This window comes from Nonlabens xylanidelens (assembly GCF_002934445.1).
Lineage (GTDB): Bacteria > Bacteroidota > Bacteroidia > Flavobacteriales > Flavobacteriaceae > Nonlabens > Nonlabens xylanidelens.
In genome coordinates this window covers 807242-864912 of the sequence record NZ_PTJE01000001.1, presented here as the reverse complement: position 1 = coordinate 864912, position 57671 = coordinate 807242, and the positions used below count along the sequence as shown (strand labels likewise).

Sequence of the window (57671 nt, the reverse complement as noted above, 5' to 3'; positions counted from 1 at the left end):
CTAAATGTAAGAAGAGCGTTTTTAGGTTTTAATGTAATTAAAGGATGGTATTCAACAGTTCCATTAACTGGTGTTATTTCAAAACGCTCTAGCATTCTAGCAATAACAAGCATCATTTCAAACATTGCAAAATTGTTTCCCACGCACATGCGAGGTCCCGCACCAAATGGAAAATAAAAATCCCTATACTTTTTTGATTTTTCGGGAGCAAAACGATCTGGATCAAATTGATCTGGAGCATCCCATAAATCCTTGCGACGGTGCATTTCATAAAAAGAAACCAGCCAGATACTGCCCTTTTCTATGGCTATATCTTCACACTCATCTGACTCTAAAGCAACACGGTCTGTCACATATGCCGGTGGGTAGAGACGTAATGTCTCTTCTACACATTGCTTTACATACGGCATTTTCATAAGTCCAGACATGAGGTTTTCCGTATCAAGATTACCCAATTCTAATCTCGCTTTTGTAATAGTCTCTGGATGATGAGCAAGCAATTGCGCTGCAAAGCTCAACGCATTTGCCGTAGTTTCATGACCGGCTACAAATAATACGAGAATCTCGTCTACTAGCTGATCGTCCTGCATGTAAGTGCCGTCTTCATAAGTACTATGGAGCAGCATGTCAAGTAAATCTCCAGGTTCTTTATCACTAAGGCGTCTATTCTTAATTATAGTTAGTAATAAATCCCGTGCCTCTTCAATTCCTGACAAGGCATGAGGAATACTGTTTTGCCCAGATAACCATTCTCGGTCAAAATACCATTTCATCCACGGTATACGCAATTCTTTAATAAGCATTTTTTGCGCATGTTCTGTGATCTCTTGTAGGCGATTAATCTTCTTATCTAAGTCCTCGATATCTGCCAGATCAAAGAGGCTACGAGCAACCACTTTAAATGCAAGATCGTTAAATATGGAAAACACATCAGTTACCTTATCTAACTCAATACCGTCTAACTCTTCCGTGATCACCTGATCCATAGTCTGCATAAGCATCGCAATAGATTTTTTATAAAACGCAGGTTGTATTAGCTTTCTGTTGGCCTTCCATTTTTCACCATTTTCAGTAAGTAAACCATGACCTATATATTTTCCTAAATCATCTGTTTGTAAAGATGACTTATGAAAGTTTTTTTGATTTTTTTGAAGTATGTGTTGCGTAATTTTTTCATCACAAGTGAAATGAATCATAAGACCTGGCTTAGGACTTAACTTAAAAGTATTACCGTATTTAGAAAAGTTAGCTCTATGAAATGGTAATGGATCTTTGTAAATCTCTATAGATTTAGATAGAAAAGTAAGCGCCGGTATTTGTTCAATCTCTCTCATATATTATTCAAATAAACCGCCTAAATTATTGGCTTTAACACGTCCCAAATGCTTGTAAGCATTTTCTGTAACTTCCCGACCTCTAGGTGTTCTAATAATAAAGCCTTGTTGTATAAGAAACGGCTCGTAAACCTCTTCTATAGTTTCAGCACTCTCAGAGACCGCAGTGGACAATGTAGTAATACCTACTGGACCACCTTTAAATTTATCAATAATAGTGGTAAGAATCTTATTATCCATTTCATCCAGACCATGAGCATCTACATTAAGTGCTTCTAGAGCATACTTTGCGATCTTCATATCTATTTTACCATCACCTTTAATTTGCGCAAAATCACGCACCCTACGTAACAAGGCATTTGCGATACGAGGAGTACCGCGACTGCGCCCTGCGATCTCAATAGCTGCATCGTGATCGATAGGCATATTTAAAATTTCGGCACTACGTATTACGATAGTAGATAAAAGCTCTGTAGTATAATATTGTAATCTAGATGCAATACCAAATCTTGCTCGCATAGGAGCAGTAAGAAGACCGGACCTAGTCGTTGCACCTATTAAAGTAAATGGAGCAAGGTTAATTTGTACTGTACGCGCATTAGGACCTGTCTCGATCATGATATCGATCTTATAATCCTCCATCGCACTGTAGAGATATTCTTCTACAATAGGACTTAACCTATGAATCTCGTCAATAAACAGCACATCACGCTCATCAAGATTAGTAAGTAAGCCAGCGAGATCACCAGGTTTATCTAACACCGGACCAGAGGTAACCTTAATACCTACACCTAACTCATTTGCTAGAATATGAGCAAGAGTAGTCTTACCTAATCCTGGAGGTCCATGAAAAAGAGTGTGATCTAACGCTTCTTCACGCCCATTTGCAGCAGCAACAAATATTTTCAAATTTTCCAATACTTGATCTTGCCCTGCAAAATCATCAAAGGATAAAGGACGTAGTGCTCTATCTACATCATGTTCTTCATTAGAAAAATGGCCGCCGTTAGGATCTAGATTTTCGTTCATATCTCAAAGATACTACTCATTGCGCAGCCTTTATTAAAGTAACACTGTTAATTATAGTAATAAAAAGGATGAAGGGATACCGCTTTCGCGAAAGCGGTATAACATAAGCTTAACTTGATTTAATAATAACTTAGCAATACTGAACACTACTAATGTGTATATTGAAATAAAAAAATGAAACCTACTCAACAAACACCAAACCTAGAAATTAATTTAATAAACGACACTACATGGTCATTAGACAAACAACATCCTGAAAAATATACATTAGTTATATTTTATAGAGGATTACACTGTCCGGTATGTAAAAAACAATTAGAAAACGTTACCAAACATCTGGATGAGTTAGAGGAAAGAGGAATAAACGTTATAGCTGTAAGCATGGACAGCGAGAAAAGAGCTAAAAAGGCAGGGTCCAGCTGGAATGTAGAGAAACTACCTATCGGTTATGGATTAAAGAGAGAAACAGCTGAACAATGGGGACTATACTTTTCTAAAGGAATAAGCGATAAGGAGCCAGATCTATTTTCAGAACCAGGAATGTTTTTAATAAAAGCAGATGGAACTTTATACTTCTCATCAGTACAAACCATGCCGTTCACAAGACCAAGAATAGACGCAGTTATTAAAGCTGTAGACTTTGTAGAAGAGAAAAATTACCCTGCTAGAGGTGAAGATTAAATCAAAATAAAATAACTGCAAATAAAAATAGCCGCTCTTAGAGCGGCTATTTTTATTTATAATCTGTAGGAATTAGTGATTCATTTCTTCCTCACCATCTTGCATAGGAATGTGTTGCGGTGCATAATCTTGACCTGCGATTACATACTCACCTTCTTCATTAACTTTACTATAGTCATAAGGCCATCTATAAACAGTAGGAATAGGACCAGCCCAGTTACCGTGAATATGAGTATCTCCAGTAGTCCATTCTAATGTATTAGATTTCCATGGATTAGCAGGAGCTTTCTTACCAAAGAAGATAGATTTAACAAAATTATATACAAAGAATAATTGAGCAAAGGCTGTAGCGACTGCGAAATACGTAATCAACTTATTAGTATCAGCTAAATCATCAAAATACGGGAAGTTAGTATTTGTATAATAACGTCTAGGTAAACCAGCCATACCAACAAAGTGCATTGGGAAAAATACTCCGTACGCACCAATTGCAGTTAACCAGAAGTGTACATAACCTAAGTTTTTATTCATCATGCGGTTAAACATTTTAGGGAACCAGTGGTAAACCCCAGCAAATAAACCATATAATGCAGATATACCCATTACTAAGTGAAAGTGAGCAACTACGAAATATGTATCGTGCACATTAATATCTAGAGTACTATCACCTAATATAATACCTGTAAGACCACCAGTAATAAAAGTAGATACCAAACCTATAGAAAACAACATACCAGGATTCATCTGTAAATTACCTTTCCACAATGTGGTTATGTAATTAAAAGATTTAACCGCTGAAGGAATAGCGATAAGTAAAGTTGTGAATGTAAATACAGAACCTAAGAAAGGATTCATACCAGATACAAACATGTGGTGACCCCATACGATAGTAGAAAGGAATGCAATAGCAAGAATAGATGCTATCATCGCTCTATAACCAAAGATAGGTTTACGTGAATTAGTTGCAATAATTTCAGAAGTAATACCTAATGCTGGAAGCAATACAATATAAACCTCTGGGTGACCTAAGAACCAGAAAAGGTGCTCAAACAATACAGGAGAACCACCTTGATGCGCAAGAACTTCACCTTTAATATAAATATCTGATAAGAAGAAAGAAGTACCAAAACTTCTATCCATTATAAGCAGTAACGCAGCGGCAAATAAAACTGGAAATGAAACAACACCAATAATAGCAGTAACGAAAAATGCCCAGATAGTCAAAGGAAGACGCGTCATAGACATTCCCTTTGTTCTTAAATTTATAACAGTTACAATATAGTTAAGAGAACCCAAAAGAGAAGATGCAATGAAAATGGCCATAGAAACTAACCATAAAGTCATACCTAAACCAGATCCACCCATAGCCTCAGGTAGCGCACTTAATGGAGGATAAATAGTCCAACCAGCAGCAGCAGGCCCTAATTCTACAAAAAGAGAACCTATCATAATCGCAGCCGAAAGGAAAAACAACCAATAAGAAACCATATTCATAAATCCAGATGCCATATCTCGGGCACCGATTTGCAATGGAATCAAGAAGTTAGAGAACGTACCACTTAGACCAGCAGTAAGTACAAAAAATACCATTATAGTACCGTGTATAGTAACTAAAGCAAGATACATATTAGGATCCATCACTCCATCAGGAGCCCACTTACCTAACAATGCTTCAAATACCATATTTGGCTCACCTGGATTAGCCAGTTGTAATCTCATTAACACAGACATCGCGATACCTATCGCACCCATGATAAGACCAGTAATAAGATATTGCTTAGCAATCATCTTATGATCTGTAGAGAAAATATATTTAGTTACAAAAGTTTGCTTATGATGGTGGTGTTCTTCATCATGTCCCTGATCTGCAGTAACAGCTATTGATTGTGCCATATTTCTAGTTTTCAGCGTTAGCTAAAGTTTTTTCAAAAGTTTGTTGTGTTTCTAACCACTCATTGTAGTCTTCTTCACTTTCTACAACGATCTTCATTTGCATGTTGTAATGAGAAGCTCCACAAATTTTATTACAAAGAAGGTAGTATTCAAATTCATATGGATCTAAAGCCACATCACCTTCAGCTACTAACTCTTTACTTTTTTGTCGTCTAATTTCATTAATCTTACGAACTTTTTCAGTCATAAATTCAGTCGACTTATAGTCTTCAGAAGTAACTGAAGGAGTGAATTTAAACTGAGTTACCATTCCTGGCACCACATTCATTTGAGCTCTAAAATGAGGCATATAAGCTGAATGTAAAACATCCTGACTTCTGAATTTGAAAATAACAGGTCTGTTAACAGGTAAATGTAATTCAGAACCTACTTTGTCATCCATACCGTCCTTATCCGTAGGATCAATACCGATAACATTTTGACCTTCGATGAAACGTACATTTGCATCTCCTAGAGTATTATCTGCACCACTGTATCTTACTTTCCAACCGAATTGATAAGCATATACTTCCACTATTAATGGATCATCATCAGTGTTTGCATCCATGATATCATTCCAAGAGAATAATCCCCAAAGAATTAAACCAGCTAATACAACAACTGGAATCGCTGTCCAAATAAACTCAAGTCTATCGTTATCTGCATAGAACAAAGCCTTTTGACCTTTTCTACCGTGATATTTATATGAGAAAAAGTGAAGTAGACCTTGCGTTAAAACTTGTACAACCATAATAACTACGGTTGTTAGAAGTAATAAGTTATCATAATCTGCTCCATGTGCAGATGCTGCATCAGGAAGGAAATAATCTTGATACCCTACGAAACATGCAATCATCATGATGTACATGGCTATTACAAAAACAAGCATCATTTGACCTTGACGTTTATTATCAGAGTCGTTTGCTACTTCCGCTGCTTCAACATCGTGTTCAGGAGATTTACCTAAATTAACGATTTTAGATATTTGCCATACAGAGATCGCAAAAAGGGCTGCTATAAATATGATTAGAAATGCTGTCATTACAGTTGTTTTCTATGGGTTTTAATAATGGAAATGTTTACTCTCTCCTACATAAGGATCACCTTTAACTAATAAAGGAGCTTTTGATATCGTATGGAATACATAAAAGATAAATAGACCAGCAAAAAATAAGAACGAACCTATTTCCGGGAAACCTATGAACCAAGATTCACCTACCGTAGAAGGCATAACCATAACATAAATATCTAAATAGTGACCTACAATTATAAACAAACCAGCAGTTACTACGAACCAGTTGATACGTTTAAAGTCAGAATTCATAAGAATCAATAATGGGAACAAGAAGTTGATAGCAACCATACCGAAGAATACAATATTATAATCTTCTATACGAGTAACAAAGTAAGTTACTTCTTCAGGAATATTAGAATACCAAATCAACATGAATTGTGAGAACCATAAATACGTCCAAAAGATACTAATACCAAACATGAACTTAGCTAAATCATGAATATGAGAATCATTTACAAATTCTAAATAACCTTTAGATTTTAAGAAAATAGTAACCAGAGCAATCGCAGTAATAGCAGATACAAACATACTTGCAAATACATACCAACCGAATAAAGTTGAGAACCAGTGAGGATCAAAACTCATAATCCAGTCCCAAGACATGATAGATTCAGTTACGATGAAAAACACCAAGAACATAGCACTGTGCTTAAAGCCTTTTTTATACCAAGCTATGTCACCATCCTCAGCTTCATCCTGCTTTAAACCAAATTTTCTAATATTCCATCTATAAATATTCCAACCTACAAGAAAAGCACCAGCTCTGAATAACCAGAAAGGAACATTCAAGAAGCCTGTTTTTCCAGCAACAATTGCATCATAATTCTCATGACCTACAACATCTACACCTTCATTCATCCATATAAAAATATGGTTAGCACCTAATCCAGTAGCTAAAAGAAGAAGAAACATTATAATACCACCTGGCAAAATATAACTACTAACACCTTCCATTACCCTGAATAGTACTGGTGACCAACCTGCTTGTGCTGCCTTTTGAACTGCATGAAAAGCAAGAGCACCTAATCCTATCATAAAGAAGAAGAAAGCTGCTACATAAACAGCTGACCACGGTCTATTTTTTAGTTGATGATAAACATGCTCTGCATGCTCATCTTCATGACTAACACCATGAGCAGATTCTCCATGATGCTCTCCCGAAACGGAAGTCTCATGACTTGCATCACCATGAGATACAGTTGCAACATCATGATGTTCGTTACTTTCTATAGCATGCCCACCTCCGTGCGCTGCTTCATTTGCAAGCATTTCTTTAACTGCATCTTGAGAAGCTGGTACTTGCCAAAATCCTACCGCAGTTAGCAGTGCTCCTAAAATAATAAGAGAGAATGCTACAATCTTTAATTTGCTTGTTACCTTATACATATATACAATATCTACTAGGGCTTAATGCCCTTCAGTTGTTGGTTCATTTTCTGTAACGTGATCATCAACACTATGAGTCTCCTCATCGTGGTGTACATCCATCATCGCCGTTTCATCTTCATTAGAAACCTCGGTAACAAACTCTTGACGAGCCTGACCTTTCAAATCTCTAGTTAAAGCATCTACATGATGAGCTATTTGCCATCTCTCTTCTATAGAAGTTTGAGCAGCATAAGAACCCATGTAATTTATACCGTAATACATAACATGATAAATAGAACCTTGTGAAATATCACGAGCATCATAACTAGGTACACCTAATATCTTTTCAGATTTAACTAGAGTACCTTGACCATCACCTTTTTTACCGTGACATATGGCACAGTAAATTCCAAAAAGAGCCTCACCATTAGTTAAATTAGCTTCAGTATATGGAAGAGGATTTTTTAAGTTCGCTTTCGCGGAAGCGTAACCATCATTAGTATCATCATAATCATATGGCATCCACCCTTTAGAAACCGTACCTTCAACAGGTAATTGAGCTTCTACATTTCCAGGAAATATCTCTCCTTCTTGATAAGCCTCATAACCTGCAGACTCATACATGTTAGGGAAATACTGAACACTTCTATTTGAATCAGTTGCTGTCGACTTATCATCTCCTCCACAGGAAACAACAAGAATTGAAGCAAATGCAAACAAGAACGTTTTTACAGATCTATTCATTAGTGCGCTTCTTTGTCAATTAATTTTATCTCTACTGCACCAGTGTCATAAAGAAACTTTGTCGCTTCTTCAACATCAGCACCATGTGTATCAATTTCCATAAGGAAATGATCATCAGTCGTTCTTACATCAGGATTTTCAGCTTTTTTAAATGGCCACAATCTACTTCTCATATAAAAAGTAATAACCATTAAGTGGGCTGCAAAAAATACTGTTAACTCAAACATGATAGGTACAAAAGCTGGCAAGTTTTCTAAATACGAAAAACTAGGCTTACCACCTATATTCTGTGGCCAGTCTTCTATCATTATATAATTCATCATAGCAGTTGCTACACACAAACCTACTATTCCATATAAGAAAGCATTAATCGCAAGGCGAGTATCTGCAATTCCCATAGCTTTTTCTAGACCATGCACCGGGAACGGTGTGAATATTTCATCAATATGGTAATGCTTATCTCTAACTTGTTTCACCGCTTGCAGTAAAACATCGTCGTCAGTATATAAAGCGTGTATAATTTTTGTTGACATAATATCTTAGTTCTACTCGCCTGGGTGAGCGATAGGATCTCCTGAAGAAGCTCCTGCGTTAGACGTCATTTTATTTTCTCTTAAAGTCTTGTACTTACTTCCACTAGCTTTAAGTATAGATTTCACTTCTGCTTGTGCTATTACTGGGAATGTTCTAGAGTACAATAAGAAAAGTACAAAGAAGAACCCAATAGTACCTATAAAGATACCTATGTCTACAAAGGTAGGAGAAAACATAGTCCAAGAAGACGGAAGGTAATCTCTATGTAAAGAAGTTACAATAATAACAAAACGTTCAAACCACATACCAATATTTACAACAATCGATATAAAGAAAGAGAACATAATACTAGTTCTTAATTTCTTGAACCACATGAACTGAGGAGAGAATACGTTACAAGTCATCATAGACCAGTAAGCCCACCAATAAGGACCAGTAGCCCTATTCAAGAAAGCATACTGTTCATACTCAACACCTGAGTACCAAGCTACGAACAATTCAGTGATATAAGCGACACCAACTATAGAACCAGTAATCATAATTACAATGTTCATCAATTCGATATGCTGAATAGTTATGTAGTTCTCCAAGTGACATACTTTTCTCATAATAATAAGAAGAGTATTTACCATTGCAAAACCAGAGAAGATTGCTCCAGCAACAAAGTAAGGAGGGAAAATTGTTGTATGCCATCCAGGTATTACTGATGTTGCAAAGTCAAAAGATACAATAGTGTGAACTGAAAGTACTAATGGAGTTGCTAGACCTGCAAGAACTAAAGATACCTCTTCAAAACGTTGCCAGTCTTTTGCACGACCAGACCAACCAAAAGAAAGTATTCCGTATATCTTCTTATTAAAAGGTGTTATAGCTCTATCACGGATCATTGCAAAATCAGGAAGCAAACCAGTCCACCAAAATACTAACGATACAGATAAGTAAGTTGAAATTGCAAATACATCCCAAAGTAATGGCGAGTTAAAGTTAACCCATAAAGAACCAAATTGATTAGGAATAGGTAATACCCAATAAGCTAACCATGGACGTCCCATGTGAATAATAGGGAATAAACCTGCTTGAATTACAGAGAAGATAGTCATCGCCTCTGCAGAGCGGTTAATAGCCATTCTCCATTTCTGGCGAAATAATAAAAGTACTGCAGAAATTAATGTTCCTGCGTGACCGATTCCTACCCACCATACAAAGTTAGTAATATCCCAAGCCCATCCTATGGTCTTGTTCAATCCCCATACTCCAATACCAGTAGAGATCGTATAAGTAATACATCCTAATCCATAAAGAAATGCAATAAGAGCGATTGTAAACACAATCCACCATTGCTTATTTGCAACACCTTCTACTGGTGCCGCGATATCCCTTGTTACATCAGAATATGTTTTATCTCCTGTAACGAGAGGTCTTCTTATGGACGCTTCATAATGAGCCATAATATCTTGATTAGTTTTGCTAGTTAATTATACGTTTCTCACTTTAACCTGATACATCACATTAGGTTCAGTTCCCACTTCTTCTAATAGGTGATACATACGGTCTTGTTGTTTCACTTTAAAAATCTCAGATTCCTTATCGTTGATATCACCGAAAGTAATCGCACCGCTTGAACAAGCATTAGAACATGCCGTAGCAAATTCACCATCTTTAATCATGCGACCGTCTTTCTTAGCTTCAAGAATAGTCATTTGAGTCATTTGCATACATAGAGAACATTTCTCCATTACACCACGACTTCTTACAGTAACATCTGGATTAATAACCATACGACCTAAATCGTTGTTCATATGATAATCAAACTCATCGTTACCATTATACAAGAACCAGTTAAATCTACGAACCTTGTAAGGACAGTTGTTTGCACAATAACGAGTACCTACACAACGGTTATAAGCCATGTGATTTTGACCCTGACGACCATGAGAAGATGCAGCCACTGGACATACAGTTTCACAAGGTGCGTGATTACAGTGCTGACACATCACTGGCTGGAAAGCCACTTGTGGATTATCAGCTGGGACTTCCAACTCTCCAAAACCACCTAACGAACCATTATCACCGAATAATCCATCGAAGCCATCTTTCTTAGCTTCATCTGCCTCAAAACTATCTTCAGAAGAGTAATATCTATCTATACGCAACCAGTGCATATCACGAGATTTTCTAACCTCAGTCTTACCAACAACAGGAACATTGTTCTCTGCATGACAAGCAATAACACAAGCACCACAACCAGTACATGCATTTAAATCGATAGACATATTGAAATGATGACCTACAGATCTATCAAAACTTTCCCAAAGATCTACATCTGGAGAAGTAACCGGAGTTTCAACATGGTTCAAAGAAACCTCAGGCATAGGATTGAAATTATCCTTATTACCAGTTCTATATGTTTCTAGATCGGTCTCACGTATAATATCGCGACCCATCATAGTGTTTTGTAATTGAGTACAAGCAAACTCATGTGTACCACCTGCATCCTTCACAGAAACAGTTTGTACTGCAACACCGTTCTTATAGAAAGGATATGCATTTACACCAGTCTGCATTTCTTCTTGAATAGCAGCTGTCTGCCCATAACCTAAAGCTATACCGATTGTTCCAGCAGCCTGTCCTGGTTGAATAAGAGCAGGTAATTTTCTTTGCACACCATCTAACGTTACCGTTACATATGTTCCATCAAGAGCACCGTTAGCTACATTTTCATTAACAACACCTAGCTTCTCCGCATCTGCTTGAGAAATAGTTACGTAATTATCCCAAGTCGTTCTAGTAATAGGATCTGGCAATTCTTGTAACCATGGGTTATTTGCCATAACACCATCACCTAGACCAGTTTTAGTATATAAAGTAAGCTCATAGCCAGAAGGCTTCTTGGCGCTAGCCATAGCACTTAACGCAGCAGAGTTACTTATCACTTCGCGCTCAACTTCCTCTTCAGAATCGTTAACTACAACAGATGTTTTATAAAAACCATCCTGTAATGATTGATTCCAACTAGAACCTGACGCTTTAGAAGTTTCTTTTAGGAAATCTTTAAAAGATTGAGAACTACCAGACCATTTTAATAAAGTGTCTTGTAATTGTCTTGTCTTAAAAATTGGATTTATAGTAGGCTGCGTTAAATACACATGCCCTTTCTTTATTTCAGTATCACCCCAAGACTCAAGGAAATGAGGAGTAGTAGCAACATAATTACACTTTTCAGCTGTTGCATTCATTGAAGAAGCAAAAGACACTCTAAGCGACACTTTTTCTAACGCTTTCGCGAAAGCGTCACTATCATTATAACTATATACAGGATCAACACCTGCTATAAAAATAGCACCTACCTTTCCTGCATTCATATCTTTAACCAAAGCATCAACAGACTTACGATTACCCTGACGAGTCATGATAGGAGAAACTGTATCAACTATAGTTGATCTTAGCGCTTCATTTATTGCAATAGTTAATTGATGTGCTGCTTGATCAGGAACACCACAAAGAACAACAGCCTTACTACCTGCGCGCTTAAGACTTATAGCCGTTTGCTCAACAGATTTAGCAACTTTATCAGATAGAGAGACATTTGCTCCTCCACCTACTATTTTACTATATAATGCAGCAATGATATTTTTTTGCTCAGTAGGCGTTACAGGATAACGTCTATCAGCATTAGAACCAGATAAAGATAAGTTTGCCTCATATTGGATATGCTGAGACATTTTACCATTCTTAGGAACACGAGACTTTGCATAACCCTTATCAAATCCTCCACCTTGCCAGTCACCTACAAAATCAGCTCCTATAGAAACAATAGTCTCTGCATCGGTAAAATCATAATCAGCTAATGCTCTAGAGCCATATCTAGCTTCAAAAGCAGCAAGAGCAGCATCTTCACCAACAGCGTCATAAGTAACGACACGCACATTAGAATACCTAGCTTTTAACTGTGAAAAGATTTTATTCATTGATGGACTAGCAAAAGTTTGCGCTAACACAACTAGTTCTTTTCCATTTAAAGAAGAAAGTTGATCCCCAACTTGCTTATCAAACTCTTCCCAATTAGATTCAACTCCTTTAATCATAGGAGTTTTCAATCTGTTATTATCATATAAAGATAACACAGAAGCATGAACACGAGCATTTGCATGACCACGATACATTGCCTCTTTATTACTCTCTATCTTAATAGGTCGACCTTCACGAGTTTTAACCAATATACTAGCAAAATCATAACCATTTGCGATAGTTGTCGCATAATAGTTAGCCATTCCAGGAATGATTTGCTCTGGTTGATTAACGTAAGGTACCGAGTATATTACTGGTCCTTCACATGCCGCAAGCGATGCTGCCGCAGTACTGAAACCAACATACTTTAGAAAATCACGTCGTGAAGTGCTAGAAGACTCCATCGCCTCATCATTTCCTAAAAACTCATCAGAAGGAATAGGACTCGCGAACTCATTCTGCTCAAGATTTTTTACAATCTCATTGCTGTCATCAAGTTGCGCAGTGCTTTTCCAGTATTTCTTAGTAGTAGCCATAAATATCTAAAACTATGTTATTAATAGTGGCATTTACCACATTCAAGTCCTCCTAAATCTGCGATAGTCAATTGACGACCACCACGAGCTTCAGAAAGTTCTTTGTGAATTTGTTCATAATATCCGTTACCCTGAAGATCTACATTAGTTTCACGGTGACAGTTGATACACCATCCCATAGTTAATGGTGAATATTGATACATCACTTCCATTTCTTCAACAGGACCGTGACAAGTCTGACAAGCAATCTTACCAGCAGTAACGTGTTGTGCGTGATTAAAGTAAGCAAGATCTGGTAAGTTATGAATACGAACCCATCTTACAGGACTCTCTTCACCTACAAACTTCTGCTCATCACTATCCCAACCTGTAGCTGCATATAGTTTCTGAATCTCCTTATTATAATCAATTCCATACTCATCGATACCTTCTTGATAAGTAGCATCTGCTACCTCACCGATAGACTTATGGCAATTCATACAAACATTTAAAGAAGGAATACCAGAATGCTTAGACTCACGAGCACTAGAGTGACAATACTTACAATCTATCTCATTAGAACCAGCGTGTATTCTGTGAGAGTAATGAATAGGTTGTACCGGCGCATAACCTTGATCAACACCTACACTCATTAATGCACCATATGCAAAATAAGCACTTGCTAGTAACAAGAATACAGAAGTAACTAATACTAAAAACTGATTTTGAACAAACGCTTTCCAAATAGGAGTGCGCTCTTCTTCTTCAAATTCAGTCTGAATTCCATTTGCCTGAGCAAATCTCTTTAGCGTCTTATTTACTACTATCAACAACACTACTAACAGTAACAAAACTACCGCTAGCGCACCTAATATAATATTATTAGAGATTGAAGAACCACCAGTAGCAGAACCAGTACTAGCCGCATCAACAACTGGACCAGTAGGTTTAGGCTTCTCAGTATCTGTATAAGCAATGATGTTATCAATATCAGTATTAGAAAGCTGTGGAAAAGCATTCATGTTAGACTGATTATACTCGTTGTAAATAGCAACTGCTTCAGCATCTCCTGTAGCAATTAATGCCGTTGAGTTTTTAACCCAACTGTAAAGCCACTCTCTATCGTGACGCTGACTTACCTGAAAAAGCGCCGGACCGACGGCTTTTTTGTACAATTTGTGACACGATGCACAATTAGCTTTAAAAAGAGCCTCTCCTAAAGCAGCGTCTCCACCACTAGTAGCTTCTACAGGCGCCGCTGGCTCACCATCTGAGGTGGTAGCATCCTGTCCGTAAACACTAATAGAACCTAGTGTTACGAAAACAAACGCTAGCATGAACTGCCATGCGGAAAAATGTAATTTCCTATTTATCATCTCGCTTAATGAATATTACTATAACTTTGGCACAATAATTACGGTATTTTACCGTATCGTAAATGCTTCCGCAAAAATAGGTCATAAATCGTTTATTTTTGCCCGTGAATAAAATGAAGAAAATAATTTATAACTATTCTAAATAGATTAGCTTTCGCGAAAGCTAACAATAAGAGAACACACGCTATGTCTAGAAAAAAAATACAAATTTTAATGGTAAGCTTAACCATGTTCGGTGTTGCATTTCAAGGAATTGCACAAGAATCAAAGCAAATTGATAAGCAAAAATTGGATGCCTTAGTTTCTACAAAAATCGCCATGGACAAATCTGGTGACTTTAAAGAACACTATACCATACAAATTTTTTACGGTGAACGGAACAAAGCCATCGCCACAAAACGTCAATATGATGCCTTAGATCACAAATGGAAATCAGAATTAACATGGGAACACCCTTATCACAAAATATGTGTAGGAACTTACAGAAGCAGATTAGAAGCAGAAAGAGCCCTAATTAAAATAAAAGAAAAGTATTCCAATGCGCTTATCTTAAAACCATAAATCAACTGGAATAACTCTTTAATATTTGATAATTATTGTGAATTATCAAATATCAACTCAAAGCTTAATGATAACAATATCATTAAGCTTTTTTTTATTTATATCAATATATAAAAAATCAATTCACACAACAAAACCTCAAAAATCGGATCCAAATACGGTAAAATCAAAACACATCCTACAATCAACACCATCGCCCTTATCACTTATAAATTCCAAGCTTTAAAAGAATCCAGACAACGGAATAAAATTCTACATAACATATTTGAAACTAAACCAAAATTGGATTCGTACACATAACAATTAAAATACAAAACATCATTTAAAATCGAAGCAGAAACATAACGCTAAACCATTCATCGGCCTTTTAAACAAGCAAAGCTCAATTTCTATTGCAACCACAATACAACCACCAATTGGAGTAGCTTAGTAAAACAGAAACAACATGATTCTAACTATACAAGAAAATCAATAACCCTCTGTAAAACCAAAACCACAAACTCCAACAGCTTATCAAACAAACAGAATTGACATTCAAATTCAATTCAACATTTTGAAAATTTAAAACCCTGAAAAAATATTTACCTCGGAACAAGATGAACAATGCAATCTTTCAATAACAAGTTAACTTTATAACAACTTCCAATTAGTCATTTAGATAACTAAATAGGCTCGAGAAGAATCTTACCAATTGATTTTTCAAACTAACTTAACACATAAAAAAAGCGCCTTCATTTTCATGAAGGCGCTTTTTATTTATTAAGGTATAACTTATTATTTCAAAGTTTTCTTTACCTCTACTTCATGGAAGGATTCTAAAACATCACCCTCTTGCAAGTCATTATAGTTCTTAATCTGCATACCACATTCATAACCTTTAGCAACTTCTTTAACGTCATCTTTGAAACGCTTAAGAGCAACTAGTTCTCCTGTGTAAACAACTACTCCATCTCTAATCAATCTTACACCACCATTTCTAAATATCTTACCGTCTGTAACCATACATCCTGCAATGGTACCAACTTTAGATATTTTAAATGTCTGTCTAACTTCTGCATTACCAGTAATCTCTTCTTTAAGCTCTGGAGAAAGCATTCCTTCCATCGCGTCCTTAAGATCATTGATCGCATCGTATATAATTGAATAAGTACGGATATCTACTTCTTCTCTATCTGCAACAACTCTTGCATTACCTTGTGGTCGTACATTAAATCCGATTATTATCGCATCAGATGCAGTCGCAAGTAACACATCACTTTCAGTAATTGCACCTACAGCCTTGTGTATGATATTCACCTGAATTTCTTCAGTTGATAATTTCTGGAATGAATCAGTTAACGCCTCTACAGATCCATCAACATCACCTTTAAGGATCAAGTTAAGCTCTTTAAAGTCTCCTAACGCAATACGACGACCGATTTCATCAAGAGATAATGTCTTCTGAGTACGAACAGATTGCTCACGTTGTAATTGTGTACGTTTTGCTGCTATAGATTTAGCTTCACGCTCATCTTGGAATACGTTAAACTTATCACCAGCTTGTGGAGCACCATCTAAACCTAATATAGAAACAGGAGTAGAAGGACCAGCTTCTTGAACATCATGACCACGCTCATCTTGCATCGCCTTAATCTTACCATGTCTAGGACCAGCAAGAACATAATCTCCTACTTTTAATGTACCAGCTTGAACAAGTATAGTAGAAACATATCCACGACCTTTATCAAGGAACGCCTCGACTACTGTACCAGTTGCCGGTTTGTCAGGATTAGCTTTTAAATCTAGTAACTCAGCCTCAAGTAAAACTTTTTCAAGTAATTCTTTAACACCTGTACCTACTTTTGCAGAGATATCATGAGATTGAATTTTACCACCCCAATCTTCTACAAGTAAATTCATTTGCGCAAGACCTTCTTTTATCTTTTCAGGATTAGCGTGTGGCTTATCGATCTTGTTAATTGCAAATACTATAGGTACTCCAGCTGCTTGCGCGTGAGAAATAGCCTCTTTAGTCTGCGGCATGATATCATCATCTGCTGCAGCAACAATAATTGCAATATCAGTAACTTGAGCACCACGAGCACGCATCGCTGTAAAAGCTTCGTGACCAGGCGTATCTAAAAATGCTATTTTCTGACCATTTTCAAGCTCAACACCATAAGCACCAATATGCTGTGTGATACCACCACTCTCGCCAGCAATAACATTTTCTTTTCTAATATAATCTAGAAGAGATGTTTTACCATGATCTACGTGACCCATTACAGTAACGATAGGAGCACGAGAAACTAAATCTTCTTCATTGTCTAAAACTTCAGCAACACTCTCTTCGATATCAGCGTTTACAAACTCTACATCAAAGCCAAACTCTTCAGCCACGATAGACATCGTTTCAGCATCAAGTCTTTGATTCATCGTTACCATCATCCCTAGAGACATACATGCACCGATAACTTTATTTACAGGAACATCCATCATAATAGAAAGATCACTTACAGTAACAAATTCCGTTACTTGTAATGACTTATCCTCTGCTTGAGCTTGCTCTGCAGCATCAACTTTATCACGGTGACTTTCTCTCTTATCCCTACGGTATCTAGCCGCTTTAGATTTAGAAGACTTACCTTGTAATTTCTCAAGAGTCTCCCTTACCTGCTTTTGAATTTCTTCATCAGTAGGCTCTTCTTTAACAATATTTTTACGACCAGTGTTATTATTGTTACCACCACGTCTATTATTAGAGCGATTACCACCTCCAGAACCTCCAGGTTTTGAAATACGCTTACGTTTACCTCTATTAGTATCTGCAGCTTTTTTCTTCGGCTTAGCAAATTGAGAAAGGTCAATTTTTTTACCAGTAACTTTAAGACCACCTAATTTCTTATACTCGGTCTTAATAACTTCTGGCTCAGAATTAACCACAGGCTCAGCTGCTTCAGTCTTAGAACCATCAACAGACTTAGTAGCAGGTTTAGGCTGCTTAGCCTCTTTAGCTACTTCTTCTACTTTAGATTTTGCTTTAGGCGCAACAGCTTCTACCTTAGGCTTAGCTTCTTTTTTAGAAACCTCAACCTTTTTTGCAGCCTCTGGCTTCTTTTTAGGTTTAGATCTCTTATTTGCATCTAAATCGATTTTACCTTTTAAGGTAGTACCCATTGCTTTAGGTCTATTAGAAACCTGTGTGATTTCTTTAGACTCTTCAGAATCGGTTTTTTCTTTGGGAGGAGCAACAGTAGTTTTCTCAACCTTAGGAGACTCTTCCTTAACAACAGCTTCAGAAGCCTTTTCAGGCTCTTTAGTCGACTTTTCTGCTTTCTTACCAGCATCCAGATCAACTTTACCTACTTGTTTAGGACCACCTATAGAAGCCTTAGCTTTTATAACCTCTTGTTGTCTCTTTTGTTTTTCCTCAAGTTCTTTTTCTCGCTGCAATCGCAATTCTTCTTGTTCCTTGCGACGTTCAGCACCTACTTCCTTTGAGGCTACTTTTTTGCTCTTGTCAGTTTGAAACTCATCAGCAAGTGCTTTATAGACGCTAGCATCTATTTTTGTGGTAGGGCGAGCCTCTATCTCAATTCCTTTAGAATTAAGATACTCCACAGCACGGTCTAGAGAAATATTAAATTCTCTTAGAACTTTGTTGAGTCTCATGTTTTTTACTTCGGCCATAAAATGGTTCAGGATTGACTTTAATTTCTAATCTAATCTTCAAATTCTGCTCTCAGGATTCTAACTACGTCTAAAACGGTTTCCTCCTCAAGATCTGTACGTTTTATTAAGTCAGCAACGTCTTGCTCTAGAACACTTTTGGCAGTGTCCAATCCTATCTTACTTAATTCTTCAATAACCCATCCATCGATAACATCGGTGAACTCAGTTAATTCCACATCTTCTTCAGCACCTTCTCTAATCACATCAATATCATAACCAGTTAACTTACCGGCTAATCTAATGTTATGACCTCTTCGACCTATTGCTTTAGAAACCTCTTCAGGACTCAAACGCACTTCAGCCTTCTTTGTCTCCTCATTGATTACCATTGAGACAATCTTTGCAGGACTTAATGCTCTAGCAATATAAAGTTGTGTATTTGTTGTAAAGTTAATTACATCAATGTTTTCATTTCCTAATTCACGAACTATTCCATGAATACGAGAACCTTTCACACCTACACAAGCACCTACAGGATCTATACGATCATCATAACTATCTACAGCAACCTTAGCTTTCTCACCTGGCTCCCTAACAACAGCTTTTACCGATATAACACCGTCAAAAACTTCTGGAATCTCTTGTTCAAAAAGCTTCTCTAAAAACTTAGGAGAGGTTCTTGATAATATGATATTAGGCTTATTACCCCTTAACTCAACACTTTCTATAACGCCACGCACGTTTTCACCCTTTCTAAAGAAGTCAGATGGAATCTGTCTATCTTTAGGCATGATAATTTCATTACCATCGTCATCTAACAATATAATTGCTCTATGTCTAATATGATGAACTTCAGCACTATAAAGTTGACCTTCTAATTCTTTAAAATGTTTAAAGACATTAGTATTGTCATGTTCATGAATCTTAGCAATAAGATTTTGTCTTAAAGCAAGAATAGCTCTACGTCCTAATTGAATAAGCTTTACTTCTTCTGCAACGTCCTCACCAACCTCATAATCAGGCTCGATTTTCTGAGCTTCTGTTAATGAAATCTCAGAATTATCATCTTCAACTTCATCATCAGCCACAACAACACGATTACGCCATATCTCTAAATCCCCTTTATCAGGATTGATAATAATATCAAAGTTGTCATCTTCACCATACTTTCTTTTTAAAGCGGCTCTAAACACATCTTCTAAGATCGCCATCAACGTGACACGATCTATCATTTTATCATCTTTAAACTCAGAAAAAGACTCGATCAATGCGAGATTTTCCATACTACTTCTTAATTAAATTTTATAACAACTTTTGCTTGCTTCACGTCTTCATAGTTCAAAGTCCACTCTTTTTCAACAGTAACTTTCCCTTTACCTATCGGTTTAGGCTCACGAGCTTTCCATGTAATAGTAACTTCTTCCTCATCTGCCTTTTTTAACAAACCAGTTTCAGTTCTCTTCTCTCTATCTGTTATTTGAATATCTCTACCGATATTTTTAACAAACTGCCTAGGAGAACTTAAAGGGGAAGAAGCACCTGCACTTAGAACTTCTATAGAAAAATCATATTCTTCTCGATCTAAATTATGCTCTACCGCTCTAGAAAAAAACATACAATCAGACAGTTTTACACCATCATCGCCATCTATAATGACTTTGATCTCGTTCCCAGCACCCATTTTGAAATCAATCAAAAAGATATCTGGACGCTCTTCAAACGCTTCGTTTAATAATTTTTCTACTTTATCTTTCAACATATTTATAAAAAGAGGGGACTCTAGTCCCCTCATACTTGTTTAAATACTTTGCAAATATACTGTTTTTTTAAGCATTTCCAAAGCCTTAAAAAACAGAGTGATAAACATGCTATTTTTTTGTATCTTTAAGTGATATAAAAAACAACCATTATGAAAAAGATCATCGTACCTACAGACTTCTCTATACAGGCAGAAAACGCACTTAGAGTAGCAGCTGACATAGCCCGAGAGAATAACGGAGAATTATTTTTACTTCACCTATTAGACCTACCATTACACCTTGCAAATAACGGTAGCTCAAACTTACCAGAGGCTGTATTTTTCATGAAGCTTGCCAAAGAAAAATTTGATAACCTACTAAATGCAGACTTTCTAGAAGGCGTTACCATTCATGGTGACGTGGAAACAGGAGGCGCATTCAGTGGAATTATGGATACCGTAAAAAGACACAGTGCAGACCTTATAGTAATGGGTAGTCATGGCGCTGACGGTATAAAAAATATGTTCTTAGGCTCTAATGCAGAAAAAGTAGTACGCAATTCTGAAGTCCCAGTTCTTGTCGTAAAAGACAGAAAAAACAGACTAGATGTGAATGAATTTGTATTTGCAACAGATCTAGATCCCAAATCTACTAGCGCGTTAAAAGAGGCAGCAACATTTGCTACAAAGACTAAATGTAACCTCCATTTATTATACGTAAACACTCCATCTCAATTTCTAAGCACTAGACAGGCAGAAGAAAAGGTTACTAAATACCTAAAAGATGTAAACGTTCAACCTGCTGACTATGTTATATATAATGACAACTCTGTAGAAGAAGGTGTATTTAACTACACTAAAGACGTAAAAGGAGACTTAATAGGTATGGCAACTCATGGTCGCCGCGGACTCTCACATTTTTTCAACGGCAGCGTTAGTGAAGACATCGTAAACCACTCTAGCCTACCTGTAGTTACGTTTAGAATTAAGTAGTATTTCGCTTTCGCGAAAGCGAAACTATTAAAACTAAAAAATCCTGATTCAATTAAGAATCAGGATTTACTTGTTGTCCCACAAGGACTCGAACCTTGAATGACGGTACCAAAAACCGGAGTGTTACCATTACACCATGGGACAAAATCGAGTGCAAATTTATAACATTTCTTAAATCTTGCAAAAAAAAATCATGAAAATTTAAATTAATCTTCCGATAGGATATATCAAATCTCTTGAACAGCCCATAATTATTAGAAAAATATGATTGAAAATAATTAAATAAAAATCAACAACACCTCACATACTGTAATTTTCTCTTAGACGTTTATATGGTTAATAAGGCCATAAAATCTTATTTTCGCCAGAGTTAACCATCATTATGAAATTGAACTACGCACAATTAAATAAAATCATAGGCTGGACAGTCTTTGCAGCAGCACTTTTTATATTCTGGAGCACTGTAGAACCTACGGTAAGTTACTGGGATGCTGGAGAATATATCGCCACATCTTCAAAACTTGAAGTAGGCCACCCACCAGGAGCACCGCTCTACCAGATGATGGGTGCCGCTTTTTCTGTATTTGCTCTAGACGCAACAGACATAGCATACACGGTTAATTTACTAGCAGTTTTCTCTAGTGCATTCACTATTTTATTTATGTTCTGGTCGCTTACTTTACTTTTAAAGAGACATATATTAAAAGATCATGCAAACGACCTGATGATTTTAGGAGCAGCAGCCATAGGCTCATTAACCTTTGCGGTTTCTGACAGTTTCTGGTTTAACGCTGTAGAAGCAGAAGTTTATGCACCAGCAACATTACTCATGAGTCTTATGTTTTACATAGGCTTGTTATGGGAACGTGACATGCTATTACCACGCGGCAACCGCTGGTTAATACTGATTTCTTTTATAGTAGGACTATCATTTGGTATTCACTTTATGGGTATCCTTACTATACCTGCTATAGGATTGTTATGGTATTTTAAACACTATAAAAAAATAACCGTTCTCAACTTTATTGTTGCTAACATAGCAGTAGTAGCTGTATTACTATTCGTTTTCAAACTATTATTACCTTATACATTAAGCATATTTGGATACTTAGAAGTATTCTTTGTTAACGACATAGGTTTACCGTTCAACTCTGGTACCATTATCGTACTCTTACTTATAATTGGATTATTTGCTTTTTTAATCTCGCTTTCGCGAAAGCGTAACCTACCTCTATTAAACACGATTACTTTATGCATCATGTTTGTATTAGTAGGTTTTTCTTCTTGGACCATGCTACCTATAAGAGCAAATGCTGGTACACCTATTAATGAAAACGCTCCGGAAGACGCTCGTTCTTTGTTAGCTTATTATAACCGTGAACAATACCCATCACCTGGACTTTTCTTTGGTGAATCATTTACAGACATGTACGCAGGATATAACGAAGACGATCCTACTACTGAGGAAAATGAAGCTTTTAAAGACGAAAAACCTAAATATGAAAAAGACTATAAATTAGGTAAGTACGTAATAGTTAATAATTACAAGGACGCGATACCTAATACTAATGACAGTCATAAAGGATTTTTTCCACGTATGACAGACCCATCTAGAGCATCTAATTACATAGAATTTATGGGCGGCCTAGACTACACTATAAAGGAAGGCTTTGAAAACAATCAAGAACTACTTTCTGTTCTAGACGATTATGAACGTAGGTTGCAACGCGGGACAATTGATACCGAAGAATATATAGACGTATTAATGTCTTTAAGGGAAGCTGTAGAAATAGACAAACCTAGTTTTGCTAACAACATGAAATACATGGCAAACTATCAGATAAGCTATATGTACATGCGTTATTTCATGTGGAACTTTGTCGGTAAACAAAATGACGTACAAGGAGAATGGGATTCTTATGATGGTAACTGGTTAAGCGGTATTAGCTTTATAGATGAGGCACACCTAGGTACACAAGATGAACTAAGTGATGACATGCTTAATAACAAAGGACGCAATACTTACTTTTTCTTACCATTGATTTTAGGGATATTAGGTGCTGTTTTCCATGCGCGCAAAGATTTAAAATCCTTTTATGTTACTCTAGTGCTCTTCCTTTTTACAGGGCTAGCCATACTTGTGTACCTTAATCAATCTATGTTTCAAGTACGAGAGCGTGACTATGCATATGTAGGATCTTTTCTGGTATTCAGCATGTGGGTAGGAATGGGCGTTTATGCCATTTATGAAATGCTGCGCGATCTCATGAAGTCTAGGATTGCACAAATAATATCTTTGACAGCATGTTTTGCAGCTGCACCATTACTTATGGGATATCAAAACTGGGACGACCATGACAGGTCAGATAAATACACCGCTCTAGCAAGTGCTAAGAAATATCTAGATAGCTGTTTACCTAATGCGTTGATCTTTACTATAGGAGATAATGATACATTTCCATTATGGTATGCACAAGAGGTAGAAGGTTATCGTACAGACGTGCGTGTCGTATGTACTTCTCTATTAAGTACAGACTGGTACATGGATGATATGAAAAAGAAAGCATGGGATAGCGAGCCTGTACCTAGCACTTTAACTCATAGCAAATATAAATACGGTACTCGAGATGCTCTGTATTATTCAGATAAAGAACGTATTCAACAACGCATGCAGGATTTAAATCAAGATCCAAATTATGTTTATCCTGATACGATGCAATTAGATCAATGGATGCAATGGGTAGCTAGCGATAACAAAGTCACTCAAGAACAAATGAGAAACGAGCACTTTGAGCACACATTCCCAACAAAGTTTATCTCTATTCCTGTAAATAAAGAAGCTGTTCTTAAAAACGGTGTTGTACCTCAAAAAGATGCTGATAAAATCGTAGAAGAAATAGTCATCAACATAAAAAGCAATGCAGTTTATAAAAACAGAATGTTTATGCTAGACATCATCAATGCAAATAACTGGGAACGTCCTATTTATTTCTCTGGCGGCGCTTTTAGTGACGAAGATTATATCTGGATGAAGGACTACCTGCAACTAGATGGTTGCGCCTACAGATTACTACCTATTAAAACCACACCAGAAGATCCACGCGATCCATTTGACATGGGTAGAGTAGATCCTGATTATGCATATCAAGTAATCAAGAAATGGGACTGGGGTAACGGTGGTTCTTCAGACATATATCATGATGTAGAGACTAGACGTAATAGTGTAGGTTACAGAAGCAACATTACTCGTGCTGCAGAGGCATTGATGAAAGATGGGCAACTAACTAAGGCTGAAGAAATTTTAGACTTAGGAATGAAACATATGCCTTTAGAACATTACGGCAATTACTCGATGCTAGAACCTTTCATATCCGGATATTATGAACTTAACAAGCAAGAAAAGGCAAGGGATTTATTAAATAAAGTCATTGCAAAATACCAAGATGAATTGGATCATTACAACCAATTGAGTCTAGAGGAACAAGACAATAATTATCTAAGAATTGCAACAGCGATTTCTAGATATAATTCTATTGCCGAGGTTCCAGTATTTTATGAAGATCAAGAAATGATCGATAAACATGTAGATACTTATAATGGGTACTTTGAGCCGTTTATAAGATTTATGAATGACGCTTATTACATCAGAATAAAAGGAGAAAGCCCAGAAGAATCATTCCCAGACTCTGCTGAAGCGATGGAATTAAGAGAACTTCTAGATAACTCTGTAGATAACGTTACTACTTCTCAACAAGAGACTGTAGTAGATACATTAGAACAAGATTAAATTATACCCAGATCACATATCAGACAAGTTCTCTAACTTGTTTAAAAATTATTATTGGCACGGTAACCGTGGAGAAAAAACAGTCTATCTAACTTTTGATGACGGTCCTACTCCACTGGTTACCGACTACGTCATAAACCTTTTATCTCAATACGGATTTAAAGCAACTTTCTTCTGTATAGGAGATAAAGTAAATCGTTATCCAGAAACTTATAGGCTTCTAAAAAACGAAAATCATCAAATAGGCAACCATACTTACCACCATCTCAATGCCTGGACCACTAAAAAAAATAGGTATCTCGATAATATTGACGAGTGCAGCAAAGTGGTAGAGACAAAACTATTTAGACCACCATACGGTCGTATAACTAGTGCCGTCACCCAAAGGTTGATTAAAAAAGGATATAAAATTGTTCTTTGGGATGTCTTATCAGGCGACTTTGATCAAAGTAGAACATCAGAATCTTGCCTTAAAAACTTAAAGAAAAATACGCGCAACGGCAGTATCATCGTCTTTCACGATAGCGATAAATCTTTTGAAAAATTAAAAGTAATATTACCAGAATACCTGGCATTTCTAAAAGAAAAAGGATGGAATAGTAAGTCTATTTCACAACCCAAATCTATTTAACGCAGTTGTTTTAATTGATGTATCAAGGTATTATCATCTTGCACACCACTTTGCCTCCATTTCATCTCACCACCTTGATAGATAATAAAGGTAGGAACACCTTTTATCCTAAGCGCTTCAGAGAGCTCTTGATTTTTCTCTACATCTATTTTAATAACCTTGGCCTTATCACCTAGAGCTGCAGCTACATTACGTAACACTGCATTCATAGCAACGGTATCTTCATTCCAGTTAGTAAAAAAGTTAAACAATACTGGAACATTTGCACTAATAAGCTCGCCGAACTTTGACATAATCACAAATTATACTACCAAATGTACATAAAATCGTCAAAACAAAACATAAACTATTCTTAACAAGACAGTAACAGCCATAAAATAATTTGAGAAATCTATGATTTTAACCCTTTTTCAAAGTGATCACAGTGATTTCTGGCCATATTCCCGCACGTCCAGAGTAACCTAAGAAACCAAAACCTCTATTCACATTCAAGAATTGACCTGCTTCTTTATAAATTCCAGCCCATTTTTTATAAACAAACCATGCTGGACTTAATTTAATAAAACCAGGGATTTCTATACCGAACTGCATACCATGTGTATGACCACTCAAAGTTAAGTGGTATTTCTTATCGTCGTCTTTAACTTGTAAATCCCAATGCGTAGGATCATGACTTAAAAGAACTTTAAACTCTTCCTTACTTAATCCTTGAGATGCTTTTTCTAAATCTCCATACTTAGGAAAACGGCCGCCACCCCAATTTTGCACACCTACTAGAGAAATAGAGTCCGTACCACGAGTGATTTTCTCATTTTCATCGAGCATTAATCTCCACCCCATATCTTTCTGGATTTTATAGAGGTGCTGCATATTTTCTTCTTTAGCCTCGTCAGTATCCCATTGCACATAATCTCCATAATCATGGTTTCCTAGAACAGAGTACACTCCATCCTTTGCTTTTAAAGAACCGAATATACTTTCCCAACCATGCATTTCTTTGGCTTCGTTATTAACTAGATCACCAGTAAATAAGATCAAATCACTTTGTTGTTCATTTGCTAGATCAATAGCATACTTCACTTCTTCCTTATCATCAAAACTACCTACATGAATATCACTTAACTGTGTGATTTTATACCCATCAAACGCGTCTGGTAAATCGTCAAAGGTTAATTCGTATTCTCTTACTTGATAATCATATTTACCACGCCATGCACCGTATAAAATAGCACCGAATGGTAATGCGGCAACGGCAAGACCTACTTTAGCCAGAAAAGCCCTTCTACTAGGTAAAAAAGATTGATCTGATTCTCGCTTTCGCGAAAGCGTGCTTATCAAACCCTCTATACTTCTATAAATATCCTCACCGAACATAAATAAGACAAACACTAATTTCAAAGTGAAAAATGCTAATGTAATAGTGATAGCCACATCTCTAGAAGCAGATATCTGACTGCGATCTGGATTTAAATAAAACTGTAAAAACACATTGAGAATAACTAAAACAGAAACTGCTAGGTACACCCATTTCCACCAGTGACCTCTAGATAAGGTGCGTATTAACTGAAAGGAATAAAACTCAAGAGCGATAAAAACCGCGAGAACAATAAGTAGTCTAATCATAATGCTAAATTACTGTCTTTTGGGTTTTAAAATGTTCAAATATCGTTAAAGACTGAAAATGAAAATCATTCAAAATAATTTACCAGCAAAAACCTCGGTGTTTTTACTTAAAAAGTAAAATTTATACCGTAGACATACTTTAATTTTACACTCTCAATACCTCATTCTATTATTTTGACAAAAAACGATCCATACGCAGCATTAAGAATTAAGGAGTTCAACACGTTTTTGTTAATGCGATTTCTCCTAGTATTCGGTTGGTCCATGCAATTTATAGTTATCGAGTGGCAGGTATACTCTTTAACTAAAGATCCATGGTCGCTAGCATTAATAGGTTTGATGGAATTTGTACCGGCGTTCTCTATGGCATTATTTGCAGGTCACATAGTAGATCAAAAAGAAAAACGCAATCTCCTAGCGCTATGTATTGCCGCATTTTCTCTAATTAGTTTAGGATTATTTCTTCTTACGTGGCCAGAAATAGTAAGCGACTGGTCTACCAGTACTATTCTTTATAGTATTTATGCCTTGGTATTTTTTGGCGGTTTTTTAAGATCGTTTTTCGGTCCTATTCTATTTTCTTTGATTGCTCTTATCGTACCTAAAAAAGTCTATCCTAACGCAGCTACTTGGAGCAGTTCTGCCTGGCAAATAGCATCTGTAGTAGGACTTGCTTTTTCCGGTTTTGCGATTAACTGGTTCGGCGTACACTGGTCATTATGTATTGTTTTCAGTCTAGTCGTGTTATCATTTTTTACCGTTTTCCTTATTTCTAAAAAGCCCATCTTAAATACCAAAGTCAACGAGCCTATTTTACAAAGTTTAAAAGAAGGTTTAAGTTTTGTATTTAATACCAAAGCTATTCTAGGCGCACTAACACTAGATATGATCTCTGTTCTATTCGGTGGTGCGGTGATTTTACTACCTATTTTTGCACAGGATATTTTATGTGTAGGTAGTGAGGGTTTTGGCATTTTGAGAGCCGCACCGTCTGTAGGTGCCATATTAACCATGATTGCTACCGCTTATATACCCATCAGTAAAAATGCTGGTATGAAATTGCTTACAGCCATTTTTGGATTTGGAGTTTGTATTATCATTTTCGGTTTATCTACTTCTTTTTGGGTTTCTGTAGTCGCCTTATTCTTCAGCGGTGTGACAGACGGCGTTTCTATGGTTATAAGACAGACTATACTCCAACTCAAAACCCCAGATCATATGCGTGGTCGTGTGGCATCAGTGAACTCCATGTTTATCGGTTCTTCAAATGAGCTGGGTTCTTTTGAAAGTGGTGTTACTGCAAAATTAATGGGAACAGTAACTGCCGTGGTATTCGGTGGTACGATGACATTAATTACTGTAATCACTACAGCAGTGGTCTCTCCTACTTTTAGAAATTTAGATCTGAGAGAAGATTTTAAGGATAGTAGTATCGATGAGCCATCATTATAGAAAATAATTGTTCTGATCTCGCTTTCGCGAAAGCGGAACACCTATCCATCCATTCTTACAGAAATAGCTTTTTACACAGGTCATCCTTGTGTATAAAAAGTCATAATTGCCTTATAGATTTCTTATTTTCCTAGGTTCGTTTTTTATCTTTAGCGTCCATAAAATTTCACGATGACTAACGACGGTACAAACGATAAAAGATTATTTCTCCTAGATGCTTACGCCTTGATATTTAGAGGTTATTATGCACTTATTAAGAACCCTAGAATCAATAGTGCCGGTATGGATACCAGTGCCATTATGGGGTTTACAAATTCGCTTTTTGATGTAATTAGACGTGAGAAACCAGAATATCTAGCCGTTGCATTTGATAAAGGTGGTAGTGCAGACCGTGTGGAGATGTACGAAGATTACAAAGCAAACCGTGATGAAACGCCCGAAGCTATCAAAATAGCGGTTCCTTATATAATGCGTATTCTTAAAGCAATGCACATTCCTATAGAGGTAGTAGAAGGAATTGAGGCAGATGACCTGATAGGAACCCTAGCAAAACAAGCTGAAAAGGAAGGCTTTACTACTTACATGGTAACACCAGATAAGGATTATGCACAACTAGTGTCTGAAAACATTTTTATGTACAAACCTGCCCGTATGGGTAATGGAATTGAGATATGGGGAATTCCTGAGGTACAAAAGAAATTTGAAGTAGAGCGACCTGAACAAGTAATCGATTACCTAGGAATGATGGGTGATGCGAGTGATAACATCCCAGGATTACCTGGCGTAGGTGATAAAACAGCTAAGAAATTTATCGCTGCGTACGGTTCTATGGAAGGTTTACTAGAAAATACCGACCAGCTTAAGGGTAAAATGAAAGAAAAAGTAATCGCTAATGCAGAGTTAGGTCTTCTTTCTAAAAAACTTGCCACCATAAGACTGGACTGCCCGGTAACCTTTGATGCCAAAAAATACGAACTGGACGACCCTAACGTAGAAGAGGTTCACGACATTTTTGACGAGTTAGAATTTCGTCGTGCAAAGGAAACGCTAGCAAAAATATTTTCTAAAGAATTACCAGAGACTAAAACTAAAAGCACTAAAACTGACGACGCTGGCGCTGGACAGTTCTCTTTATTTGACGCTCCAGGTTCTGGCACCACTACAGAAGCACAATCTACAGGACGCAATAGTCTTGCTAGCAGTGATCACTTATACCAGTTAGTAGAAGAAGGAATGGGAACTAAATTGTTCTTACAGTCTTTAATGAAACAATCTAGCGTTTGTTTTGACACAGAGACCACAGGTCTAGACGCTCTTGCTGCCGAGTTAGTAGGAATTGCTTTTTCTTGGGAACAAGGAAAAGGTTTTTACTTACCTATTCCAGAAGATCGTGATGCTGCACAAACTATAGTAGATGAATTAAAACCATTTTTTGAAAGCAAAAGCATTGAAAAAATAGGTCAGAATTTAAAGTACGATATCAAAGTATTAGACAAATATGGAGTCGATGTAAAAGGACCTATGTTCGACACCATGCTGGCTCATTACCTTATTAATCCAGATATGCGTCACAATATGGACGTGCTGGCAGAAACTTATTTGAACTACACACCGCAATCTATAGTAGAACTGATAGGTAAGAAAGGGAAGAACCAACTTTCTATGCGTGATGTAGATCTAGAAAAACAAAAAGAATATGCGGTAGAAGATGCCGATATAACATTACAATTAAAAGAACATTTTACCCCAGAATTGGCTAGCGCAGGAACCGATAAACTTTTTAACGATATAGAAATGCCTTTACTAGATGTACTGGCTGCTATGGAAATAGAAGGTATTAATCTAGACGAAGAATTTTTAAACTCCCTTTCTGGTGATCTAGAAACTGATATTGCACAACTAGAAAAAGATATTTATGAAGTTGCTGGAGAAGAATTCAATATAGGTTCTCCTAAACAGTTAGGAATTATTCTATTTGAAAAATTAAACCTGGTTGAAAAACCTAAAAAGACTAAAACTGGTCAATACTCTACTGCAGAAGACGTACTGAGTTACCTCGCAAAGGATCACGCGATTATTCAAAATGTTCTTGATTATAGAGGTTTAAGCAAATTAAAATCTACTTATGTAGATGCATTACCGCTACAAGTAAATGCTCATACAAAACGCATACACACTAATTACATGCAAACGGTAGCTGCGACGGGAAGATTAAGTTCTACAGATCCTAACCTACAAAATATACCTATACGTACAGAGCGTGGTCGTCAGGTGCGTAAAGCATTTGTCCCAAGAGATGAAAACTACACACTACTCGCTGCCGATTATTCTCAAATAGAATTAAGAATTATTGCTGCGTTAAGTGAAGAAGAAAACATGATCGCTGCATTCCAAAGCGGTGAAGATATTCACGCCTCTACAGCTGCCAAAGTTTTTAATGTAGCACTAGAAGATGTGACTAGAGAACAACGTAGCAATGCGAAAACGGTGAATTTTGGGATTATATACGGTGTAAGTGCCTTTGGTTTAAGTAATCAAACCGATCTTACTCGTGCAGAAGCAAAAGAATTGATCGACACCTATTATGCTACTTATCCTAAACTTAAAACTTACATGCAGGACCAAGTGGATTTTGCTCGTGAGAATGGTTATGTAGAAACGATTTTAGGAAGACGTCGTTATTTAAATAATATCAATAGCTCTAACGGTATCGTACGTGGCGCAGCAGAACGTAATGCAGTAAACGCACCGATACAAGGTAGCGCAGCAGACATTATTAAAATTGCCATGATCAACATACACAAGAAGTTTGAAGATATGAATTGCAAGTCTAAAATGTTGTTACAAGTTCATGATGAATTGGTTTTTGACATTCATAACGACGAGTTAGAAGATATGAAAAAGCTTATTCAAGACGAGATGCAAAACGCTTATAAAATGAGTGTTCCTCTTGATGTAGAAGTTGGAATTGGGATGAATTGGTTAGAGGCGCATTAAACTATAAAAAAAGACCTGCTATCGAAGGTCTTTTTTTTTATATTAAGAAGTTGTTCGTTTACAATACTTACTAATTATCTATATGCTTTGTAAATAACCACTATTTGATTTGTTCTCACTCCAGTAGAAGACTCTCCTAAGTAATTATCTACATTAAGAGTAAAACCAGAGGCATCAAAAGATTGTAATGATGCAGATATTAATCCGCCTTCTGCATCTGTACCGCCAGTTGCCGTTCCATTATCATGTATAGGCTCACCATTGTTATTTACAAAAAACGCTGCTATACAGTGACTGTCTGAAGAATAAGTTCCTATATTATTAAGACTTGAGCCACTTGCTGCACTAGAAATCACCTGTTGATCTATACCTGCACCTACTGTTTGAGCATATCCCATAGTCTGTCCACCAGCCATTCTTATATCATTAGAATTGTTAGTGTCAGATCTATAAGTTTCATCATAATCTTGAACTCTATTTACGGCAAGGAATTCTATAGATTCTGGTTTAAATGGAACGTCTGTAATATTCAGTGATCCTTTGGCGCTTATAATAAGTTTACCAAAAAACACTTGAGGAGTAGTACCTCTAGCTACTTCATACCACACACCATCTTCATGAAAATAATATCCGGCTGGTGTTAAACCAGCATCTCCTGTATTCCATATCATGGTTCCATTTACCAACGCACCACCATCCGGATTAACAACAGTCGTTGCGTCTGTTGCAGAGAGCAAACCTATCCTAGGCATCAAAACACCAGAGTCGGTTGAGTTAATGTCTAATGCTGCTTCCGGTTGCGCAACACCTATTCCTACCTGAGCAGTAGTCATAGTAACAGTTAATAAAAAAGTCAGGGTCGCAATTAATTTTGTAAACTTCATAATACCAGGTTATAACTGCAAAATAAATGAGTATAGAAATAAAATGAATTTATCAAAGATGCAAAAATTTATTATCGACTAAATACTGATTTAAAGGATTAAGAGAGGCTGCTATCGATAAACTACATAGTTATTTATCGATTAACGACATCTATTTAAGCTTTTTAAGTTATAGTATCTAAATATTAGTAACCTTATCATTAATAATTATCTGTTAAAAAAGCTAACAGTAAGAATAAAATTGGAATACTGTTCTCGCTTTCGCGAAAGCGAGAAAGAAAATCTATCTTTTCAAAGCAAAATAACCTTTAACCAATGGCTTATTGGGTATTTGTAACGTAAACCAGTAAGTGCTAGAAGGTAACGGTGTATTTAAATAAGTACCGTCCCATCCTGGACCTAGCGGTGCCATTTGATGCAACAACTTGCCGTATCGGTCATAAATAAAAATCACAGCTTCTGGCGAAGTAGTGATGCCGTCTAGTGTCCAATAATCATGAAAACCATCATTATTAGGTGTGAAGAAGCGCTGATAATCTAATACCACAAATTCTTGAGTTAGCGTACCACAACCATTTTTATCGCGTATTCTAACTGTATGAAACCCTTTGTAGAGCCCAGAAAAGAAATTAGAGTCTTGAAAAGCGCCATTATCTACAGAAAATTCATAATCTCCAGGGCCTGAAACGATAAATTGTGCTGTATTATCTCCGTTTCTAAAATCTTGTGTAATAATATCATCTATCACAGCTATATCCGACGGTAGAGCGGTAATAGTTAATGAACTCTGACAGCCAAAATTATTAGTTACCGTCACTGTATAATCTCCAGGTTGATCTATCTCGATACTGTTTAAAGTAGCACCCATCTCTCCGGTACTCCACTCATAACGATCAAAACCTGTCTCCACACTTATTCTCGTTGAATTAACAGCATCTACACAAACAATAATATCATCTTGGGCTGCAAGTACTGGTCTAGGATTAATGGTTATATCAAATTCTACGTCTGCAAAGCACAAGGTTCTCGTTTCTGTAACTCGTGCATAAATACGTTGCGGATTTTGAGTTGTGGTATACGTATTACCTAATGCGCTTTGCTCCTGACTACGGTCAGCAGGTGTCGCATAAAATCGTACCTGATGTAAAGCTGGGTCTAGACCATTTAAAATATCAGTATTTTGACTACTTAAGGTGACATTTAAAAAACCATCAAAATCGTCATCACACAATACAAGATCGTTAGGCGTAGCGATCAATGGTGGGTTTGCAACAAAAAGAGAAGTGTTTAAAATGTATTCACACGCTAATCCTGTTGGGTCTATTACTTTAATAAAGTAAAACTCTTCGGTAGTAGTGGCAGTAAATGTAGAGCCTTGTGGGTTGGTATCACTACTAGCGTCTGCAGTAGTAAGATGGTAAGAAATGTTTAAGTTGGCATTATTAGGAACCAGTGTATCAATTACCGTATTGTAATCAAAAACTTCTGTAGCATTATCAGAACATATAATAAAAGGATCTACATCTGTCGCCACGTTAGTATCGTCTACCTCTACAGTAAACTGTGTAAAATCGGTACAGTTAGAATCATTTCTTATAACACGCACAAATATCTCCTGTGGATTTGAAACATTAGTATAAGGAAAAGTAAGTGCGTTAATACCTATGTTAGCATCATTAAGTGATTCATGATAAGTCACTGTTGTATTAGCTTGTCCGAGAAGGACATCTGCATCGAGTGGTGTGAAATCAAATTCTCTAAAACCATCTTGTACTCCTAAATTATCACAAACATCTAGATCTGCAACAACATTTGCCGTAGGTGATGGTGGTAATGTAGCACTACCGCTAGTAGATAGTGAAAAACCACCATTACCTACTGCTAGACCTATAACTATATAATATACATCTCCTGCCGTAACGGTTATTTCCTGTAAAAAACCGTTTCCATTAGGCCCAGGACCTTCAGTTAAATCCACCTCTGTGTCATTAAGACCTGTATCACCTGTAACGCCAGCATCAGATGGATTAGTACTAGAGCAACGTATGGCAGGCCCTAGATTATCACAATTTATTACCGGTCCGAAAACCGCAAAATCATAATCGGCCTGAGGTGCGTCAGGTGTTAATGCAAAACTAAAAGTTCCTGTAGTCTCTATTTCTACCCTAAACCAGGCTTGATCTGTCTGAAAATTAAAACAACTCGGCACTGGATTACCGAATTGTGCAAACTCGTTTCTACCTATACCTGAGGGAATTATTCCTAGATCTGTATCACCACAAAGTAAAATGGCGTCTATACAGTCGTTCGGATTTTGAGAAAAACCGAATTGTGAAAATAAAATTAGGCAAAGTACAAGGAACTTTTTCATAAATGTGATCATAGCACTACAAATCTAAGACTTCCAACAACTTAATCAAGTCCTCTTCTGTATTAAAATAAGAGAAACTTATTCTAAGCCCATCGCCTCGCAAGGAGGTAATAATTTTATGTTGTAGTAATTTGTCATATAACTCTTGATCTCCTTTTATATTGAAAATAGAAGAATGATTTTTTCTAGCACAAACGACGGTAGAAAGTAATTCTCGTTCTTGAAAAGCTAGTTTTGCCTTAAGCGCCAGTTCCTTTATAGGTTCACTAATTGTTTTCCACCCCAATTCATGTGCTTTAATAATAGCTTGTTGCAGCGTCCCAAAAGCCATCATATCTTGGTGACCAGGTTCAAAAGTGCTTATAAAATTTACGTTAGACTTTATGCCACTATTTGCATTACCATCTAATTTCTCAATAGGAAAAATAGATTCCTGTACCTCTTCTTTCACGCATATAAAACCATTTCCATCTCCTGCATGCAACCATTTATAACAGGACGCGAGGATGATGTCTATTCCGCTTTCGCGAAAGCGGAATTCTTCAAAACCTACATACTGAGTAAAATCTGCAATGAGAGTTGTTTTAGGAAATCGTTTTTTTAGATCGTTCAAGAAATCTAAGTCCATCTTAATACCAGATATGTATTGAACCATAGAAAAACAGAAGAAATCTGGCTGCTCCTTCTCACAAACTGCCATAATATTTTGCTCCATTTGCTCATCAATAACCACATAATGTGTATTAAACCCTCGAGCGTCTACAGGATTATTAACTGATGGATAGTCATCTTTTAAAAGTAAAAAACTACTTGCAGAGTCAAAACCGTTAATTAAGGTATTAAAAGCGGTAGAAAAATTAGGAATCACGGCTGTAAAATCAGGATCGGCGTCCATGAAATTTGCTACCGTATTTCTTACTTCTTCTATAAACACATGGCGATTATTAGTAAAAAGAGAAGCCTGGTCTCGCATTTTTAAATCTAGAGAAGCGCGATAGTCCACTATATCTTGAGACAGTAAGCCATGGTTTGCCGTATTGAGATAAGTATATTCTTTAAGAATAGGAAATTGATCGATCATTTTATACAATTGCTAAGAACGTCTATGTGGATAATAGCGTAAATTTGAGTATAAAAATAACTAGAATGTTCGGTAGAAAGAAAAAAGATATACCTGGAATTGATTTAGAGCAAAAAGAAATGATTGAGAATGCGCAAAAACGCATTAAGCAAAAGCGTGGTCTCTTTACTCATTTTATTGTTTTTCTAGTAGGTGCGGTAGGACTAATTATAATTAGTCAAGTGCTTATGAAAGTAGAACCTATACGCATTCTAGATATAGAATGGTGGATATGGGTAATTTTTGCATGGTTGCTCTTACTTTGTTACCACGCTTTCAATGTGTTTATTACTAAAAGGCTGCTAGGTCCTGAATGGGAAAAGAGACAATATGCAAAACTGGTGCAGAAACAAAAAGAACGCATCACACAATTAGAAAAGAAAGTACAAAAGGAATACGTAGCTCCTAAAACCACGTTATCTATAGATAATCCAAATGCCGATCGTAAAATTACTATGATCGCTGCTGCAGGAATGAATAATGAGCTGGGTAAAGATGGCGATCTCGTATGGCATTTACCAGATGATTTTAAGAGATTTAAATCACTTACTACAGGACATCACATCATTATGGGACGTAAAACTTTTGAAAGTTTTCCTAAACCGTTACCTAACCGTACCCATGTAATACTAACTAGAGATAAAAATTACAGAGCAGACGGCGGTATAGTAGTTCATGATATGGAAACAGCTCTTGCAACTACTACTGGTGATAATAACCCTTTTATTATAGGTGGTGGCGAGATTTATAAACTAGCCATGTCTATGTCTAATGAGATAGAGCTAACGAGGGTTCACGGCACATTTGACGTAGACACGTATTTCCCAAAAATAGATACTACAAAATGGGAGATAAAAACATCACTACACCATCCTGCAGATGAGAAGCATGCTTATAGTTTTGATTATGAAACTTGGGTGAGAAAATAGTTTTTAGTCGCAGTCGCAGGTTTCAGTCACAGGTTTAATTAGTTATGGAGATTTAGTCACAGAGTTAATTAGTTGTGAATAATGTGATCTCCTATCTAATTTGAAATATTGAATCTAGCAATTAATAAAATAGACGCAATGGATTTTGAAGATTTATTAGCTTACAAAAAGGCTTTTGAAAATGCAATGGAAATTTTTAAATTAAGTAAGTCGTTTCCAAATGAAGAAAAATACAGTCTAACCGATCAAATTAGAAGATCTTCTAGGAGTGTTAATGCTAATATTGCTGAAGCTTATAGAAAAAGACGGTATCCAAAACATTTTATAAGTAAACTAACAGATGCAGATGGAGAAAATTCAGAAACTTTGGTTTGGTTAAAATATGCTCTAGCTTGTCACTACATTACCGAATCTCAGCAAGAGCCTTTACTTGCAAAATCTAAAGAAGTTGGGAAACTAATTAATTATATGATCAACAATCCAGGGAAATTTGGAGTAGGAAAAGAGTAACTCAATACAACTGGTCATATTTTTTAACGAAGTGAAAAATAAAACTGATACTAAGATTGCAAACTGCAACTGAAAACTGAGACTTCTATACAGTTCTTTTAGTAATTAATAGTTATTACATTATTTTTACCACATTAACTAACGCAAATAAAATGAAAGCATACGTTTTTCCAGGTCAAGGAGCTCAATTCACAGGAATGGGTAAAGACTTATACGATACTTATCCAGCAGCAAAAGAATTATTCTTAAAAGCAGATGAAATTCTAGGTTTTGAGATTTCAAAAATAATGTTTGAAGGAACGGCTGAAGAATTAAAAGAAACTAAAGTTACCCAACCGGCTATATTCATACACTCTGTTGTTCTTGCAAAAATGATGGGTGATGATTTTGCACCAGATATGGTAGCAGGACACTCACTAGGTGAATTAAGTGCGCTTACCGCAGCAGGTGCATTAACCTTTGAAGATGGGTTAAAAATAGTTTCAAAACGCGCACTTGCTATGCAAGCAGCTTGTGAGCACCAGGCTAGCACTATGGCAGCCATTATAGGTATGGCAGACGAAGACGTGGAGAAAGTTTGTAAAGATGTAGAAGGTGTTGTAGTAGCAGCAAATTATAACTGTCCTGGACAGTTAGTAATTTCAGGAGCTATTCCTGCAGTAGAAAAAGCTTGCGAAATCTTAAAAGAAAAAGGAGCAAAAAGAGCTTTAATTTTACCTGTAGGTGGTGCTTTTCACTCACCATTAATGGAGCCAGCGAGAGAAGAACTTGCTAAAGCAATAGAAAGCACAGAATTCAATAAACCTATGTGTCCTATTTATCAAAATGTATCCACATTTGCCGTAGAAAACACAGATGACATTAAAACCAATCTTATCTACCAGCTTACTGCACCTGTAAAATGGACACAGTCTATTCAAGAGATGATTAAAGACGGCGCTACAGAATTTATAGAAGTAGGTCCAGGAAAAGCATTACAAGGCTTGATTAAAAAAATAGATCGCTCTACCACAGTAAGTCAAGGTAGTGTTGCCGAGTAAGAAGTTAGATTATAGAGAATAAAGTTTATTGCATTCTCAGAAAAAAAACCACCCATGAAAAACGTAGTTTTTCATGGGTGGTTTTAATATTACATTTTACACAAATAAAAACCCCAGCAACGGCATCGTTACTGGGGTCTTCGTGTAAAAAAAAACTAAATAGAATACTAGTTATTCCATGGTGTTCCTACCGTTGTTCCTATTACCGAAGCATTAGGCTGTGCGATTACTGGACAGTTAATTAATGCTCCTGTTGGGTTTAATCCTGCAATAAATGGATTTGATGGACCTTGTAGATTACCTACAAATGACGTTACCCATCCACCATCTACTAATGTTCTAAGATCATCAGTACTTGTAATTACACGACGCAATCCTTGACTTATAGCATCTTCTGTCCACATGTTAATATGAGCATCCCACATAGGAGAAAACAACTCATTACTTGGGTCTATAGGAAAGATATTTACTGGGTCAATAGATTGATCTAATGTAGTTGTATCTAATCCTTGTTCGCCTGCTACTCCATTTCCTACTGGGGAGAATCCTAATAATGAACCATCAGGGAAAACACCGAATGTAGGAAGGTCATTTAACTTTGATGCATACACACCTTGCTCAATAGCTGCTGGCCCTTGTTGAGAAGCATCTGTTACTAAGTGGTAGTAGTATTTACCACCATCATGCCATCCATCAAGAATTTGAAGTACAACCGCTCTGTTTGTACGATCTAAGTTAACATTGTTCTGGTTATCTTCTTGTATTTTAGGTATTCTATCGTGTATTCCTGTACTATTTGCCATTAATTGAGCGTTTAATACTACTCCACTAGGTAATACTACAAAAGAAGACCATTCACTATCTCCTACAGCTCCAGGTGATACAGCACTAGGTGGGAAAGCACTTCCTGTAGCCTCATTAGGTGATCCAGCAATATTAGGATCTCCAGGTGTTACTGATCTAGAAGGACTAAAATCTACTGTACCTGGAAAAGCTAGTCTACCATCTACTATTTGTACATTTTGCACTCCATTACTACCTACTGCTGCTGCCATCCTAGGCGCATAAACAACTCCTAGTATTGTTGCTACTTCTCTATCAGAAGCTTCTGTAATGATGTAATCTACAGGGTTTCCATTAGGATCCCATCCTTTATATAAAGGTAATCGTGTTACTGGTCCAAAAGGATTGCTCGGAGATAATAAATTTAAGTCTAATCCGTATGTAGAAGGAATAAACACATTATAATCACTTGAAAATTGTACTGCCGTTGCTGCATCAAATGGAGTACCTCCATCTTCAGCAAATGCTGTTAAAATAGATTGTGCTTCAGATTGTGCTGGAACATCAGGAATTCCTGGATTATCATCATCATCATTACAGGCTATTAAAGAGGCAACAGCTAGCGCTCCTAACGCAAAGTTTCTTAAGTTTTTCATATACTTTATTTTTAATATTTGTTTAATATTTGTTTGAGTGTAAATGTTAGTTTTCATGATTCATTTAAATTGACTGATATATTTCCTTTCTTTGTTGACACAAACATATTCCTATGTTATCACGTTTTATAGTAGATAATATCAACTTATAAAAAATGTTTATCACAACCTATCATCAAACCATGAGATATTGTGATAAATCTATTGTCAATAGGTTTTTAATAGATAAAATCTATTAATGCATGCCGGTAATTCCATAAACTTGCACATTACCTCATATGCTTATTCATGAAGGTGGATATACTGTTTAAAAGCAGAATAAAAGGATTCATTTATAACTCCAACCGAGTCTTTACAGCATTACCTATAGTAATACTATCGATTTAATTGTGCGCATTGATAAGTATTCAACTTACATTTTATATCCATTTACAATTAAATGAAATATATAAAACCTTTATGTCACCCAATAAATATTTGTACATATGTACTCAAAGAGTCGAGAGTATATTTTCAATTCTAGATGTTTACCTACTTAATATCTATATCATGATAAAAACTATATCGTTTAAACTCATTGTTGTTATTGGATTGTTATTTACCGCAGTGCCTTCAGAAGAAAATCCTAACACCTTAACACTTACTAGCGGTATTCCTACAAACGGTTTCATTCAGTTTGCAAAAGATGACCATGTATATATTTCAGAATATGAAACTTGAGAAATAGATTCTGGAAATGAAACACATTTATAAATGAACTCTAAAGGTAAAACGACACGTATATAGAAAGTCTTAAAAACTCTATGGGCAGTGCTATGGACAGTAAAGGAAACCTCTATGTGAACAAGACAATAATATGAAGAGAGGTAAATTAGTAAAAATAGATCCTAAAGGGAATGTTAAAACGATCGAAACTATAGAAGGATGCACCAATAAAATGGACACAGTCTATTCAAGAGATGATTAAAGACGGCGCTACAGAATTTATAGAAGTAGGTCCAGGAAAAGCATTACAAGGCTTGATTAAGAAAATAGATCGCTCTACCACAGTGAGTCAAGGTAGTATTGCCGAGTAAGAAATTAGATCAAGGAGAATAAAGTTTATTGCATTCTCAGAAAAAAAACCTCCCATGAAAAACTACGTTTTTCATGGGAGGTTTTTTTATTTCAAATAATATTTAAAATTACTCGTATCCTAGTGGAGGATCTGTAATCATTGCTTGTCTTTGAAAATCATCACCTACTCTTTTGTATAAATAAACAGTAATGAAAGATGACATATGCGTAGTTTAAATTATAGCGTAATTATCTAAAAACAAGATGGCATTTATAGTATAAATTAAATTTGTTTTGTCATTTTTCTTAACGAGATTACAATCTGATGGATCGCAAAAAACAACATTTTTAACGATAACCTTATTTTGATCAAAACGATCACTTTTAAAGTCTGTATTAGTAGATTTCCAATTTTTGGCCTCAAGAATACTTGCAGGCAAAGAAATTGCTATTTCATTATTTGCAGTATTTAATAATCTCGATAACAACTCATCTTCAATATTTTTGCTAGATTGATTTAAATCATGATAAATATTAATCGGTATTAAAGTGTTTTGACTGTGGTTATTTTTTGATTTAAAAATCGCATTGATCAATCGATAAACCTCACTATCGTATGAGGCTGATGTTTGTGTTTGTGTTTCACAGTTAAATACAAACAGCAAAAAAGTAAAAAGAATCGTTTTCATTTAACAATCATTTGGTATTATTCCCAATAATGGAAATTGTTGATTTGGTGAAAAAACTTGAGATTCAACGGCATTTCTAGTATTTGAATCATTTTGAAAATTAAAGTCAAGATCTTGAAAGGCTGTACTAGCTTTCATCGCACCAGACCAAGCCATTCTAGCATATTCAATGCTACTTACACTAGGATCATTATGCCATTGTTCTAATGAATTTCCAATAGCTTCGACAAAGGCATTGGCCATCAACAAATGTTGAGGATCACCAAAATTGAGTCCAGAAAATATTTGCGCAAATAATTCATCAATCGCTCTACCCATATCTCCACCTGGTTGGTTTACTAGTTGATATTCATTTTACATACATAAAAGGGGATGAAATATTTTCAAACCCAAATTAATGAATAATAAAAATCAGCATAAAAAAATACCAAGCCATTTCTAGCTTGGTATTTCATATATGCAAATCAATAATTATTAATTAAAAAAGGAATTAAAGTTCTAACGCCTTCTTCACATCATTATCCATCAATATCTCTATTGGATTTTCTAGAGCTTCTTTAATAGCCACTAAGAAGCCTACAGATTCTTTTCCATCGATGATACGGTGGTCATAAGAAACAGCTAGATACATCATAGGACGTGCTACGATATTACCATCTACTACTACTGGACGTTCTATAATGTTGTGCATTCCTAAAATTGCACTCTGTGGTGGGTTGATAATAGGTGTACTCATCATACTACCGAAAACACCTCCGTTAGTAATCGTAAACGTACCACCAGTCATCTCATCAATAGTGATGTTTCCATCTCTTGCTCTTAATGCAAGTCTTTTTACTTCTTGTTCTACTCCTCTAAAAGAAAGGTTTTCTGCATTTCTAATTACAGGAACCATTAATCCTTTAGGGCCAGAAACCGCGATAGAAATATCTGCAAAATCATAAGAAACCATCTCTTTCCCATCGATCATAGAATTAACCGCTGGATACATTTCTAGCGCTCTAGTTACAGCTTTGGTAAAGAAAGACATAAATCCTAATCCTACACCGTGTTTAGACTTAAACGCTTCCTTATGATCTTTACGTAAATCAAAGATAGGTTTCATGTCAACTTCATTAAAAGTAGTCAACATTGCAGTTTCATTCTTAACACTTACTAGACGCTCTGCTACTTTTCTACGCAACATAGAAAGCTTAGAACGTGACTCACCACGAGATCCATTTCCTGGAGTACCCATAGAAGGTTTTGCATTTACTGCATCGTTCTTAGTAATACGACCATCACGACCGCTACCAGAAACAGATTTAGTATCTACACCTTTTTCATCAAGAATTTTCTTTGCTGCAGGACTTGCAGTACCGCTAGCATAAGTTTCTTTAGTCTTTTCAACTTGTGGTGCAGGGGTGGCTTTAACTTCAGGAGTAGCCTCTACTTTGGCAGCGGGAGCATCACCTTCTGGCTTTGCAGCTTCTGTATCAATATGACACACAACAGCACCCACCGCAACAGCATCACCTTCTTCAGCCTTTAGGGTAATAATACCACTCGCTTCAGCTGGTAATTCTAGGGTAGCTTTATCGCTATCTACCTCTGCTATGGCTTGGTCTTTCTCAACCCAGTCACCATCGGCAACTAACCATTCTGCTATTTCTACTTCTGTAATCGACTCGCCTGGTGAAGGCACTTTCATTTCTAGAGCCATAATTTATTTATTGGTATTAAATACATCTTCTATTATTCTTGCCTGTCTTCTCTTAGATCTTGTAGAACTTCCTGAAGCAGGTGTTGCATACATATTTCTGGAGCACACGCGCCATGTTCTTGTTTCTGGCATGTGTAACATCAAGTGGGAATATGCTCCCATATTTCTAGGCTCTTCTTGTGCCCAAACGACATCTTTAGAACCGTATTTTTTAATAATTTCTTGCATTTGATCTACTGGTAGTGGGAACAATTGTTCTAGTCTTACCAGCGCCACATCGGTACAGTTATTTTCTTCTCTATATTCTAATAGATCATAATAGAATTTACCAGAGGTGAATACTAATGTTTCCGCTTTCGCGAAAGCGTCACCATCAACATCTATAACTTCTTGAAAATGCCCGTTCTCAAATTCTGACACCGCGCTTACCGCTTTAGGGTAACGCAATAAAGATTTAGGAGTGAATACAACAAGTGGTTTACGGTAATTAGTCTTCATCTGTCTGCGTAGCAGGTGGAATATATTTGCTGGCGTTGTACAGTTTGCCATAAACATATTATCCTTTGCACAAAGCTGCAAATATCTTTCTATACGTGCACTAGAATGCTCTGCTCCTTGACCTTCATAACCGTGAGGCAATAACTTTACAAGACCGTTCTGGTTTTTCCACTTATCTTCTCCAGCGCTGATGTACTGGTCCATCATAATTTGTGCACCATTTGAGAAATCTCCAAATTGTGCTTCCCATATTGTAAGAGTTTTAGGTCGTGCCAGTGCATAACCATATTCAAATCCTACCACTCCATACTCTGAAAGGTGGGAATTGTAAATATACATCTGTCCTTTTACATCAAGGTTATTGTGTAAAATAAACTCATGCTCATTATTCTCTGATTTGACCACTGCGTGACGGTGAGAAAAAGTACCTCTTTCTACATCCTGACCACTCATTCTTACATTAAAACCTTCTTGCATTAAAGAACCATAAGCTAGATGTTCTCCCATAGCCCAGTCTAGTCGGTCTTCATCAAACATTTTCTGACGTGTTTCTACAATCTTCTTTATTTTTCTAATGAAGTTGCGATCTTCTGGCAGCTTAGAAATAGTCGCAGTTATTTCTTCTAGAATTTTGCGATCTACACCAGTTTCTACCTGTTGCATCATTTCCACTTCCGTCGCTTGTTCAAAACCATTCCACTCATCTTGCATGAATGGTGTGATGATGGTATTTTCCATCTGGCGAGAAGTAGCAAGTTCTTCTTCTAGACGTTCTTTATATTGCTTTTCTAATTCTTTTACTTTAGAATTATTTATAATTCCTTCTTTAAGTAATCTGTCTGCATAAATATCACGTGGATTTTTATGCTTTCCTATCGCTTTATATAATTGTGGTTGTGTAAAACGAGGCTCATCACCTTCATTATGACCATATTTTCTATAACCTAATAAATCGATAAATACATCACGACCAAATTCCATACGGTAATCTAGTGCAAAATTCATCGCATGAACTACTGCCTCAGCGTCGTCTGCATTTACATGCAATACCGGAGAAAGAGTCACTTTTGCAATATCTGTACAATAGGTACTAGATCTTGCGTCTAGGTAATTAGTGGTAAAACCTACTTGATTATTTACAACTAAGTGAATAGTACCTGCAGTTTTATAAGCATCTAGTTGTGCCATTTGCACTACTTCATACACGATTCCCTGACCAGCAATTGCTGCATCACCATGTAGTACAATAGGTAACACCTTAGAAAAATTCTCAGGCGTGTGCATATCTTGTTTTGCACGTGTAATACCTTCTACTACCGCACCTACTGTTTCTAGGTGAGATGGATTAGGTACGATATTAATGTTGATATCGTTACCATTATCGGTTTTTCTTTTACTTGTATATCCTAAGTGATACTTTACATCACCATCAAAAATATCTTGCTCGTAGTCTTTACCGTCAAATTCTGAAAAGATATCCTTTACAGGCTTTCCAAAAATGTTAGTCAACACATTTAAACGACCACGGTGAGCCATTCCTAAAACAAATTGATCCACACCTTTATCTGCTGCATTTTCTATCAACGCATCTAGTGCAGGAATTAAAGACTCGTTTCCTTCTAGAGAAAAACGTTTCTGTCCTACATATTTAGTATGAAGAAATGATTCAAAAGAAACAGCTTCATTAAGTTTCTTTAAAATCTGTATTTTCTCTTCCTTATTAAAAGTAGGATGGTTATCATTTTTGTGCAACCAGTTTTGTATCCACTTCACCTCATCTGGCTTACGTATATACATGTATTCTACACCTATACTCTCGCAATAGATTTTAGTTAAATGAGCGACTATGTTCCTAAGAGTAGTTTTACCTACGCCTATTAACTCGCCAGAATCAAAAACGGTATCTAGATCACTATCAGAAAGACCGAAGTTGACCAGATCTAGTTTAGGTTCATAATTACGTCTATCTCTTACAGGATTTGTTTTAGTAAACAAATGACCTCTTGTACGATAGGCATCAATTAATTTAACTACTTGAAATTCTTTTTGCACATTTTCAGGCACCGCAACCGGTGTTCCTGAGTGCTCTACTATAAGATCACCCTCGTGGGCGCTCTCCATACCAAAGTCAAATCCTTGAAAAAAAGCACGCCATGACGGCTCTACTTGATCAGGATTAATTAAATATTCGTCGTAAAGTTGTGCGAACTGAGCAGTGTGAGCTGCATTGAGAAATGAAAACTTGTCCATATATGGAAGGAAATTTATCCTTTTTATCAATTGTTATGGCAAAAATAAAGAAATACGTTGTCATGGCATAAGGTTTTGTATATTTATAACACTACAATTTGTTAATCATTCTATCATGAAAACCTATTATTTTAAAAACATTATCATATTATCATTATTCGGTCTGTTTTCTTGCATTTCTTTCAGTCAGAATCAAAATGAATCCGAATTTTGGAAAAAAGTCCGATTTGGAGGAAATGTAGGCGCAAACTTTGGAAATAGCTACACATCTATATTAATCGCACCACAAGCCATTTATCAGGTAAATCAGTTTGTTGGTCTAGGTGCTGGTCTCAATTATAGCTATTCAGAATTTGATCCTAACAATAATTCTAGCGTACAAGGTTATAAATCTAACATTGCTGGTGGTAGTTTAATAGCTATTGCGCAACCGCTAGATTTTCTCCAGGTTAGTGGTGATTTTGAATATTTACATGTGAATAGAAACTTTGATAATCCTGCTTTTAATGACACCTACTGGGTGCCTGCCTTATTTTTAGGCGCAGGATATCAACAAGGTAATTTTGTAATAGGCGCTCGATATGATGTCCTATATAATGATCGTAAAAGTGTGTATCAAAATGGCATACAACCATTTGTTAGGGTGCTGTTTTAATGAATTGTTTTATAATTATACGGAGTTACTGCCTCAATCTAAATTGAATTTTACTCCATTCTCTCATAATGAAACCTAGAATAATACCTTGTTCTAGGTTTTTTTCTTGCACATCTGCCAGGTAATATAACTGTTGCAATTTAGGATCACTATCTTCTATTGCCTCGTTTAATAAAGAAACTAGAGCATCTAGAAATTCCTTAGGTTCATTAATTTCTATAGACTCATAACCAGATCGCTGTAAATCTTTATTTACCTGACTCTTGTACACCATAAAAACATGATGCCTATCTTCTAATTTATCTTGTAAAATGGTAAGCTTTTCTGACATATGTTGACTTTAAAGATTCAAATTTAATAGGTTACTAACACAAGTCCATTATTTTATTTCTTATTCTTGATTTATAATTTGTTTACGCTTTCGCGAAAGCGAGAAATAACAAAATCCATCTCAAGATCTCTACTGGACCTTCAAGACACTTAAAAGAAGCAAATAGACCGACTAACTAAAAGACTTCCAGCAACGCAGAAAGTTTCATGACAAAAAAAGAATTACTCCATATCGCCGAATCCTATTTTGAGACCCAAGGCTGGAAAGCTTTTCCGTTTCAAAAACAGACTTGGGATGCTTTTCTATCTGGTAAAAACGGACTGCTCAACGCACCTACTGGTAGTGGTAAAACATACGCACTTTGGGTAGGAATAGTTCTTAGTTATATTAAATCAAACCCAGATTATAAAACCAAAAATAAAAAAGGGTTAAAAGCGATCTGGATCACACCTTTAAGATCGCTATCTCAAGAAATAGCACAAACTTCGCAAAAATTTGTGGACGGTATAGGCTTACCATTTACGGTAGGAATAAGGTCTGGTGACACCACCACAAAAGAAAGGGCTGCGCAAAAAAAAGCCATGCCCGATTTATTAATTACCACCCCAGAGAGCTTGCATTTATTGCTTGCCACTAAGGATCATGTAAATGTATTTAAAGATTGTAACGCCATTATTATTGATGAATGGCACGAACTACTAGGCACCAAACGTGGTGTACAAATGGAACTGGGCCTCTCTAGACTCTCAGGAATTAACAAAAACCTGCGCATATGGGGAATTAGTGCAACAATAGGAAATCTAGAACAAGCTAGACAGGTTTTATTAGGAGTGGATTCTTACCGCTATGACAATAGTGTACTCATCAAAGCAAATCTTAAAAAAGAAATAGAAGTACGCTCCATCATTCCAGAAACGATGGAGAAATTTCCATGGCGTGGTCATTTAGGATTGCATCTCCTTGAAGATGTTGTAAAGATTATCAACGAAAGTAAATCAACACTGATTTTTACTAATACCAGAGCGCAATGTGAATTGTGGTTTCAGGCATTAATGCATAAACATCCAGAATTTGCTGGTGAGGTAGCTATGCATCATGGATCCATCAATAAAGAAACACGTATTTGGGTAGAAAATGCTATTAGAAACGAGTCTCTAAAAGCTTGTATTTGCACCTCTTCACTAGATTTAGGAGTTGATTTTGCGCCTGTGGAAACCATCATTCAAGTAGGAAGTCCCAAAGGGGTAGCTCGTTTTTTACAACGCGCAGGAAGATCTGGTCACCGACCTGGAGTAACGTCGGTTATTTACTTTTTACCTACACATGCGTTAGAACTTATAGAAGCGAGCGCTTTACAGGTGGCCGTTAAAACCCAAGCTGTTGAGGACAGACTGCCTTATCTAAATTGTTATGATGTACTTATTCAATATTTATGCACGCTAGCCGTTTCTGGAGGTTTTTATCCTGATCATATATATCCAGAGGTAAAGGCTACTTTTTGTTATCAAGAACTTACTTATGAAGAATTTGAATGGTGCTTGCACTTTATAGTTTATGGTAGTGCTTCATTAGAATCTTATGATGAGTATAAAAAGGTCTCCATAGATGAGGATGGTCGTTATTTTATAAACGATCGCGGTATCGCCATGCGACATCGTTTACAAATGGGAACCATAGTAACAGGAACTAGTATTACTGTAAAATATGCTACTGGCGGCTACATAGGTTCTATAGAAGAGTATTTTATAAGTCAATTATCACGTGGTGATGTTTTTGTATTTGCCGGTCGTACTCTAGAATTTGTACGTTTAAAGGGAATGGTAGCACAAGTGCGTAATTCTTCAAAGAAAAAAGCAAAGGTTACCAGCTGGATGGGTAGCCGCATGCCATTAACCTCTCAATTAGGTGAATTACTAAGAGAAGAAATGCAGCATTTTCAAAGCGGTAAAAAGAGAACTCCAGAGGTAAAAGCGCTCAAAGACATTATTAATAGACAACAGCAAGAAAGCATTGTACCACAGAATCATGAATTCTTGATAGAAACGTTTAAGACTAGAGAAGGATACCATTCGGTATTTTACCCTTTTGAAGGTCGATTAGTTCACATGGCTATGGCAGGACTCCTGGCTTATCGCATGAGTTTATTACAGCCTATCAGTTTTACGCTAGCTTATAACGATTACGGTTTTGAAATACTAAGTGATCAAGAATTTGATATGCAAAATGTGCTGGACAACAACCTCATCACATCAGACATGATTCTTGAAGATTTAGAAGCCAGTGTCAATGCCACTGAGCTTGCCAAAAGAAAATTTAGAGATATCGCTGTTATTTCTGGATTAGTATTTACCGGCTATCCTAACAAAGCCGTAAAAGTAAAACACCTGCAAAGCAGCAGTCAGTTGCTCTTTGAGGTATTTAGAGATAATGAACCTGATAATTTACTTTACCGTCAGGCATACACAGAAACCTACGAGCAAGAAATTGAAGAATATCGCTTGCGAGAAGCTTTTGAACGTATTGAAAACCAAACGATAGTATGGAAAGCTTGCAAACAACCTACTCCATTTTCATTTCCTATAATTACAGACCGCTTACGCGAAAAGTTATCTAGTGAAAAGCTCGCCGATCGTATTAAGAGAATGCAGATTAAGTGGGAATAAAAACTAAACCGGTCTATACCCCTTACGAGTTTTCACTCCTATTAATCGCATTTCTTCTTTAAGAACTGATACTTGATCTTCAAAGGTTTTTCTATTTTCTTGTGCTTTATTACCTATGCGACCATATCTAGTAATGATATCAAATCCATCCACAGAAATTTCCCAAAACTTGTTACTAGAACCTTCTGAGAATTCATAACGTTTAAAGATTAAATTGCTACTAGATTTTTCTTCTTTTTTAGGTTTCAAATCCTCATCAAGTTCTAATAGATCTTTCTTTTCCTGAGGTTTTGCAGCTGGTAATTCTTCATTTACAGTAGATGAAATCTGCTCTTCAATTGGAGTCTCTAATTCGTTTTCAGATTTGTTCTCAAGTTCATTTTCAAGTTCGAGTTCCGTTTCGAGTTCAAGTTCACCTTCTAACCTTTGCATGATTTTTTCCATCACACGTTCTGGTTGTTCTAACCAGTCTTTGCTATAAACATGTTGCAGTTTCCAGCCGAATGCTCTTAGAACATCTGGTTTCTGACAGTATTGCTCCAAGATATTATCAGTTGCATAATGAGTAGAACGATCTATTAATATAGCAAGTTTGTAAGAAGTCGCCTCGTTTTCGCGCACAGCGATATCACATTTAAAATGAGATTGCCCAACGGCATCGTCTATCGTATAACCTTTGGCTTCCAGCTTTTCTTTCAACTGATTAATAATAGGCAGACGTTTGGTTTTCTCAGCTTCATCTTCGTGAGCATGTAAATTATCGAGAACAGAATTGGCCGCCATTAACTGACCATCAGATGTATGTTTTGCGTACTTCAAGAACTTCTTAAAGTAATTTGCTCCTTCATTATAATCGTTCTTGATATTTTCTGCCTGAATAGAAGAAACGATCATCATATTTTGCTTTGCTCTTGAAAAGATAACATTAAGCCTCTTCTCACCACCGCGTCTATTAATAGGTCCAAAGTTCATAAACATCTTGCCCTGATTATTAAACCCATAACAAATACTCATGATAATTATATCACGCTCATCACCCTGAACATTTTCTAGATTTTTGACAAATAAACCTATGAATTGATCTTCTTCTGTACGCTGGTATTCTTCTTCTAATTGTATACCGAATTGAGGGTCTTCTAACGCTAGTTTATCGAGAGCACTCTCTATCTCACTTTGTTGATCCATAGAAAAAGCTACAATACCTATACTTTTTTTAATGTCATTCATTAAGAAAGTACGTACCAAGTTTGCGATATAAGCAGCCTCATCTTTATTAGTACGTTTATGGTAAATAGCATTTTCCATATAATGATAACTGATGCTGCGGCTCAAAACATCTTTATAATCGATTTCTTGATCTGGATCTATTATAGGAGCTAGTGGCTCAATACCAGCATTAGGTATGCGACTGTCTGGTATAGTAAGTAGGTTTCTTTTATAAAATGCTGCATTACTAAAACTTATTAAACTCTCCCGACGGCTGCGGTAATGCCAGCCTAACATTACAGAACTCAATTTACGAGCCCCTTGATTTAATAAACTATCTGCATCGAGACTTATACCTATTTTTTCTTCTGTTTCTTCTTCGTCTTCTTCTTGATCGGTAACATTTGCACTGAAAAAGTTAGTAGGCGGCATTTGCATTTCATCTCCTACAATTATAGTTTGATGAGTTCTGAAAAGTGAAGGAACACCTTCTTCTACCGTTATTTGAGATGCCTCGTCATAAATAACCACATCAAAAATAGAGGTGTCAATAGGCATAGAATCACTAACACTAAGCGGACTCATTAACCACACTGGTTTAAGTGTAGTCATAATATCTTGGGCATCTCCAGTCGCAAGTTCACGTATAGATTTATAACGCATGCTCTTACCGAATTCATTTTCCAGAATCCTGCGCGATGCATTGTATTCCTTTTTAAGAACTTTCTCTTCTTCTGTTAACTGTGCAGCCACAGACTCTGTAATACGCACTTTATTTAAGAATTTATCTCTAATCTTAGAACGTATAAATGCGACATTAGAATCGTAATAACTATCTAATAGCGAGCTTATTTTACGCACAGAATTTCCTAAACCGTCTTCACTAGATTGAGAAAACACAGGATCCTTTTCATAAACCTCCTTTACAGATTTATAAGCGGTGTGAAAAGCAATATCATCTGTTTGCCAGTCTCTGGTGCGTAGATTCTGTTGCATCTCTGGACTCAACCCATGAAGTTGCTCTATATAAGGAGCAAATAAACCTAGGGTATGTACAGCGGCTCTTCCACGCTGCAATTGGTCTTCAATTTGCGATAGTGTCTGCGCTCCATGATTAGAGAACAGACCTTCTAGATGATTATACAACTCATCAAATTGAGATTTAAAACTTAATAAGGAACGTACATAAGAAGTATGATCTCTAGTCGTCCATGCTTTGATAATATGATCTGGATTATCTTGCTGCTCTTGAATCCAATGATAATCTGTTACAAAATTAGTAAGACCAAATCTTTGTGCCGCCTCTTCTCTTTGCTCCTCTAACTGCTCTAACGCTTCATATTCTTCATTAAGCGATTTAAGAACATTGCTTATTTCTGGTTTTATCTGGTGGGCATTAAAATTATAAGAAGCTTTTACCTGTCCTTTTAATTTATACCAGCCCGGATTTAGAAATTTAAAGAAACTACCGTCTAGCTTCTCCCATTTTTGGAGAGCTGTCTTTGCGTCTGTATCATCAAATTTTTGAGTCCAGTTTTCATTCTCTTCTATAAGTCGCTCGTGCAGCCTTCTTTGTTTCTCTAATTTTCTATTCAGGTTATCTAACTCTGACGCGGCGATGGTTTTTTTATCAAAAATACCTAAAGAATCACGCTCTACTATTCTCGCTACTTTCTCTGCAAAATCAAATTCTTGATGCCACGCCTCTATAGATTGTTCTTTTACCTCAACTTCTTGTTGATCTAACAGTTCTACCAGGGCATCTAATCCATCTGTAGCTTTTTCTATCTTCTCAAGCACCTCTCCTTTTACATTAGATGCCTGTAATATTTCTACAGCAACACCATTTAAAGCATAGTTTGCAATAGAACTGCCGTGGTCATTAAGCTTTACTTGCGAGATAAATTCTGTGATCCACGTTTCATTATCTGCCCATTCTTTATAAAAAGGTACATAAATCAACTCTTGATCTGAGAGCATTTCCTTTTCTTGATAATAAGCGATCAATACTTGATATAAATCGTATAAAGGCGGCTCACCATCTCGCATATTTATATGAAACTTTTCTAATTTACCTAGATGTGTTTCTATTTCTTGGATGGTTTTATCTCGCTTTCGCGAAAGCGTGCTCGTATTCATATTCTTTTTCATGAAAGCCTCATACGTATCTTTGAGGTTCATGATAAAAGCTTTTTTATCGGTTTGAGAATCGTGAATTAAGCAACACAACTCATCTAATTTTTTATTTTTTAAACGGTGAAAAACTACATCTAACGCTGCACGCTTTTCACAAACGAAAAGTACTTTTTTATCTCTCGCCACATAGTCGGCTATGAGGTTAGTAATCGTTTGTGATTTACCTGTTCCTGGTGGTCCTTGAATAATATAATTCTCTCCAGATCGTGCTTTTAAAACCGCTTGCGATTGTGTTGGGTCGGACTGTATAATAGGATACAGCTCTTCTAGACTGGTTTTTTTATAAGCGTCTAGATTAATATTTTTAGGCTGATCGCTGAAGAGCTCATCAAAAACATCATCTTTAATATCTGCTTTTAAGATCTCAGAATAATCACGTACAAGACTCATTTTACGGTATTTAAAATTACCTAGAGTCATGTTGCAAGTATCCACTTCCCACACCAGCGGATTCACCTTTCCATCGTTATCGGTATGGTAAAAACTACGCCTGCGCTCTGCAACAGCAAGATCTGTGTAGGGATTAATGTCTTCGTTAATGATGTATTCTAACTGGTTGTGTTTTTTGGCAATTAGATTGTTGAAAATTGCGAGACCTAACGGCTTCACATTTTCAGCGTCATAAGAATAGTCATAACTACGAGTGCTTAAACCAGAATTACGGTTATTAAGTTTACGCTTTTTAAGTTTAAAGTTGCGTTTTGCAATTTTATGTATGAGCTGTATTTTAGGCTTATCGCGCCATTGTAAATCTATTCCTGTGCCGCCTAGAGCAATCTGATTTTTTATACTTTGTACCAGCTCTTCTATGCTACTCGTTTCTAGATCTACAAAATCTGGCAAATCTATGTCATAAAGATCCTTGAGGTAATAACTCAAGACAGGATTCACCTCGGCCTCTGTATCATTTACCGTTAATTCATACTTATCTTTTATCCCCTTTTTCTTTGTGATAGAAACTGGCAGTAATAAAAGTGGCGAACTTATACGCTCGTCTGCGCTTTCTTTAAAATTATACCAGTGTAAAAATGCGACTACAACACGCAGCTGGTCAAAACCGTATTCGTTCTTACTCTTGCGCGCTTCTAATCGTATTTTATTAAGTGCTGGAGATAAAAATCTATTTTGATCTATGTCTAGATAGCGGTTAAGATTTATCTTTTTCTTGCTTATAAATTGAGTCTGTATATGACTATTCCAAAATATTAAATCTTTCTCATTGATATTTTTATAGTCCAACAACATAGGTACAGAGGACTCTGTAAGGTTTAAAAAACCACCTCGATCATTAAAATAGAGTAATTTATTTCTTCTAGAGATATCAAAGAGTCTGCGTTTTAATTTATCTAGAATATAACTACCACGATCCGACAGATTTAGATTTCTAAAACCTTCTGTATCGGTAAGATCTACATAGTTTTCTGGATTAAAATCACGATAATTTTTAAGCTTTGCTATTATTTCTTCTAGACTAGGCGCACGACCTTCTCTATAAAGTGGTGTCATCTCCCTAATTACATGATGTATAGTAGGGTGCAAGTTTTTATTATAAAAATAAAGTCGCTCTCTGTTTTCTACAAAACGCTCTAACTCTTCTACATCTCTAAAATCTATACCATAGGCTACACTAGCTAGTATAAAACCTAATGTAAAAATCTCGGTAATAGGATCGTAATGACCAGTTTCAAAATCCCAAGTTTTATAATGCGGTAAATAGACCGGTTTTGAAATAGGAACATCTAGATCTTTATGAATCGCGTCATGATCATAAAGTCTATCACCATAATCATCTGGAGCATCTAATGGGTCAAGAGAACTTACCTCTTTATAATTTACACTTACCTCAACCGCATAACGTTGTTTAGGCTTCTTGAATACTTTATTAGACTGTGTGAAATTTTTTCCCTCAGATTCAGTTACTAGCACGCGACCGTTATAATCAATAGAATCGATAGAATAAATACCTAAAACTAGATTGCGCTCTCTAAGAAAATGTGCTTTTTCTAAAAGTGGTAATACTCTAGCTATAAAATCTGGTGTCGTACTGCCTCCATGTTCTTTAACCTCATCTAGCAGACTGAAAAAACTTGCTTTATAATCACTCATTGTCGTAAATACTGCTATCTGGGTTCTCGGTTACACGGCTCAAATCATTCATAGCCTCTTCCTTTAATTTCTTGAAATCTCTAATAGTCAGTTTTAACTCCTTTCTTAGAATACGCTCGTAATCTTCTTTTAACTCTAATAATTCTGACACCTCCAAAGTATGCGCGAGCGGTAATTTTTCTAGTGCGCTATCTATTCTAGCAAAGTCCAATAAGAGATAACATAAATAACTCTTAGTACTAGGTGTGGTGTGTTTCAGCTTTCGCGAAAGCGAACTCGTATCTATCTTTTCACTTCTATTAAAGTCTGGAAAAAACTGTTGTGCTAGATTCATCACAGCATTAGAATTGATCCATTGAGGCCTTAAAATAAGCTGTATAAAGTCAGATGTTAATGCTCGAGTCTCTTCTTGTTCAAAAATATCTAGGCTATTGATATCCCACTTTCCCTCTATTAACCTGTGTAGTTCTTCTTCATAATCTTTAGAATTGCGTGCTTTTAAATCTAGAGCAATACTGCGCAAGTAGGATTCTGGGTGTGTTTGCTGGTTAGTAGATTCATCTTCCTGACTTATGATTTCTTTGGCCTGGTCTAGGTAACTTTGTGCATTTACGTCTGCCAGCCCTGTATTTAATTTGATGAGCATTTGTATAACCGTGTAGTGTTCTCTACAAGATTTAAAAGCACCTGTATCACAAAAAAGTTCGAGGTACAGTTGAAAAATACGTGCCGTTTCTATGATGCTATCCTCACTACGAGAGTCGTTTGCTAGAGCAAGAACTATACGTTGTGTCACCTCATAATCTCCATCTTCTATTTTAAAGAAAAGGTAGTGCGAGAGCTCGTGAGCTATTAAGGCCTTTAACTGTTTATCATCTAACAACTGTAAAACATTACCAGAAAAAACAATATGCGCTTCTCTCTCAATTACAGAAATACTTGCATTTACTTGTAGACTGTTGTTCTCTTGATAGAAAGTGACTTGTGCATCGATATTTAGGTCTTTACAAATAGCGTCAGACACACGGTATAAATTTGCATGACTATCTAGATCTAGACGGTAAGTGTTTTTAAGCAGATTCTTTTTAAAAGACTCTACTTGTTGTGCTTTAACCTTCTCGTCTTTAAACCATTGCCAGGTTTTCTTGCGACTTTTTAAATGGTCTCTTAGTTTTTTATGGTATGGAAAAGGCTCTAAAAGTGCCTTTTTATCTATTGCAACGTCGTCAGTCATTCAATTATATTATGTATTTCCCCTAGGCTTTAAAGTTAAGGAAAACGACGATGATTTTATTAATTGCTCTTATCAAAAATGGTGTAACGAATACCCCTCTTTGTTATAGGAGCTTATAGTTTATTTTTTTAATTGTAAAGTATCGATAAGAGTCGATATTTGATCTTCAATACTATAAGGACTTTGCATTCTAAAATATGTATCGTTTTCAATTTCGAAAAGTCTTCCTAGGTAAAGAGCAAAAAAATCTGGATCCAGATTTTTTTCATCATAAGCCGTCTTGAATTTAGGGTACATTTTTCTTCTAATATTAGGCTCAAAAGAATGATGAACCACTAAGGCAGGAATCATAGATTGAGATTCATTGAACACCTTTTTACTAGGATAATCATAGTTATCTAGATACCATTTGATTTTAGACAAATTAACGTCATCTGCTTCATCCATTCTATCGTAGTAGGCTTTTTCACTTAATTCAGTTTCAGATAAACCTTCTCTTACTTGTTGGTCAGATTCAAACACCTCTTGAAGAAATGCTTTTCTATCTTCCATAGTTTTCAATTCTTCTCCAATAAACGTTTGTGCAGTTTCTTTTTGCTGGCAAGAGCTTAAAGTTACTAGTAAAACTAGTGCAAAAATGACTTTTTTCATAAGGCAACTTTTAATACCTAAATATAAAAAAGGGTGGAATTAACTCCACCCTTTTTTAATTATAAACAATATTTTCTTTTACTCTTCTTCTTCTACATATTCAGGATATAAA

General features: G+C 36.3%; 41 protein-coding genes, 1 tRNA gene and 1 pseudogene (2 of these 43 running past the window's edge). 14 read left to right on the top strand and 29 right to left on the bottom strand.

All coding sequences use genetic code 11. The annotated features are described in order from the left end of the window. Positions 1 to 1334, bottom strand: the 5' portion of a protein-coding gene (locus LY01_RS03915; RefSeq protein ID WP_104514487.1) for a cytochrome P450. The gene continues 19 nt to the left of window position 1, outside the view; only the first 1334 of its 1353 coding nucleotides appear in the window; the start codon lies at positions 1332 to 1334; the stop codon falls past the left edge of the window. A gap of 3 nt (positions 1335 to 1337) precedes the next feature. Next, positions 1338 to 2363, bottom strand: a complete 1026-nt coding sequence (ruvB, locus tag LY01_RS03910) for a Holliday junction branch migration DNA helicase RuvB (RefSeq protein WP_104514486.1) — start codon at positions 2361 to 2363, stop codon at positions 1338 to 1340. Between the two features lie 174 nt (positions 2364 to 2537). On the opposite strand from ruvB, the gene LY01_RS03905 reads away from it, so the two are divergent. Further along, on the top strand, positions 2538 to 3044 hold the full coding sequence (locus LY01_RS03905; protein ID WP_104514485.1) for a peroxiredoxin-like family protein: 507 nt from the start codon (positions 2538 to 2540) through the stop codon (positions 3042 to 3044). Between the two features lie 72 nt (positions 3045 to 3116). On the opposite strand, the gene LY01_RS03900 is transcribed toward LY01_RS03905, so the two are convergent. From LY01_RS03900 to LY01_RS03865, 8 genes are read right to left on the bottom strand one after another with little or no spacing between them, the layout of a single operon-like run. Then, positions 3117 to 4937, bottom strand: coding sequence for a cytochrome c oxidase subunit I (locus LY01_RS03900; protein ID WP_104514484.1), 1821 nt, complete (start codon positions 4935 to 4937; stop codon positions 3117 to 3119). Between the two features lie 4 nt (positions 4938 to 4941). Further along, the gene (locus tag LY01_RS03895) at positions 4942 to 6018 is read right to left on the bottom strand and encodes a cytochrome c oxidase subunit II (RefSeq protein WP_104514483.1); all 1077 of its coding nucleotides are present in this window, start codon (positions 6016 to 6018) and stop codon (positions 4942 to 4944) included. Between the two features lie 21 nt (positions 6019 to 6039). Continuing rightward, positions 6040 to 7437: a quinol:cytochrome C oxidoreductase gene (locus LY01_RS03890; RefSeq protein WP_104514482.1), complete on the bottom strand. Its 1398-nt coding sequence runs from the start codon at positions 7435 to 7437 to the stop codon at positions 6040 to 6042. A gap of 21 nt (positions 7438 to 7458) precedes the next feature. Next, positions 7459 to 8163: a c-type cytochrome gene (locus tag LY01_RS03885; RefSeq protein ID WP_104514481.1), complete on the bottom strand. Its 705-nt coding sequence runs from the start codon at positions 8161 to 8163 to the stop codon at positions 7459 to 7461. Further along, entirely contained in the window at positions 8163 to 8696 is a 534-nt protein-coding gene (locus LY01_RS03880; RefSeq protein WP_104514480.1) for a DUF3341 domain-containing protein, read from the bottom strand. The genes LY01_RS03885 and LY01_RS03880 overlap by 1 nt, the downstream gene beginning before the upstream one ends. 12 nt (positions 8697 to 8708) lie before the next feature. Next, complete coding sequence (gene nrfD, locus LY01_RS03875; RefSeq protein ID WP_104514479.1) at positions 8709 to 10145, bottom strand: NrfD/PsrC family molybdoenzyme membrane anchor subunit; 1437 nt, start codon at positions 10143 to 10145, stop codon at positions 8709 to 8711. A gap of 27 nt (positions 10146 to 10172) precedes the next feature. Then, positions 10173 to 13241, bottom strand: coding sequence for a TAT-variant-translocated molybdopterin oxidoreductase (locus tag LY01_RS03870; protein ID WP_104514478.1), 3069 nt, complete (start codon positions 13239 to 13241; stop codon positions 10173 to 10175). Between the two features lie 20 nt (positions 13242 to 13261). Further along, complete coding sequence (locus LY01_RS03865) at positions 13262 to 14557, bottom strand: c-type cytochrome (RefSeq protein ID WP_211289261.1); 1296 nt, start codon at positions 14555 to 14557, stop codon at positions 13262 to 13264. 225 nt (positions 14558 to 14782) lie between these two features. Here LY01_RS03865 and LY01_RS03860 point away from each other — a divergent pair, with 225 nt between their 5' ends. Then, a complete protein-coding gene (locus tag LY01_RS03860) occupies positions 14783 to 15157 on the top strand; it encodes an SPOR domain-containing protein (RefSeq protein WP_245890618.1) in 375 nt (124 codons plus the stop codon). 774 nt (positions 15158 to 15931) lie between these two features. On the opposite strand, the gene infB is transcribed toward LY01_RS03860, so the two are convergent. Genes infB through rimP form a run of 3 tightly spaced genes read right to left on the bottom strand, consistent with a single transcriptional unit; the run spans position 15932 to position 20567 of the window. Continuing rightward, positions 15932 to 18826, bottom strand: a complete 2895-nt coding sequence (gene infB / locus LY01_RS03855; protein ID WP_104514476.1) for a translation initiation factor IF-2 — start codon at positions 18824 to 18826, stop codon at positions 15932 to 15934. Positions 18827 to 18858: 32 nt separating this feature from the next. Then, entirely contained in the window at positions 18859 to 20091 is a 1233-nt protein-coding gene (nusA, locus tag LY01_RS03850) for a transcription termination factor NusA (protein ID WP_104514475.1), read from the bottom strand. A gap of 8 nt (positions 20092 to 20099) precedes the next feature. After that, the gene (gene rimP / locus LY01_RS03845) at positions 20100 to 20567 is read right to left on the bottom strand and encodes a ribosome assembly cofactor RimP (protein ID WP_104514735.1); all 468 of its coding nucleotides are present in this window, start codon (positions 20565 to 20567) and stop codon (positions 20100 to 20102) included. A 150-nt stretch (positions 20568 to 20717) separates the two neighbouring features. On the opposite strand from rimP, the gene LY01_RS03840 reads away from it, so the two are divergent. Further along, on the top strand, positions 20718 to 21539 hold the full coding sequence (locus tag LY01_RS03840) for a universal stress protein (protein WP_104514474.1): 822 nt from the start codon (positions 20718 to 20720) through the stop codon (positions 21537 to 21539). Between the two features lie 73 nt (positions 21540 to 21612). On the opposite strand, the gene LY01_RS03835 is transcribed toward LY01_RS03840, so the two are convergent. Continuing rightward, positions 21613 to 21683: transfer RNA gene (locus LY01_RS03835), tRNA-Gln, on the bottom strand. Positions 21684 to 21921: 238 nt separating this feature from the next. Here LY01_RS03835 and LY01_RS03830 point away from each other — a divergent pair. Then, on the top strand, positions 21922 to 25326 hold the full coding sequence (locus LY01_RS03830) for a glycosyltransferase family 117 protein (RefSeq protein WP_104514473.1): 3405 nt from the start codon (positions 21922 to 21924) through the stop codon (positions 25324 to 25326). Positions 25327 to 25363: 37 nt separating this feature from the next. Next, a complete protein-coding gene (locus tag LY01_RS03825; protein WP_211289260.1) occupies positions 25364 to 25957 on the top strand; it encodes a polysaccharide deacetylase family protein in 594 nt (197 codons plus the stop codon). On the opposite strand, the gene LY01_RS03820 is transcribed toward LY01_RS03825, so the two are convergent. Both LY01_RS03820 and LY01_RS03815 read right to left on the bottom strand, forming a co-directional pair. Continuing rightward, on the bottom strand, positions 25954 to 26250 hold the full coding sequence (locus tag LY01_RS03820; RefSeq protein WP_104514471.1) for a thioredoxin family protein: 297 nt from the start codon (positions 26248 to 26250) through the stop codon (positions 25954 to 25956). The genes LY01_RS03825 and LY01_RS03820 overlap by 4 nt on opposite strands. A gap of 106 nt (positions 26251 to 26356) precedes the next feature. After that, the gene (locus tag LY01_RS03815; protein ID WP_170034498.1) at positions 26357 to 27580 is read right to left on the bottom strand and encodes a metallophosphoesterase; all 1224 of its coding nucleotides are present in this window, start codon (positions 27578 to 27580) and stop codon (positions 26357 to 26359) included. A 174-nt stretch (positions 27581 to 27754) separates the two neighbouring features. Here LY01_RS03815 and LY01_RS03810 point away from each other — a divergent pair, with 174 nt between their 5' ends. Further along, positions 27755 to 29032, top strand: coding sequence for an MFS transporter (locus tag LY01_RS03810; RefSeq protein WP_104514470.1), 1278 nt, complete (start codon positions 27755 to 27757; stop codon positions 29030 to 29032). A 171-nt stretch (positions 29033 to 29203) separates the two neighbouring features. Further along, positions 29204 to 32029: a DNA polymerase I gene (polA, locus tag LY01_RS03805; protein ID WP_104514469.1), complete on the top strand. Its 2826-nt coding sequence runs from the start codon at positions 29204 to 29206 to the stop codon at positions 32027 to 32029. A gap of 74 nt (positions 32030 to 32103) precedes the next feature. On the opposite strand, the gene LY01_RS03800 is transcribed toward polA, so the two are convergent. The 3 genes from LY01_RS03800 to LY01_RS03790 all read right to left on the bottom strand — a co-directional run bounded on the left by LY01_RS03800 (position 32104) and on the right by LY01_RS03790 (position 36365). Next, positions 32104 to 32913, bottom strand: a complete 810-nt coding sequence (locus tag LY01_RS03800) for a hypothetical protein (RefSeq protein WP_104514468.1) — start codon at positions 32911 to 32913, stop codon at positions 32104 to 32106. Between the two features lie 283 nt (positions 32914 to 33196). Then, positions 33197 to 35284, bottom strand: a complete 2088-nt coding sequence (locus tag LY01_RS03795) for a T9SS type B sorting domain-containing protein (protein WP_104514467.1) — start codon at positions 35282 to 35284, stop codon at positions 33197 to 33199. A 16-nt stretch (positions 35285 to 35300) separates the two neighbouring features. After that, positions 35301 to 36365: an aminotransferase class V-fold PLP-dependent enzyme gene (locus LY01_RS03790; RefSeq protein ID WP_104514466.1), complete on the bottom strand. Its 1065-nt coding sequence runs from the start codon at positions 36363 to 36365 to the stop codon at positions 35301 to 35303. A gap of 44 nt (positions 36366 to 36409) precedes the next feature. Between LY01_RS03790 and LY01_RS03785 the strand changes: the two genes are divergently transcribed. The 3 genes from LY01_RS03785 to fabD all read left to right on the top strand — a co-directional run bounded on the left by LY01_RS03785 (position 36410) and on the right by fabD (position 38883). After that, the gene (locus tag LY01_RS03785; protein WP_317044676.1) at positions 36410 to 37333 is read left to right on the top strand and encodes a dihydrofolate reductase; all 924 of its coding nucleotides are present in this window, start codon (positions 36410 to 36412) and stop codon (positions 37331 to 37333) included. Between the two features lie 138 nt (positions 37334 to 37471). Beyond that, positions 37472 to 37843 carry a four helix bundle protein gene (locus LY01_RS03780; RefSeq protein WP_104514733.1) on the top strand — a complete coding sequence of 124 codons (372 nt, stop codon included), beginning with the start codon at positions 37472 to 37474 and terminating at the stop codon, positions 37841 to 37843. A 152-nt stretch (positions 37844 to 37995) separates the two neighbouring features. Continuing rightward, positions 37996 to 38883, top strand: coding sequence for an ACP S-malonyltransferase (fabD, locus tag LY01_RS03775; RefSeq protein WP_104514464.1), 888 nt, complete (start codon positions 37996 to 37998; stop codon positions 38881 to 38883). A gap of 167 nt (positions 38884 to 39050) precedes the next feature. Here the strand turns inward: fabD and LY01_RS03770 are convergent, their stop codons facing one another. Next, a complete protein-coding gene (locus tag LY01_RS03770; protein ID WP_104514732.1) occupies positions 39051 to 40322 on the bottom strand; it encodes a hypothetical protein in 1272 nt (423 codons plus the stop codon). 549 nt (positions 40323 to 40871) lie between these two features. On the opposite strand from LY01_RS03770, the gene LY01_RS15090 reads away from it, so the two are divergent. After that, positions 40872 to 41042, top strand: coding sequence for a hypothetical protein (locus LY01_RS15090; protein ID WP_170034496.1), 171 nt, complete (start codon positions 40872 to 40874; stop codon positions 41040 to 41042). Between the two features lie 206 nt (positions 41043 to 41248). Next, a pseudogene (locus tag LY01_RS03765) lies at positions 41249 to 41398 on the top strand (ACP S-malonyltransferase); the annotation flags it as partial. Positions 41399 to 41611: 213 nt separating this feature from the next. On the opposite strand, the gene LY01_RS03760 reads toward LY01_RS03765, so the two are convergent. From LY01_RS03760 to LY01_RS03745, 4 genes are all read right to left on the bottom strand, one after another. Continuing rightward, entirely contained in the window at positions 41612 to 42067 is a 456-nt protein-coding gene (locus LY01_RS03760; RefSeq protein ID WP_104514463.1) for a hypothetical protein, read from the bottom strand. Next, the gene (locus LY01_RS03755) at positions 42068 to 42385 is read right to left on the bottom strand and encodes a hypothetical protein (RefSeq protein ID WP_104514462.1); all 318 of its coding nucleotides are present in this window, start codon (positions 42383 to 42385) and stop codon (positions 42068 to 42070) included. It lies immediately after the preceding gene. Positions 42386 to 42557: 172 nt separating this feature from the next. Next, the gene (gene odhB, locus LY01_RS03750; protein ID WP_104514461.1) at positions 42558 to 43769 is read right to left on the bottom strand and encodes a 2-oxoglutarate dehydrogenase complex dihydrolipoyllysine-residue succinyltransferase; all 1212 of its coding nucleotides are present in this window, start codon (positions 43767 to 43769) and stop codon (positions 42558 to 42560) included. A 3-nt stretch (positions 43770 to 43772) separates the two neighbouring features. Beyond that, a complete protein-coding gene (locus tag LY01_RS03745; RefSeq protein WP_104514460.1) occupies positions 43773 to 46517 on the bottom strand; it encodes a 2-oxoglutarate dehydrogenase E1 component in 2745 nt (914 codons plus the stop codon). Between the two features lie 115 nt (positions 46518 to 46632). On the opposite strand from LY01_RS03745, the gene LY01_RS03740 reads away from it, so the two are divergent. Then, a complete protein-coding gene (locus LY01_RS03740) occupies positions 46633 to 47172 on the top strand; it encodes an alpha-ketoglutarate decarboxylase (protein WP_104514459.1) in 540 nt (179 codons plus the stop codon). Between the two features lie 25 nt (positions 47173 to 47197). On the opposite strand, the gene LY01_RS03735 is transcribed toward LY01_RS03740, so the two are convergent. Continuing rightward, a complete protein-coding gene (locus tag LY01_RS03735) occupies positions 47198 to 47503 on the bottom strand; it encodes a hypothetical protein (protein WP_104514458.1) in 306 nt (101 codons plus the stop codon). A 206-nt stretch (positions 47504 to 47709) separates the two neighbouring features. On the opposite strand from LY01_RS03735, the gene LY01_RS03730 reads away from it, so the two are divergent. After that, entirely contained in the window at positions 47710 to 50166 is a 2457-nt protein-coding gene (locus tag LY01_RS03730) for a ligase-associated DNA damage response DEXH box helicase (protein ID WP_104514457.1), read from the top strand. 3 nt (positions 50167 to 50169) lie between these two features. Here LY01_RS03730 and LY01_RS03725 read toward each other — a convergent pair whose 3' ends face one another. The 4 genes from LY01_RS03725 to hflX all read right to left on the bottom strand — a co-directional run. Then, positions 50170 to 55674, bottom strand: a complete 5505-nt coding sequence (locus LY01_RS03725) for an AAA domain-containing protein (RefSeq protein WP_104514456.1) — start codon at positions 55672 to 55674, stop codon at positions 50170 to 50172. Beyond that, positions 55667 to 56908 carry a M48 family metalloprotease gene (locus LY01_RS03720; protein WP_104514455.1) on the bottom strand — a complete coding sequence of 414 codons (1242 nt, stop codon included), beginning with the start codon at positions 56906 to 56908 and terminating at the stop codon, positions 55667 to 55669. The genes LY01_RS03725 and LY01_RS03720 overlap by 8 nt, the downstream gene beginning before the upstream one ends. Positions 56909 to 57028: 120 nt before the next feature. Then, positions 57029 to 57559 (bottom strand): membrane lipoprotein lipid attachment site-containing protein, encoded by a 531-nt coding sequence (locus LY01_RS03715; protein ID WP_104514454.1) that lies wholly within the window; start codon positions 57557 to 57559, stop codon positions 57029 to 57031. 78 nt (positions 57560 to 57637) lie between these two features. Continuing rightward, a protein-coding gene (gene hflX, locus LY01_RS03710; protein ID WP_104514453.1) for a GTPase HflX crosses the window boundary here: on the bottom strand, positions 57638 to 57671 show its end. It continues 1181 nt past the right edge of the window; the window shows 34 of its 1215 coding nt (coding positions 1182-1215); the start codon falls outside the window, past its right edge; it ends in the stop codon at positions 57638 to 57640.

What these genes read in the sequence shown, in the direction of transcription:
- LY01_RS03720 (WP_104514455.1), bottom strand. Translation starts at nt 56,908, where the DNA reads ATGACTGACGACGTTGCAATAGATAAAAAGGCACTTTTAGAGCCTTTT.
- LY01_RS03715 (WP_104514454.1), bottom strand. Translation starts at nt 57,559, where the DNA reads ATGAAAAAAGTCATTTTTGCACTAGTTTTACTAGTAACTTTAAGCTCT.
- fabD (WP_104514464.1), top strand. Translation starts at nt 37,996, where the DNA reads ATGAAAGCATACGTTTTTCCAGGTCAAGGAGCTCAATTCACAGGAATG.
- polA (WP_104514469.1), top strand. Translation starts at nt 29,204, where the DNA reads ATGACTAACGACGGTACAAACGATAAAAGATTATTTCTCCTAGATGCT.
- LY01_RS03815 (WP_170034498.1), bottom strand. Translation starts at nt 27,580, where the DNA reads ATGATTAGACTACTTATTGTTCTCGCGGTTTTTATCGCTCTTGAGTTT.
- nrfD (WP_104514479.1), bottom strand. Translation starts at nt 10,145, where the DNA reads ATGGCTCATTATGAAGCGTCCATAAGAAGACCTCTCGTTACAGGAGAT.
- infB (WP_104514476.1), bottom strand. Translation starts at nt 18,826, where the DNA reads ATGGCCGAAGTAAAAAACATGAGACTCAACAAAGTTCTAAGAGAATTT.
- LY01_RS03725 (WP_104514456.1), bottom strand. Translation starts at nt 55,674, where the DNA reads ATGAGTGATTATAAAGCAAGTTTTTTCAGTCTGCTAGATGAGGTTAAA.
- LY01_RS03780 (WP_104514733.1), top strand. Translation starts at nt 37,472, where the DNA reads ATGGATTTTGAAGATTTATTAGCTTACAAAAAGGCTTTTGAAAATGCA.
- LY01_RS03830 (WP_104514473.1), top strand. Translation starts at nt 21,922, where the DNA reads ATGAAATTGAACTACGCACAATTAAATAAAATCATAGGCTGGACAGTC.
- LY01_RS03800 (WP_104514468.1), bottom strand. Translation starts at nt 32,913, where the DNA reads ATGAAGTTTACAAAATTAATTGCGACCCTGACTTTTTTATTAACTGTT.
- LY01_RS03890 (WP_104514482.1), bottom strand. Translation starts at nt 7,437, where the DNA reads ATGTATAAGGTAACAAGCAAATTAAAGATTGTAGCATTCTCTCTTATT.
- LY01_RS03905 (WP_104514485.1), top strand. Translation starts at nt 2,538, where the DNA reads ATGAAACCTACTCAACAAACACCAAACCTAGAAATTAATTTAATAAAC.
- LY01_RS03820 (WP_104514471.1), bottom strand. Translation starts at nt 26,250, where the DNA reads ATGTCAAAGTTCGGCGAGCTTATTAGTGCAAATGTTCCAGTATTGTTT.
- LY01_RS03900 (WP_104514484.1), bottom strand. Translation starts at nt 4,937, where the DNA reads ATGGCACAATCAATAGCTGTTACTGCAGATCAGGGACATGATGAAGAA.
- LY01_RS03755 (WP_104514462.1), bottom strand. Translation starts at nt 42,385, where the DNA reads ATGGGTAGAGCGATTGATGAATTATTTGCGCAAATATTTTCTGGACTC.
- LY01_RS03760 (WP_104514463.1), bottom strand. Translation starts at nt 42,067, where the DNA reads ATGAAAACGATTCTTTTTACTTTTTTGCTGTTTGTATTTAACTGTGAA.
- LY01_RS03770 (WP_104514732.1), bottom strand. Translation starts at nt 40,322, where the DNA reads ATGAAAAACTTAAGAAACTTTGCGTTAGGAGCGCTAGCTGTTGCCTCT.
- LY01_RS03735 (WP_104514458.1), bottom strand. Translation starts at nt 47,503, where the DNA reads ATGTCAGAAAAGCTTACCATTTTACAAGATAAATTAGAAGATAGGCAT.
- LY01_RS03885 (WP_104514481.1), bottom strand. Translation starts at nt 8,163, where the DNA reads ATGAATAGATCTGTAAAAACGTTCTTGTTTGCATTTGCTTCAATTCTT.
- LY01_RS03880 (WP_104514480.1), bottom strand. Translation starts at nt 8,696, where the DNA reads ATGTCAACAAAAATTATACACGCTTTATATACTGACGACGATGTTTTA.
- LY01_RS03790 (WP_104514466.1), bottom strand. Translation starts at nt 36,365, where the DNA reads ATGATCGATCAATTTCCTATTCTTAAAGAATATACTTATCTCAATACG.
- nusA (WP_104514475.1), bottom strand. Translation starts at nt 20,091, where the DNA reads ATGGAAAATCTCGCATTGATCGAGTCTTTTTCTGAGTTTAAAGATGAT.
- LY01_RS03730 (WP_104514457.1), top strand. Translation starts at nt 47,710, where the DNA reads ATGACAAAAAAAGAATTACTCCATATCGCCGAATCCTATTTTGAGACC.
- LY01_RS03865 (WP_211289261.1), bottom strand. Translation starts at nt 14,557, where the DNA reads ATGCTAGCGTTTGTTTTCGTAACACTAGGTTCTATTAGTGTTTACGGA.
- LY01_RS03740 (WP_104514459.1), top strand. Translation starts at nt 46,633, where the DNA reads ATGAAAACCTATTATTTTAAAAACATTATCATATTATCATTATTCGGT.
- LY01_RS03860 (WP_245890618.1), top strand. Translation starts at nt 14,783, where the DNA reads ATGTCTAGAAAAAAAATACAAATTTTAATGGTAAGCTTAACCATGTTC.
- LY01_RS03895 (WP_104514483.1), bottom strand. Translation starts at nt 6,018, where the DNA reads ATGACAGCATTTCTAATCATATTTATAGCAGCCCTTTTTGCGATCTCT.
- LY01_RS03870 (WP_104514478.1), bottom strand. Translation starts at nt 13,241, where the DNA reads ATGGCTACTACTAAGAAATACTGGAAAAGCACTGCGCAACTTGATGAC.
- LY01_RS03795 (WP_104514467.1), bottom strand. Translation starts at nt 35,284, where the DNA reads ATGAAAAAGTTCCTTGTACTTTGCCTAATTTTATTTTCACAATTCGGT.
- LY01_RS03840 (WP_104514474.1), top strand. Translation starts at nt 20,718, where the DNA reads ATGAAAAAGATCATCGTACCTACAGACTTCTCTATACAGGCAGAAAAC.
- ruvB (WP_104514486.1), bottom strand. Translation starts at nt 2,363, where the DNA reads ATGAACGAAAATCTAGATCCTAACGGCGGCCATTTTTCTAATGAAGAA.
- LY01_RS03745 (WP_104514460.1), bottom strand. Translation starts at nt 46,517, where the DNA reads ATGGACAAGTTTTCATTTCTCAATGCAGCTCACACTGCTCAGTTCGCA.
- LY01_RS15090 (WP_170034496.1), top strand. Translation starts at nt 40,872, where the DNA reads ATGATAAAAACTATATCGTTTAAACTCATTGTTGTTATTGGATTGTTA.
- rimP (WP_104514735.1), bottom strand. Translation starts at nt 20,567, where the DNA reads ATGTTGAAAGATAAAGTAGAAAAATTATTAAACGAAGCGTTTGAAGAG.
- odhB (WP_104514461.1), bottom strand. Translation starts at nt 43,769, where the DNA reads ATGGCTCTAGAAATGAAAGTGCCTTCACCAGGCGAGTCGATTACAGAA.